65 protein-coding genes, 2 tRNA genes and 4 pseudogenes (2 of these 71 cut by a window edge) are annotated in these 57671 nt (G+C 33.3%); 40 read left to right on the plus strand and 31 right to left on the minus strand.

The window, feature by feature from the left end:
* The 4 genes from CDV25_RS06215 to CDV25_RS06230 all read right to left on the minus strand — a co-directional run.
* Positions 1-518 carry the 5' portion of a Cj0814-related protein gene (locus tag CDV25_RS06215; protein WP_108910523.1) on the minus strand. The gene continues 517 nt to the left of window position 1, outside the view, so 518 of the gene's 1035 nt are visible here — the first part of the coding sequence; it begins with the start codon at positions 516-518; the stop codon falls past the left edge of the window.
* Between the two features lie 142 nt (positions 519-660).
* The gene (locus CDV25_RS06220) at positions 661-1815 is read right to left on the minus strand and encodes a Cj0814 family flagellar-dependent secreted protein (protein ID WP_108911214.1); all 1155 of its coding nucleotides are present in this window, start codon (positions 1813-1815) and stop codon (positions 661-663) included.
* A 161-nt stretch (positions 1816-1976) separates the two neighbouring features.
* Positions 1977-3113 (minus strand): Cj0814 family flagellar-dependent secreted protein, encoded by a 1137-nt coding sequence (locus CDV25_RS06225; RefSeq protein WP_108911215.1) that lies wholly within the window; start codon positions 3111-3113, stop codon positions 1977-1979.
* An 18-nt stretch (positions 3114-3131) separates the two neighbouring features.
* Positions 3132-3704, minus strand: a complete 573-nt coding sequence (locus tag CDV25_RS06230) for a hypothetical protein (protein WP_108911216.1) — start codon at positions 3702-3704, stop codon at positions 3132-3134.
* Between the two features lie 140 nt (positions 3705-3844).
* Here CDV25_RS06230 and CDV25_RS06235 point away from each other — a divergent pair, with 140 nt between their 5' ends.
* From CDV25_RS06235 to CDV25_RS06265, 8 genes are all read left to right on the plus strand, one after another.
* Positions 3845-5188: a Cj0814 family flagellar-dependent secreted protein gene (locus CDV25_RS06235; protein WP_108911217.1), complete on the plus strand. Its 1344-nt coding sequence runs from the start codon at positions 3845-3847 to the stop codon at positions 5186-5188.
* A 71-nt stretch (positions 5189-5259) separates the two neighbouring features.
* Positions 5260-5841: a hypothetical protein gene (locus CDV25_RS06240; RefSeq protein WP_108911218.1), complete on the plus strand. Its 582-nt coding sequence runs from the start codon at positions 5260-5262 to the stop codon at positions 5839-5841.
* An 8-nt stretch (positions 5842-5849) separates the two neighbouring features.
* Entirely contained in the window at positions 5850-7199 is a 1350-nt protein-coding gene (locus tag CDV25_RS06245; RefSeq protein WP_108911219.1) for a Cj0814 family flagellar-dependent secreted protein, read from the plus strand.
* Positions 7200-7344: 145 nt separating this feature from the next.
* A complete protein-coding gene (locus CDV25_RS06250; protein ID WP_108911220.1) occupies positions 7345-7569 on the plus strand; it encodes a hypothetical protein in 225 nt (74 codons plus the stop codon).
* Positions 7570-7595: 26 nt separating this feature from the next.
* Complete coding sequence (locus CDV25_RS10215; RefSeq protein WP_162550462.1) at positions 7596-7766, plus strand: hypothetical protein; 171 nt, start codon at positions 7596-7598, stop codon at positions 7764-7766.
* 15 nt (positions 7767-7781) lie between these two features.
* Positions 7782-9143: a Cj0814 family flagellar-dependent secreted protein gene (locus tag CDV25_RS06255; protein ID WP_108911221.1), complete on the plus strand. Its 1362-nt coding sequence runs from the start codon at positions 7782-7784 to the stop codon at positions 9141-9143.
* 37 nt (positions 9144-9180) lie between these two features.
* Positions 9181-9783, plus strand: coding sequence for a C39 family peptidase (locus CDV25_RS06260; protein WP_108911222.1), 603 nt, complete (start codon positions 9181-9183; stop codon positions 9781-9783).
* Positions 9784-9892: 109 nt separating this feature from the next.
* Positions 9893-9968: transfer RNA gene (locus CDV25_RS06265), tRNA-Glu, on the plus strand.
* Between the two features lie 2 nt (positions 9969-9970).
* Here CDV25_RS06265 and CDV25_RS06270 read toward each other — a convergent pair.
* From CDV25_RS06270 to CDV25_RS06295, 6 genes are all read right to left on the minus strand, one after another.
* A complete protein-coding gene (locus CDV25_RS06270; protein ID WP_108911223.1) occupies positions 9971-10282 on the minus strand; it encodes a rhodanese-like domain-containing protein in 312 nt (103 codons plus the stop codon).
* Positions 10283-10297: 15 nt separating this feature from the next.
* On the minus strand, positions 10298-10897 hold the full coding sequence (rsmD, locus tag CDV25_RS06275; RefSeq protein ID WP_108911224.1) for a 16S rRNA (guanine(966)-N(2))-methyltransferase RsmD: 600 nt from the start codon (positions 10895-10897) through the stop codon (positions 10298-10300).
* A complete protein-coding gene (locus CDV25_RS06280; protein ID WP_108911225.1) occupies positions 10890-11321 on the minus strand; it encodes a hypothetical protein in 432 nt (143 codons plus the stop codon). Before CDV25_RS06280 ends, rsmD begins: the two co-directional genes overlap by 8 nt.
* A 288-nt stretch (positions 11322-11609) precedes the next feature.
* The gene (locus CDV25_RS06285; protein WP_034554567.1) at positions 11610-12389 is read right to left on the minus strand and encodes a histidinol-phosphatase HisJ; all 780 of its coding nucleotides are present in this window, start codon (positions 12387-12389) and stop codon (positions 11610-11612) included.
* Positions 12390-12411: 22 nt separating this feature from the next.
* Positions 12412-12888, minus strand: coding sequence for a hypothetical protein (locus tag CDV25_RS06290; RefSeq protein WP_108911226.1), 477 nt, complete (start codon positions 12886-12888; stop codon positions 12412-12414).
* A gap of 157 nt (positions 12889-13045) precedes the next feature.
* Positions 13046-13429 (minus strand): group III truncated hemoglobin, encoded by a 384-nt coding sequence (locus tag CDV25_RS06295; protein WP_108911227.1) that lies wholly within the window; start codon positions 13427-13429, stop codon positions 13046-13048.
* A gap of 171 nt (positions 13430-13600) precedes the next feature.
* Here CDV25_RS06295 and CDV25_RS06300 point away from each other — a divergent pair, with 171 nt between their 5' ends.
* On the plus strand, positions 13601-14059 hold the full coding sequence (locus tag CDV25_RS06300) for an ArsR/SmtB family transcription factor (RefSeq protein ID WP_349771108.1): 459 nt from the start codon (positions 13601-13603) through the stop codon (positions 14057-14059).
* 210 nt (positions 14060-14269) lie between these two features.
* Positions 14270-15259 (plus strand): VWA domain-containing protein, encoded by a 990-nt coding sequence (locus CDV25_RS06305; RefSeq protein WP_108911228.1) that lies wholly within the window; start codon positions 14270-14272, stop codon positions 15257-15259.
* Between the two features lie 8 nt (positions 15260-15267).
* Here the strand turns inward: CDV25_RS06305 and CDV25_RS06310 are convergent, their stop codons facing one another.
* From CDV25_RS06310 to CDV25_RS10605, 3 genes are all read right to left on the minus strand, one after another.
* Entirely contained in the window at positions 15268-16281 is a 1014-nt protein-coding gene (locus CDV25_RS06310; RefSeq protein WP_108911229.1) for a DNA adenine methylase, read from the minus strand.
* Positions 16281-16928: a PDDEXK family nuclease gene (locus tag CDV25_RS10600; RefSeq protein WP_239056327.1), complete on the minus strand. Its 648-nt coding sequence runs from the start codon at positions 16926-16928 to the stop codon at positions 16281-16283. Before CDV25_RS10600 ends, CDV25_RS06310 begins: the two co-directional genes overlap by 1 nt.
* A gap of 63 nt (positions 16929-16991) precedes the next feature.
* Positions 16992-17411, minus strand: a complete 420-nt coding sequence (locus tag CDV25_RS10605; protein WP_239056328.1) for an EVE domain-containing protein — start codon at positions 17409-17411, stop codon at positions 16992-16994.
* Positions 17412-17580: 169 nt separating this feature from the next.
* Here CDV25_RS10605 and CDV25_RS06320 point away from each other — a divergent pair, with 169 nt between their 5' ends.
* From CDV25_RS06320 to CDV25_RS06345, 6 genes are all read left to right on the plus strand, one after another.
* Positions 17581-18618: an aldo/keto reductase gene (locus tag CDV25_RS06320; RefSeq protein ID WP_239056329.1), complete on the plus strand. Its 1038-nt coding sequence runs from the start codon at positions 17581-17583 to the stop codon at positions 18616-18618.
* Positions 18619-18627: 9 nt separating this feature from the next.
* Positions 18628-19725 (plus strand): alpha/beta hydrolase, encoded by a 1098-nt coding sequence (locus tag CDV25_RS06325; protein WP_108911230.1) that lies wholly within the window; start codon positions 18628-18630, stop codon positions 19723-19725.
* Positions 19726-19781: 56 nt separating this feature from the next.
* Entirely contained in the window at positions 19782-20759 is a 978-nt protein-coding gene (locus CDV25_RS06330) for an aldo/keto reductase (RefSeq protein ID WP_108911231.1), read from the plus strand.
* Complete coding sequence (locus CDV25_RS06335) at positions 20759-21382, plus strand: flavodoxin (RefSeq protein ID WP_108911232.1); 624 nt, start codon at positions 20759-20761, stop codon at positions 21380-21382. Before CDV25_RS06330 ends, CDV25_RS06335 begins: the two co-directional genes overlap by 1 nt.
* A 39-nt stretch (positions 21383-21421) precedes the next feature.
* Entirely contained in the window at positions 21422-21505 is an 84-nt protein-coding gene (locus CDV25_RS10845) for a hypothetical protein (protein ID WP_349771115.1), read from the plus strand.
* Positions 21506-21654: 149 nt separating this feature from the next.
* Positions 21655-21915 carry a hypothetical protein gene (locus CDV25_RS06345; RefSeq protein WP_108911234.1) on the plus strand — a complete coding sequence of 87 codons (261 nt, stop codon included), beginning with the start codon at positions 21655-21657 and terminating at the stop codon, positions 21913-21915.
* A gap of 328 nt (positions 21916-22243) precedes the next feature.
* Here the strand turns inward: CDV25_RS06345 and CDV25_RS06350 are convergent, their stop codons facing one another.
* Entirely contained in the window at positions 22244-22822 is a 579-nt protein-coding gene (locus CDV25_RS06350; RefSeq protein ID WP_108911004.1) for a metal-dependent hydrolase, read from the minus strand.
* Between the two features lie 169 nt (positions 22823-22991).
* Positions 22992-23711, minus strand: coding sequence for a conjugal transfer protein TraN (gene traN / locus CDV25_RS06355; RefSeq protein ID WP_108911235.1), 720 nt, complete (start codon positions 23709-23711; stop codon positions 22992-22994).
* On the opposite strand from traN, the pseudogene CDV25_RS06360 reads away from it, so the two are divergent.
* From CDV25_RS06360 to CDV25_RS06370, 3 genes and pseudogenes are all read left to right on the plus strand, one after another.
* A pseudogene (locus CDV25_RS06360) lies at positions 23678-24466 on the plus strand (beta-1,4-N-acetylgalactosaminyltransferase); the annotation flags it as partial. The gene traN and the pseudogene CDV25_RS06360 sit on opposite strands and share 34 nt — an antisense overlap.
* 44 nt (positions 24467-24510) lie before the next feature.
* A pseudogene (gene queF, locus CDV25_RS06365) lies at positions 24511-24804 on the plus strand (preQ(1) synthase); the annotation flags it as partial.
* A 12-nt stretch (positions 24805-24816) separates the two neighbouring features.
* Complete coding sequence (locus CDV25_RS06370) at positions 24817-25161, plus strand: Crp/Fnr family transcriptional regulator (protein ID WP_108911238.1); 345 nt, start codon at positions 24817-24819, stop codon at positions 25159-25161.
* A 20-nt stretch (positions 25162-25181) separates the two neighbouring features.
* On the opposite strand, the gene fliR is transcribed toward CDV25_RS06370, so the two are convergent.
* From fliR to panC, 6 genes and pseudogenes are all read right to left on the minus strand, one after another.
* Positions 25182-25952, minus strand: a complete 771-nt coding sequence (gene fliR / locus CDV25_RS06375) for a flagellar biosynthetic protein FliR (RefSeq protein ID WP_108911239.1) — start codon at positions 25950-25952, stop codon at positions 25182-25184.
* On the minus strand, positions 25952-26596 hold the full coding sequence (locus CDV25_RS06380; protein WP_034554573.1) for an ATP-binding cassette domain-containing protein: 645 nt from the start codon (positions 26594-26596) through the stop codon (positions 25952-25954). Before CDV25_RS06380 ends, fliR begins: the two co-directional genes overlap by 1 nt.
* A gap of 9 nt (positions 26597-26605) precedes the next feature.
* Positions 26606-27673, minus strand: a complete 1068-nt coding sequence (gene tsf, locus CDV25_RS06385) for a translation elongation factor Ts (RefSeq protein WP_108911240.1) — start codon at positions 27671-27673, stop codon at positions 26606-26608.
* 17 nt (positions 27674-27690) lie between these two features.
* Positions 27691-28482: a 30S ribosomal protein S2 gene (gene rpsB / locus CDV25_RS06390; RefSeq protein ID WP_108911241.1), complete on the minus strand. Its 792-nt coding sequence runs from the start codon at positions 28480-28482 to the stop codon at positions 27691-27693.
* Between the two features lie 253 nt (positions 28483-28735).
* A pseudogene (locus tag CDV25_RS06395) lies at positions 28736-29134 on the minus strand (methyl-accepting chemotaxis protein); the annotation flags it as partial.
* A 216-nt stretch (positions 29135-29350) separates the two neighbouring features.
* Entirely contained in the window at positions 29351-30196 is an 846-nt protein-coding gene (gene panC, locus CDV25_RS06400) for a pantoate--beta-alanine ligase (RefSeq protein WP_108911242.1), read from the minus strand.
* Positions 30197-30316: 120 nt separating this feature from the next.
* Between panC and CDV25_RS06405 the strand changes: the two genes are divergently transcribed.
* The 21 genes and pseudogenes from CDV25_RS06405 (at position 30317) to CDV25_RS06495 (ending at position 45817) form a co-directional block, all read left to right on the plus strand.
* Positions 30317-31225, plus strand: coding sequence for a hypothetical protein (locus CDV25_RS06405; protein WP_108911243.1), 909 nt, complete (start codon positions 30317-30319; stop codon positions 31223-31225).
* Between the two features lie 55 nt (positions 31226-31280).
* Positions 31281-31356: transfer RNA gene (locus tag CDV25_RS06410), tRNA-Phe, on the plus strand.
* A 134-nt stretch (positions 31357-31490) separates the two neighbouring features.
* On the plus strand, positions 31491-31673 hold the full coding sequence (locus tag CDV25_RS10220) for a hypothetical protein (RefSeq protein ID WP_162550463.1): 183 nt from the start codon (positions 31491-31493) through the stop codon (positions 31671-31673).
* 80 nt (positions 31674-31753) lie between these two features.
* The gene (locus CDV25_RS06415) at positions 31754-32056 is read left to right on the plus strand and encodes a hypothetical protein (RefSeq protein ID WP_108911244.1); all 303 of its coding nucleotides are present in this window, start codon (positions 31754-31756) and stop codon (positions 32054-32056) included.
* Positions 32057-32208: 152 nt separating this feature from the next.
* A complete protein-coding gene (locus CDV25_RS06420; RefSeq protein ID WP_108911245.1) occupies positions 32209-32403 on the plus strand; it encodes a hypothetical protein in 195 nt (64 codons plus the stop codon).
* Between the two features lie 38 nt (positions 32404-32441).
* Positions 32442-33086, plus strand: coding sequence for a CDP-glycerol glycerophosphotransferase family protein (locus CDV25_RS06425; protein WP_108911246.1), 645 nt, complete (start codon positions 32442-32444; stop codon positions 33084-33086).
* Positions 33083-33313, plus strand: a pseudogene (locus CDV25_RS10940) (sugar phosphate nucleotidyltransferase); the annotation flags it as partial. The gene CDV25_RS06425 and the pseudogene CDV25_RS10940, both read left to right, overlap by 4 nt.
* Before the next feature lie 31 nt (positions 33314-33344).
* Entirely contained in the window at positions 33345-33800 is a 456-nt protein-coding gene (locus CDV25_RS06435; RefSeq protein ID WP_239056331.1) for a hypothetical protein, read from the plus strand.
* A 220-nt stretch (positions 33801-34020) separates the two neighbouring features.
* On the plus strand, positions 34021-34389 hold the full coding sequence (locus tag CDV25_RS06440; RefSeq protein WP_239056446.1) for a DMT family transporter: 369 nt from the start codon (positions 34021-34023) through the stop codon (positions 34387-34389).
* Positions 34390-34465: 76 nt separating this feature from the next.
* The gene (locus CDV25_RS06445; RefSeq protein WP_108911250.1) at positions 34466-35017 is read left to right on the plus strand and encodes a DUF507 family protein; all 552 of its coding nucleotides are present in this window, start codon (positions 34466-34468) and stop codon (positions 35015-35017) included.
* A complete protein-coding gene (carA, locus tag CDV25_RS06450; RefSeq protein ID WP_108911251.1) occupies positions 35017-36156 on the plus strand; it encodes a glutamine-hydrolyzing carbamoyl-phosphate synthase small subunit in 1140 nt (379 codons plus the stop codon). Before CDV25_RS06445 ends, carA begins: the two co-directional genes overlap by 1 nt.
* Before the next feature lie 6 nt (positions 36157-36162).
* A complete protein-coding gene (locus tag CDV25_RS06455) occupies positions 36163-37353 on the plus strand; it encodes an aminotransferase class I/II-fold pyridoxal phosphate-dependent enzyme (RefSeq protein WP_108911252.1) in 1191 nt (396 codons plus the stop codon).
* Positions 37325-37966 (plus strand): pimeloyl-ACP methyl esterase BioG family protein, encoded by a 642-nt coding sequence (locus tag CDV25_RS06460; RefSeq protein WP_108911253.1) that lies wholly within the window; start codon positions 37325-37327, stop codon positions 37964-37966. Before CDV25_RS06455 ends, CDV25_RS06460 begins: the two co-directional genes overlap by 29 nt.
* Positions 37963-38688: a methyltransferase domain-containing protein gene (locus tag CDV25_RS06465; protein WP_108911254.1), complete on the plus strand. Its 726-nt coding sequence runs from the start codon at positions 37963-37965 to the stop codon at positions 38686-38688. The genes CDV25_RS06460 and CDV25_RS06465 overlap by 4 nt, the downstream gene beginning before the upstream one ends.
* Before the next feature lie 60 nt (positions 38689-38748).
* A complete protein-coding gene (locus CDV25_RS06470) occupies positions 38749-39483 on the plus strand; it encodes an EI24 domain-containing protein (RefSeq protein ID WP_108911255.1) in 735 nt (244 codons plus the stop codon).
* Between the two features lie 9 nt (positions 39484-39492).
* The gene (locus tag CDV25_RS06475; RefSeq protein WP_108911256.1) at positions 39493-40929 is read left to right on the plus strand and encodes a replicative DNA helicase; all 1437 of its coding nucleotides are present in this window, start codon (positions 39493-39495) and stop codon (positions 40927-40929) included.
* Positions 40930-41058: 129 nt separating this feature from the next.
* Positions 41059-43263 carry an NADP-dependent isocitrate dehydrogenase gene (locus CDV25_RS06480; protein WP_108911257.1) on the plus strand — a complete coding sequence of 735 codons (2205 nt, stop codon included), beginning with the start codon at positions 41059-41061 and terminating at the stop codon, positions 43261-43263.
* A gap of 1104 nt (positions 43264-44367) precedes the next feature.
* Positions 44368-44988, plus strand: coding sequence for a hypothetical protein (locus CDV25_RS06490; protein ID WP_108911259.1), 621 nt, complete (start codon positions 44368-44370; stop codon positions 44986-44988).
* A complete protein-coding gene (locus CDV25_RS10225) occupies positions 44975-45124 on the plus strand; it encodes a hypothetical protein (RefSeq protein WP_162550464.1) in 150 nt (49 codons plus the stop codon). The genes CDV25_RS06490 and CDV25_RS10225 overlap by 14 nt, the downstream gene beginning before the upstream one ends.
* A gap of 24 nt (positions 45125-45148) precedes the next feature.
* Positions 45149-45334 carry a GTP 3',8-cyclase MoaA family protein gene (locus CDV25_RS10230; RefSeq protein WP_162550466.1) on the plus strand — a complete coding sequence of 62 codons (186 nt, stop codon included), beginning with the start codon at positions 45149-45151 and terminating at the stop codon, positions 45332-45334.
* Positions 45335-45388: 54 nt separating this feature from the next.
* Complete coding sequence (locus tag CDV25_RS06495) at positions 45389-45817, plus strand: SPASM domain-containing protein (RefSeq protein ID WP_108911260.1); 429 nt, start codon at positions 45389-45391, stop codon at positions 45815-45817.
* Positions 45818-46246: 429 nt separating this feature from the next.
* On the opposite strand, the gene CDV25_RS06500 is transcribed toward CDV25_RS06495, so the two are convergent.
* The 10 genes in view from CDV25_RS06500 to CDV25_RS06545 are tightly spaced (at most 21 nt apart) and all read right to left on the minus strand, a layout consistent with a single transcriptional unit that may run on beyond the window.
* Positions 46247-47002, minus strand: coding sequence for an HpcH/HpaI aldolase family protein (locus tag CDV25_RS06500; protein WP_204161836.1), 756 nt, complete (start codon positions 47000-47002; stop codon positions 46247-46249).
* A 5-nt stretch (positions 47003-47007) separates the two neighbouring features.
* Positions 47008-48453, minus strand: coding sequence for an NAD-dependent succinate-semialdehyde dehydrogenase (locus CDV25_RS06505; protein ID WP_108911262.1), 1446 nt, complete (start codon positions 48451-48453; stop codon positions 47008-47010).
* A gap of 9 nt (positions 48454-48462) precedes the next feature.
* The gene (gene iolG / locus CDV25_RS06510) at positions 48463-49467 is read right to left on the minus strand and encodes an inositol 2-dehydrogenase (RefSeq protein ID WP_108911263.1); all 1005 of its coding nucleotides are present in this window, start codon (positions 49465-49467) and stop codon (positions 48463-48465) included.
* Positions 49468-49483: 16 nt separating this feature from the next.
* Entirely contained in the window at positions 49484-51193 is a 1710-nt protein-coding gene (gene araD / locus CDV25_RS06515) for an L-arabinonate dehydratase (RefSeq protein ID WP_108911264.1), read from the minus strand.
* Positions 51194-51205: 12 nt separating this feature from the next.
* Positions 51206-52360 carry a Gfo/Idh/MocA family protein gene (locus CDV25_RS06520; protein WP_108911265.1) on the minus strand — a complete coding sequence of 385 codons (1155 nt, stop codon included), beginning with the start codon at positions 52358-52360 and terminating at the stop codon, positions 51206-51208.
* A gap of 11 nt (positions 52361-52371) precedes the next feature.
* Entirely contained in the window at positions 52372-53259 is an 888-nt protein-coding gene (gene iolE / locus CDV25_RS06525; RefSeq protein ID WP_162550468.1) for a myo-inosose-2 dehydratase, read from the minus strand.
* A 5-nt stretch (positions 53260-53264) separates the two neighbouring features.
* Positions 53265-55109: a 3D-(3,5/4)-trihydroxycyclohexane-1,2-dione acylhydrolase (decyclizing) gene (iolD, locus tag CDV25_RS06530; protein WP_108911267.1), complete on the minus strand. Its 1845-nt coding sequence runs from the start codon at positions 55107-55109 to the stop codon at positions 53265-53267.
* Positions 55110-55121: 12 nt separating this feature from the next.
* Positions 55122-55916: an ATP-binding cassette domain-containing protein gene (locus tag CDV25_RS06535; protein WP_108911268.1), complete on the minus strand. Its 795-nt coding sequence runs from the start codon at positions 55914-55916 to the stop codon at positions 55122-55124.
* Positions 55913-56992, minus strand: a complete 1080-nt coding sequence (locus CDV25_RS06540) for an ABC transporter permease (RefSeq protein ID WP_108911269.1) — start codon at positions 56990-56992, stop codon at positions 55913-55915. The genes CDV25_RS06535 and CDV25_RS06540 overlap by 4 nt, the downstream gene beginning before the upstream one ends.
* 21 nt (positions 56993-57013) lie before the next feature.
* Positions 57014-57671: the 3' portion of a sugar ABC transporter substrate-binding protein gene (locus CDV25_RS06545; protein WP_108911270.1), read on the minus strand. Its footprint extends 257 nt past the window's final position; the window shows 658 of its 915 coding nt (coding positions 258-915); its start codon lies beyond the right edge, outside the window; its stop codon occupies positions 57014-57016.

A 57671-nucleotide genomic window follows, 5' to 3' on the forward strand; every position in this document is an offset into this window, starting at 1 on the left:
AATACCATAAAAGCTGTGAATTTACCACTTTGATTTAATTCACCCTTATTGTCAATGAATTGAGGAATCTTCAAAAGAGAATCATAAAGCGATTGATTATCACCCATTGGCTTTTGCTTAGCTTGGCTTATCAAGACTTCTATGCCTTGATTAGATAGTTTTGAAAATGCTTGGTAGCTGTTTTGAATACTTGCTTGCATATTAATATTGTTGTAATAACCCAATGCTTGGGACAAATCATATCTTACAACAATATCAGAAGGGATTTTTATGCTACTTGGGATTCCAAGTTTTGCATTCAAGTCATTGTGGAAAAATCCATCTTGATTGGGCGTATAACCAATAGCTTTAGCAACTGTTCCATTCCAATCAAATAAGGAGGTTGAAGAATTTGTCGCAGAATCTATTGGAGTAGGTTTTTCTTGATTTTTAGACAATAAATTATTCTTTTGATTAAAAGAGTGCTCTAACTCCCTTTGTGTAGTCAAATGATAATTATTATGAGATTGAATCTTCATCATTAATCCTTATTGAAATCTTGATTCTAAAACTTTTTTATTGGCTACGTATTTCATTAAAAGTATGAAAGCAAAATATTCCTTAACAGGTCTTTTCTAATTATTCTAAATCTTTAAGGAATGAAAAAGAGTGTGTATCTACTTAAGCATTTATATCTAGCTTTTTCATCGCTTGTTGGATTCTTTGTTTTTCTTCTTGCTTCTTTTTTTGTATGCGTTTTAGATTCTTTTTCATTGCTTCATCTAGCTCTTCGAGCATTATTTGCATAGGGCTTTTGTAGTTTTTTTCTTTTTTACTTTCTAATACCACCTTATTAGATTGGAATAATTTTGCATATTTTTCTTTGATTTTATTAACATCAGTTTCTGTCATTAAATCAAAATAATCTTTGTCATTAAGAATAGGATTTGTAACCGTTCCATTAAAAAAATACATTGGTTCAAGACTTTTCATCTCCCCCTTACTTAAATTCTTGTCAAATCCTTGTATTTTACCTAATACTGTTGTTTCGCCTTCTGTCATGTAGATATCTGAATTAGCAATAGCTACTAAAAGCCCACCTTTAGTAATAGAGTTATCTTCATTAATATATTTACTGCCATTAGGGTTAAACCATACACCAACTTTCTTTGATTCCTTACCACCATTGTAATTATTAAAAATATCTGTAGCAGGGAGACCTTGTCTCATTGTCTCACTACTGCTAAAGAAGAGAGTTGAGATATGTTTGTCTTGCTTACTTAAATCCTTCAAATTTGCCTCATTATTGACAAAATTCATATAATCCTTAGTAGTTTGATGAACTCTTGTAACTTGCAAACTTCGTCTATCATATTCATAGCCTTGAGGGAATTTAGCTATTTCTTCAAGGCTAAAACTATCTTTATCTTTTAAAGTATCCTCCCCTACGACTTGGGAGAGAATCTTATAGGCATTACCTATGGTTTTGGCAATATCAATACTCATAAATGTTATAGAGGATATATCACGATTAGGATTTGTATAAACCCTCACTAAACTCTCTAAGCTTGAAGAATGTATCTTATAATCCTCTGGTATTCCTGCTGCTTTATTAAACTCTTTAGTAAAATACCCTTCTTTATCGACTTTATAGCCTAAGATTTCTTTAGAATCTAAGGAGGATTTTTTAGATTCTATGCTTTGGTTATTTTTTTCTATATTAGTATTGTCTGCATTATTAGTATTACTTGCATTAGTATTACTGATGCGGAGATTATTGCTAATGTTTAAAGAAAAACTACTTAAAGAAAAACTAGAGTTTAAAGAACCTATCATAGTTATATTCTCCTTTTTCAAGATTAAATCTATCAATATGCTTTGATACTTTATACTTCCATTCCTTAGAGGTATCAAAGCAAAAGATATTCCTTAAATACTGAGATTTCTTCTATTTATTTTAATCTTTGAAAGATAAAAAGAGAGAAAAGCGTATCTACCTAAACATTAATATCAAGCTTTTTCATCGCTTGTTGGATTCTTTGTTTTTCTTCTTGTTTCTTTTTTTGTATGCGTTTTAGATTCTTTTTCATTGCTTCATCTAGCTCTTCGAGCATTATTTGCATAGGGCTTTTGTAGTTTTTTTCAAACTCTTCATCCTCTTTTCGCCATTGATCTAATTTTCTTTGATAAGATTTCATAAGTTCTGAATGTTTTTTCTTAAAAGTCTCCAAATCAGTTCCAAACAACCAACTACCATCTTCCCCTGTTGCATAGAGAGGTCCTAGAGACTCAAGGTAGGAACTAAAAACCCACTCCACTTCTTGCCTACTTAAACTTTTATCATACCCTTCTCCTTTACCTCTTATTGTTGTTGTGCCTTCTATTGTGTAACTCAGTTTATTAACAACAGCTACTAAAAGCCCACCTTTAGTAATAGAGCCATCTTCATTAATGTATTTACTGCCATTAGGGTTGAAATTGAAGGATTCTTCTTGACCACCACTAGCATTATTAAAAATATCTGTAGCAGGGAGACCTTGTCTCATTGTCTCACCACTGCTAAAGAAGAGATTTGAAGCTTTTTTATCTTGCTTTTCTAAATCTTTCCAATTTGCCTGATTACTAGCAAAATTCATATAATCCTTAGTAGTTTGATAAATTTTAGTAACTTGCAAACTTCGTCTATCATATTCATAGCCTTGAGGGAATTTAGCTATTTCTTCAAGGCTAAAACTATCTTTATCTTTTAAAGTATCCTCCCCTACGACTTGGGAGAGAATCTTATAGGCATTACCTATGGTTTTGGCAATATCTATATCGGTAAAGTCCAAGGAAGGAGCTCTTACCCTCACTAAACTCTCTAAGCTTGAGGAGTGAATCTTATAATCCTCTGGTATTCCTGCTGCTTTATTAAACTCTTGTGTAAAATACCCTTCTTTATCGACTTTATAGCCTAAGATTTCTTTAAAAGCTAATGAGGATTTTTTAGATTCTATGCTTTGGTTATTTTTTTCTATATTAGTATTGTCTGCATTATTAGTATTATTTGCATTAGTATTACTGATGCGGAGATTATTGCTAATGTTTAAAGAATAACTATTAAAAGAAAAGCTAGAGTTTAAAGAACCTATCATAGCTATGTCTCCTTGTTATCATCTTGCCATAGCTTTTATGGCTAGTTCATTCTTTTTGAGGCTATAAACTTCACTTACGATACTATGATAGGCAGAGAGACTTCTGACCTTATAAAATCTACCATTTGATATGCGTGCAACCATCCCACCTTTTATAAAATTAAGTCTAGGACCAAAAAAACTAGGTGTTGTTGTTTTTGTTAATGTTGCAACAATACGCTCATTGTTGTTATAATCAGCAACAGCCATATATTCATTATATCTTTGTTTATCCATATATCCTCCACAATTGCTAGAATAATTGTATCCACAAATTGCTTTATCCCTTAATTCTTGTTTTGATAACTCAGCAACAATACCAACTTGTGTGATACTACTGCTTCCTGTGCCATATCTATATAGAGTCACAGCAGGATTAAAGACATATCCCCCCTTCACCTGTTTTTTCTCTTCAATGTTTAATTTAGTAACACCTACACTATTACTAGTAACTTTGCCTTTACTCACTAACGCTAAAACATCTTCTTGTGCTAATGCTAAGCTTAAAGGTAAAGAACCTAAAACTAAGATACTCAAAACCTTTTTAAACATAAATTTCTCCTTTTTAAAATTTTGTGTTTTCACTATAGTATATTTTTATTTTAAAGTCAAGATTTACTTTACTTTTGATTATTTATTCTTTAAAATTCTAGATTAATATTATTTTATTACAAGGGATAAAGGAGGATAAAATGAAAATTTCAAATTCTAATGTTATATATAAGATTCCCAATACAGAATCTAAGACTCCTAAACAAAATATTAATACCCAAGAATCTTCAGATTCTTCATACCCCATAGATACTAAGAATCTTGCTATAAAGCATTCCCTATCCGACTTTATCCAATACATACCTAATGATTTAACTACCACAGAAAATAAAAAAATAGATATTGTAGCAGATCTCTTAAAAGATGAATTACTCATAAGAAATGCCAAGATAAATGAATCCCAAATACAAGAGGTAAGCACACAAGATAAGTTTTATGATTATAGTGTAGATAAGCAAGGTTATCTAGGAGAAGATTTTAATGTTGCTGCTGGACTTCCAAGCGGATTTAAACTCCACAAAAGCACCTTAGAGGAAATTATTAGAATTGGGCAATGGAATTATGGGGAATGGCATAATATATTCAATGAAACACCCATATCCAATCAAGAAGTATTCAAACATATAGATATAGCTAACACCCTTAAACAATACTATAATGTCTTTACACAAATTATGCCAGAAATCAAAGAATCTTACTCTATAGAGGAAATTGAAAAACTACCCAAGGGATTTAGTGATAAAAGATATATGGCAAATGAATCTATGTTAGAAGATACTGAAATGATGAAAGCATTTAGTATTATGGAAAGTTTAGAGGACTTTAAAGTTACCAATCTTTATGATAGAGAGACTTTCAAGGAAGCTAAAGTTTTAAGCTCTCAATTACAAAACATTGGTTTAAATCTAAGAATATATGAACTTAATTTTTCTGCAAAAGAGATAAAAAAATTAAACTTCTATCCACAAAAAGATACAAATTTCTCTCAAGAAGCCTTATTTGTAAGCTTCCTAAACTCGCAAGATGCTAGGATTTTAGGTGGAGGCAAGACACAACTTACAGAGAAAGTAGAAAACCATAGGGAACAGCAAAGAATTGAATATATCAAAGAAAAGAGTGGAAAATTATCCCTAGAAGAGATTAACTTAAGAAGACAAGCCTTACAAAGCCCAGAGAAGCTCAAAGAACTCATCAAGTTTAAATTACAAGATTCTATGGAACTTTTGGGAAAATCTAAGATTTTTACACCTAATGAGATTGCTGCAAACTTTGGAGGTGTTACGATGGATATTTATGCCTTTACACAGCTTGGGCATTATCGCTCTAGCTTAGATTCTATGGCAACAGGCATTGATTTAACGATGAAATTTACAAAAGCAGTGCATAATAATTGGACTATTAGCCAACAAGATATTCATAACTATACCCAAGATTTATACAAGATAGCAACGAATTTCTTGCATCAAACAAGCCATAGTGTGTAGAAAAGTTGTAAGCTTTATAATGAAATCGCATCACCCATAAACCAACTTAATAATTTCAAAGGAGATTCAAAATGAAAAAACTTTTCAATGTAATGGCTATTCTAAGCTTCCTTTCTATGGTTGCTTTTGCAGAGGATTTTTTAGCAAAGGTTACTAATGGTGCCTTAAGTGATTATGATGAGGGTGTGAGACTTTTGAGTGCAGAGGAGGAAGGAAAAGTTGTTGGGGGAATATATATATACAGACCATTTGATCGTAGAATATCAAACTATGGTTTTCCAGTGCGATATACGGTGTATGGAGAAATAGACCTTTTTGGCGACAAAGTCAATCGAAACAACCCCATAGAAGTTTTAAAATTTAAGCGAGATACTTATCAGAATGGACGACATCTTGGACTTAGACAAGAATATCGTCCGCAAGCACGGAGTGATGCTATTGGAGTTACTTGGGGACAAGTAAAGCAAATTTATGTGCAATCTAACTATCACTACTCTAGAAGTGTTCCTTTCAATCACAAATACACTTACAGCGTATTCTACACTTTGGTAGGGAGCAATAAACTTTATGAAGCTTATACTAAAAAAGCAAGAGACTTAGCAAACTTCTATCAATTTAGGGCTAAGCACGCCTTAGATTCTAAGAGATACTAGGAGGTCCTATGCGTGTAGAAAATAGAACGAACCCTTTAGGTTATTTAACAAACAATGCAACCCAAAGCAGTAATTCTAATGATTCCTTTGCAAAGATGCTAGAGAAAAGTTCAAATCTCTACTTACAAGGGGACTTCAATCCCGCTTTATCCCTCTTTAATCCGATGAAAAACAATGAGGATACTATAGATAAGGTGCAAGAAGTTAAAATTGATAAAGAAAGGATCAACGAATTAAAAAAACAATTAGAGGCGTTAAAAAAAGAAAATAGAAGGAGGAAAAGCCCAGAGGAAACAAGCCTAGAGGAAATGATTAAACAGAATTTTGAGATTACACAGCTTAGTATGCAGATTGATTTATTACAGGGCATTGCTTTTGGAAAATACAGCATAGATGAAAAGGGCTTTATGGGAGAGGATTTTAATGCTGCCGCTGGACTTCCGCTAGATTATAAAATTGTTTATAAAGATTTAGGTGAATTTTATTATGATAACACCAGTCATTATGATTCTGACTATAAAGAAATTGATATGGCAAAGACACTCAAGAATGCGTTTGCTTCTTTTCAAGATTTCGTTGGTGATTTAAGCCAAAGTAATGCGATGCTTAAGCCCGATGAGGTGAGAGCGTTACCCCATAGATATATCTATACTTTAGGTTCTAGTAGAGAAAATAGCAAACCTGTTATGCAATTAAATCTGCAAGAAAGTAGAAAATTTATGGAAGTGTGGGACAAAATCGGGAAAACGGGTATTTCTGTTCCATTCTCTATTCATCATGGCTTAATAGATATTGATGAAATACTCCAACAGAGACAAGACCATAGATTCCACATAGAAGAGCGTTACTTTGAGGGAGATAAAATCTCTATGAGTGGGCTATTGATAATGTCTTTCCTAGGAAATGAAATCGTTGGGGAACATTCGGATTTTTTCTATGAAGTAGAAGAATATAACAAACTTCTCGATGCTCAAATACAAAAAACAAAGAAATTTCCCAATACTTATGTGATTAATTATGATATAGATGAGAGATTTTGGGATTTGTTAAATGGTAAAATCTCTGTAGAATCCCATCTACAAGAATTGGTAGATTTAGGTTATACACATAATGGCACGATTAACTGGGGCGAAGATAAAGATAAATTTTTTAATGCTTTATCGTCATTTCTAAAAGTCTTTCAAGAGATTTTAGATTCTCATTCGCTTAATGCACAAGAGCTTCAAGCATTAAACAAGCAAGAGTCTTACCAAAGCACACAGATCAAACAAGATTCCAAAGAATCTAAACCCTATGAGGCTAAAACCCAACAAGAAAAAATGAATACTTTTTTAAATAATTTATTAAAGGTGAGCTAGATGGAATCCCTTTCTTTAAGTTCAGCCCTTAACAAAAGGTAACAACATAAAAATTTTAAAAATAATAAACTCAAAGAAAAGAGCTTTTTAAGATTGGTTCCATTATAGCGAGTTTCAATCTTAATAATTTCAAAGGAGATTCAAAATGAAAAAACTTTTCAATGTAATGGCTATTCTAAGCTTCCTTTCTATGGTTGCTTTTGCAGAGGATTTTTTAGCAAAGGTTACAAATGGTGCCTTAAGTGATTATGATAAGGGTGTGAGACTTTTGAGTGCAGAGGAGGAGGGGAGAGTTGTTGGGGATACAGCTTTACTAGGGATCCTCTATATGATCATTATGGATATGGTAGATCCTATGCGTATGTTGTAACTGATAATTTAGATAATCCCCATAGTGTGGCTAGAGAATTTGGCTTCAATGGCTTAATTGTAGCACAATATAGATATATGAGTGGGCAAAAACAATATTATTTAACTTATGCTACTCCTAGTGGTAAAACTTATGAATTTTGGCAACATTATCGCAATGCACAGGAAGTGTTAAAGCAATTTAAAGCCCAGTATTAATATTAGGAGGATAGAATGAAAGTTTCAAGTCATAATGTTTATAGCTTTAGCCCTAGTACTATAAATCAAGCTACTAATGGGAAATCTCAAGAGATTCTAAAGCCCAATGTTACTACACAAGAAGTTTTAGATACTTCACATTCTGTGGATACTAAAAATCTTATGGTGAAGCATTCCCTATCCGACTTTATCCAATATATACCTAATAGCCTAACTACTATAGAACATAAAAAGACAGATATAGTAGCAGAGTTATTAAAAGATGAATTACTCATAAGAAATGCTAAGACAAACAAATCCCAAATACAAGAGGTAAGCACACAAAATGAGTTTTATGGTTATAGTGTAGATAAGCAAGGTTATCTAGGAGAGGATTTTAATGCTGCTGCTGAACTTCCAAGTGGGTTTAAATTGCATAAAAGCACCTTAGAGGAAATCATTAGAATTGGGACAAGGAATTATGGAGGATTGGCTACTGGATTGTTCGACCCTAATTTAACCAATGAAGAAGTATTCAAACATATAGATATAGCTAACACCCTTAAACAATACTATAATGTCTTTACACAAATTATGCCAGAAATCAAAGAATCTTATTCTGCAGGGGAAATTGAAAAACTACCCAAGGGTTTTAGTGATAAAAGATATATGGCAAATGAGCCTGGGATAGAAGATCTTGAGATACTGAAAGCATTTAGCACCATGAGAAGTTGGGATCATTTTAAAGTTACTAATCTTTATAATAGAGAGACTTTTAGGGAAGCTAAAGTTTTAAGCTCTCAATTACAAAGCATTGGTTTAAACCTAAGAGTATATGAACTTAACTTTTCTGCAAAAGAGATGAAAAACTTAAACTTCTATCCACAAAAAGATACAAATTTCTCTCAAGAAGCCTTATTTGTAAGCTTCCTAAACTCGCAAGATGCTGAGATTTTAGGTGGAGGCAAGACACAACTTACAGAGAAAGTAGAAAATCGCTTAAATGAGATACTTAGTGAAGAAGTTAGCAACAGGAGCAAAAAATTATCCCCAGAAGAGATTAACTTAAGAAGACAAGCCTTACAAAGCCCAGAGAAGCTCAAAGAACTCATCAAGTTTAAATTACAAGATTCTATGGAACTTTTGGGAAAATCTAAGATTTTTACACCTAATGAGATTGCTGCAAACTTTGGAGGTGTTACGATGGATATTTATGCCTTTACACAGCTTGGGCATTATCGCTCTAGCTTAGATTCTATGGCAACAGGCATTGATTTAACGATGAAATTTACAAAAGCAGTGCATAATAATTGGACTATTAGCCAACAAGATATTCATAACTATACCCAAGATTTATACAAGATAGCAACGAATTTCTTGCATCAAACCAATGCATAGTGGAAATAAAATTCAACCCCAATAACAGAGATTAACGATGAAAAAACTTTTAAAGGGAATCACTATCGTGGCTTTTCTTTTTACTGCAACCTTTACAAATGCAGAATTTATCGTTCAATCTTATCAAGAAATAAAAAACCAAAGAGTAGTAAGACAAACTTATGAAGAATCTTGCGGAGCCTCCTCGTTAGCTACTTTAATAAATCTTATAGACAATCAAAAGTTAAATGAATTAGAAATTTTAAAGCTAATGAGCGAAAAAAGTCTCCATACAGATATGGTAAGCTTCACAGAGTTAAAAACAGCCGTTCAAAAACTAGGCTTTGAGGCTAATTCCTATGCTTTAAATAGAGAAATTTTCAATAAGCTCATCAACATTCCCTTGCTTGTTAAAATAGAAGATGACCCAAGATTTCCACATTTTGTCGTTATTATTAATCACAAAGGTAATTATCTGCAAATCCTTGATCCAAGCTATGGGGAATATATAAGCTCTAAAAGAGAGTTTTATAGTATATGGGATAGAGATAAAAAAGGTGGATATGCTTTGGTAGTTGTCCCAAAGCAAGAGTTTAAAAGACTTGATTTTAATTTCCCTAATAAGCTTAATTTTGAAAAAAGGGTGTTTGGGAGGTTTTAGACCAATCCACATCAACAAGTATAAATTAATGCTTAACAAGTAAGCCTTCTAAGCAATCCTCTTGATACACCAAAGCTTTTTATTTACCAAGATATGCTACAATCTCGCCGACCCTTTCATCTAGTGGCCAAGGATAATGCCCTTTCACGGCAGTAACGGAAGTTCGAATCTTCCAAGGGTCGCCAATTTATAAGCAGTCTGTTATTTCCTCATCTAAAAAGTAAATTTCTGAATATCCCTCCCGCACCAGATCACTACCTAACAAAGAAACCGTATGCCCAGAATAACAATTTAGCAACACCTTTTTATGCTCTTGGAGTATCGCTTCTAATCCCTCTTTTGTGGTAATATTTTTAGCACCTTTTAAATGACCTTTTTTAAAATCATCGGGCATTCTAATATCTATACACACCCACTCATCACTCTTTAAAATATCCTCTAAGTCCTCTTTAAAAATAGCCTTTGCCAAACTCTTATGTTTTCTACCATAATATTCCATAATCTTAACCTATCCTTATAAATATAAATTCTGATAATAACTTAAAGCACTCTTGCCAAATTTCTTTGTTTTATGGAGTGTGAAACTCCCTATTTTCTGTGGAATTTCTAAACTTGAAATATGCTCTAAAATAACATTGCTAAAGATTTGACAATCCAAATCTTCAATCAAATCAAAGCATCGCTTATAAATCCCTTGCATATTTTCTCTAATATCAAAAGGGGGGTCTAAATACCCAATAGTCTCACTTTTAAGTGATTTTAAAGAATCTTTATAAGTTTTAAAAGTATCCCCAAAAATGGTTTTATAAGCACAATCTTGACAAATACTCCGTAAATTTTCCTCTAACACCTTATAGGATTCTTTATGGTTTTCAAAGAAAAATGCGTATTTAGCCCCTCTACTTAAAGCCTCTATACCAATACTCCCACTCCCTGCAAAAAATTCTATGAAATTTGTCCCTACAATGGTATTGCCTAAAGTGTTAAAAAAAGATTCTTTTAAAATATTCTTAGATGAGCGCGTAATCTCTAAAGGAGCCATTTTAAGCTTCCTGCCTTTAAAATCTCCACCTATCACCTTTAAGCTATTATGCTTGAACGAGGTTTTAGGCATTTTTTCCCTTAAGGTATTCCATACTAAGGCTAACAATTTCTTGAGTATATCGCTCTAAAACCTCTTGTATTTTCTGTTGTAATTCAATATCACTTTCTTTAATGACTAATCTTTGTTCTTTAACATCATTGAATAAATAGTCGGCATTCTTAGTATTATCTAATGAGTTCTCTTGCTGCAAATCTTCTTGATGATTAATTTGCCAATAAAAAGATTCTAACTTTTCTAAGAGCATTTCCTTAGTAAAAGGCTTATTAAGATTAGTCTCTGAAAAATCCCCAATCAAAAATACTGGCTTATTTGCTTCCATAGGTTCGGTTGCCACAATAAAATCGCACATCTTATAGCTTGTCAAATAATCACGCAAATATATTTCTAAACTCTTAGTAAGCAATAAAGAATTACTAATTAATGCAATTTTCATAAGAAACTCCAAAAACTTTTAAACATTATACCTTGTTTCAATAGCCCCCACAACATAAGCAATAAAACTTTATTAAGATTGTCTTTTATAAATAGGTCAAATCCTATGCTTAAAGTCCTTTTATCCTCTATCTCTAAGGCTCATTATAAAGATTTTAACTTTATTGACAAAGCCTCTTTGTGCTTAAACTTAGAATCAATGAAAAATAGATTTACATATTAAAACAGCACCCTTTTATTTTAATAATTCCTAGCTTCTATGCTTTGGATGATAAATTGTTAATCTCCTTTAAAACTCCACCATTTCCCTTTGTCGCTGCGTGAAAGTTGCACATTTACTAAACCCAATCTCTTTAGCTAAATTTTCAAGAGCCTCCCTTTTAAATCCTATCTGCTCTATTGCATGTGCATCACTACCAAAGGTAATAGGAATCTCTAATTCTAAACACATCTCTAAAATTTGCCTACTAGGGTATTGTTCTCCAACTTCTTTACGAAACCCTGCTGCATTAATCTCAACGACCATATTTGATTTTTTAATAGCCTTTAGGGCTGATTCTAAAGACTTTCTTAAATCTTTACTTGGATAAAATTTAAAAATCTTTAACAAATCCATATGCCCAACAATATCAAATAATCCACTCTTTGCCATCTCTTCAATAGCTGCATAATAATCTTCCCAAATTTTATTAATATCCCTTTTAGCATACTCTCCGATAAATTCTGGATTATCAAATCCCCAAGAGCCTAGAAAATGCACAGAACCTATACGATAATCTAGGGGTAAATCAAACAATCTATCCTCTAAGTATCGCGGAAGATAATCAATCTCTAAAGCACTTTTAATAAGAATCTTAGAATGATATTTTTCTTTTAACTCTTCAATCTTATCAAGATATAAAGATAATTCATCAAAACTCATACGATATTTTTCATCAAAACCCATAGGGTTATGACAAGAAAAACCAAAAATATCAATTTTCTCTTCAATAGCCTTTTGGATATACTCCTCCATACTCCCTGTTGCGTGATTACAAAAAGGTGTGTGATTATGTAAATCTACTTTCATCATTACTCCTACTTTAAGTAACCTATCCCTTTTTTTTATCCATTTCTTTTGCAATATGTAAGCTTAAAACATGTTTTTCAAAAACAGCTATATAAAACATCGCATCAAAGATTTTAATGTCTAAAACAAAACCTTCTACTTTTACTTCCCTTTTCTTTGTATCCTCTTGTAGAGTTTGAGCCTTAAAAATTACTTCATTTCCAACTTCAAGAGGAGCTAGAAACTTCACTTCTGCACCAATGACTATGGCATTAGGATTATTAACAGATAATAAAGCAGCATAAGCAGCACTTGAATAAAGATTCCCAGAGTGAATAAGCCCGCTTTTATCCAATGCCATTTTTCTGCTTGTTTCAAGAAAGACAATAGCACTACCTTGCTTTAGTTCTTTTATAGATCCATTATTAACATCTATTTCTTGACAAGCCTTTTGAACAACAGTATCATAATCTAGCTTGTTTAAAAAATCTTCATCTTCCTTAGAAAATTCGTCTTCCATATCCTTAATCCCTTAAATTATGCTTAATGTTTAACATTATAGCATATTTTGTTTTACTCTATTTTTGTTACTTAATACGCTAACACCCCAAAAACTCTAAACCATACTCTATTTAGTAAAAACCTTAATTTTTAACCTTGTTATTTTTAAGCAATAATTAATGCCCATTTTCATAAAGCATGTATTGGAATCTATCAGCAATCATCCTTGCCCTATGCAAAATATTATTCGCCACATTATCCTCAAAAACCTGCCCTAAACTCTCCTCAAAAAGTCCCAACCAAGTGCTAAAAAATTCTCTAGGAAAAGGTGGTAATTCTAAATGTGCTTTCATAGGTTGCCCAGAATAATTTCCACTGCCTAGCAACATTCCCTGCCAAAAATTTGCAATTTTAGCTTTATGCTCTCTCCACTCTTCCTCACCTTCTCCTATTTTATTATTGAAAATCTCCCCAAGCCCACTCTTATCTTTACGTATCTTGTCATAAAAAATATCCATTAACTTCATAATTCCTTCAACACAAATTTCTTGATATTTCATATTTTCTCCTTTACTAAAAATAAAATGCCATTTTTGCTAAAATCACAATCAACACACCAAGCACTAATGCAAGGGGTCATTAAATATATAATCAGAAAATAAGGATAAAAAACTTTCATAACAAGCCTCACCAATTTTGGAAAATCATAGCATAAAGCTTTCAAAATAAAATTGATTTATGTTAATTTTTTTGATACTCTTAGAAAAATAGATAAGATTCAAATCATTAAGCAATGGAAGACTATATTAAGATACTTTACAATATTAGCTACAAACATTCTTACAATAAACAAGAAATTCTTTTTTTTAAGGGTTACAGGGGCTATTAATGATGAAAGTCGTGTGAAAATTCTTGCATTTTTGGCATTGCATTCTAAAAAGCAGGGTATGCTTTGCGTGTGTGATTTACAAGAATCTTTAGAGATGATTCAATCAAGACTTTCAAGGCATTTGAAAATCCTTAAAGACGCAGGATTTTTGGAACTTCAAAGGCAAGGGGTATGGGCATATTATGGAATCAAAAAGGATTTAAGCAATTTTTGTAAAGAATCTTTAAAACACATTGAACGTTTAAATCTCCCTTTGCCAGAGCTTAAACGCATTTCTTTAGAGAATAAATGCCCTAAATAAAAGCTTATAATTCGCATTCAATCAACAAAATAGCTTTTAAAAACAAAAGTTGATAGAATCTTTGAAAAATAAAAATGCGAATAAGCATAAAAGGATTATTTTATAAAATTACTCTTAACTAAATCTCTGCTTTGTTTTATTTTTATTTCTCATTTATTTGGTACGAGTACCACAGAAATTCCAGAAGTTGATGAAAAGCTCATTGATACTATGCTCTCTCGCCTTATTTATGGGGTGAAATGTGATGAAATGGCGATGATTTCACATTTTGACCCAAGCGTGCTTTGGGTATATGATAAGGATAAAATAAATATCCAAAAAATCCCAGCTAAAATCCGCTATCTCCGATTTGCAGGAAGGATTCTATCAGGGGGTATTGCAAGTGGAAATAGCACTTATACAAGTGCAGATAAAACATTTATCTACACACTTAGCGGCACAGATTTAGAAGTTAAAAGCATTTGTGATAAACAACAGCTTGTGTTAAAAAATTACGATAAAGAAAAAGAGCCTTACAACCTCAAACTTCGGCAAAAAGGAGGTAAAGAAATTGCCATTGTGATAAATGTCGCAAATTCAATGAAAGAATATGTTTTTGCGTTTAAAGAAATCGCACCTTTTGTAGCCAAACATATCCTAGAAGATGGCAAAGATAGCTACTCTAAAATTACACTTGTGAGTTTTAGCGATTATGATGTGAAAGATTATGATGATGTGTTTATCTCTAGTGAGTTTGTAGAAGATGCCAAAAAGTTAAAAGTTGTCAATTCTCAAACAAAACTAGTAAATTATGCTCTCATTCAAGCAATGAGCCATTTTACAAAAGACAATGGGCTGAAGAAAGAAATTTTTCTTATCACTGATGGAAACCCAAATGATATGAGAAATGTAGAAAAAATGCTCCATCTCACAAAGAATCTTAACCGCAATATCGTGAAAAATAGCGGCGGCTCTAAGGAAAATTGGGTTACAATCCATACCCTTGCTTTGAATAAAAATCTTGATGCCTTAAAAGAAATCACACTTGCCACAGAGGGAAATTTCTATGAGCCAAGCAGTGCCTATGAGTTTAAAAAACTGCTTTTAAGGCTAAGTAATAATGGCAAAGATGTAGAACCTAGAAAAATAAATGTGATTATTCCAAGCAAAGCACACAAAATGTATGACCCTGATAATCCCAACAATCCACCTAAAAGGTAGAATCTAAATTACTTCCTCAAAATATGCAAAGTCTCTAGGGTGGAATCTTGTCGCTGGATTCGCTTAGAATCCGCCTTAAACCGCTGGTGTTTTTGGGTAACAAAAGAGTATTTGCCATATTTTTCAAAAATCTCTTGAATCTGCCCTAAACTAAGCAATCCCTCGTCATTATAGCTTAGAAAAATCCACTCAAAACGTGCATTTTTGATGAGATTTTCTAGCGTGTCTGCGACTTTTGCTTGTCTGCACCAAGGCGACTTTTCATACTCTCTTAAGCCTGTCTTGCCCTTGGGGATAAAGTCATCATATAAGGCAATCGTGTTTAAAAGATGATAGTTCGCACCATACTCTCGCGCATTATAAGGCGGGTCAAGGTAAAGAATATCTCCCTCAATCTTGGCAATAAGTGTGTTTGCGTCCTCATTAAATACCAAATGTTCATTTTCATTGCATTCAAACTCTGCAGGATTTAGAATAAAACCTTTACGCGCACTTTTTTTAAGCTGCTTTAAAAACGCTCCATACACGGAAGCGGTGTTTGCAACCTTATCTGCGGATTCTAAAAGGGAGGCAAGGAGAAAATAATATTCTTGGTTGTTGATGAATTTTTTCTCTTTCCATTGTGCAATTTGAGAGCGCACAGCGTCAATTCTTTGCGCGTTTTCATCGCTAAAATACTGCCTCCCACTCCCAGAACCAAGCGCGTAATGCATGTAGATTTTGCCCTTTTGTGGTAGCGTTTGCGCCGCGTCATTAAGAATGCTTAGCAGCTCATTAGCTCGGGCTAGTTTTTGATAATTGCCGATATAATTTTGCGCCAAAACAAAGCTATAATACTCTCTATCGTTGCTGATGATTTGCTTGACTTGTGCTTTAAAAAGTCTTCCAACTGCCGCAGTTCCAGCAAACATGTCGCAAAAGATAGAATCTTTAAGGGGCTTTGTGTGGGCTTTTTGTAGTGTGGATTCTATGCTTGTTTGCAAAAAGTGCGAGAGTTTAAATTTAGATCCGATGTAGTTCATTAAAATACCTGATTAAATATTATGGAATAGTCTTGAATTTTAAATTCTACATACATTAGAGGTAAAATATTATTTTTCTCATTGAATCTTTGTGCTTGTTGGTAAAACTCTTGATAGCAAATAGAATCTTTGTTGGCAGTTTCTCTACAAATTATCATCGGCTGAATATCTGATGGACGATTTGGAATGTAATATTGTTCCAACCAATCAATATATCGTTGAATTTGCCCTAAAATTTCAGCATAAACACAAACGGATTTTAACTCTATGGGAATAATTTTTCTTGGATTTTCGGCAAGAGGTAGCATAATATCAATGCGTTGCATTCCAACACCGCAACTAACTTCATTACCCAACCATTCAATCGGTTGATTTTCCAAAATTCCAAATAATTGAGTCTCATAAATAAATTGTAAAATGTAGGCTTGCAAATGCGCCTCAAATTGATTATTCCTTGAGTGTTTATAAACTAATCTTGGCAAAATGTTAAACTGCTCTTGTCTGCCCTCGTAAATATGATGAGCAGAAATAGGGATAATCTCTTGATTTTTTAAATCAAAGCTAAAATAGATTCCATTGATATTTTGCTTTAAGTTTTTATCTCTAATTAACGAAATCAGCCTTTTGCTTTCATAAATTGTAATCATTGTATTACCGTGATTGCCTTTTAATTTCCTATAAATAAGACTCCATAACATTTGATTAGGAGATTATATTGTTTTTATTTCATCTAACGCTTCCCATTCGGTAACGCCCTTGCCATAAACTTTTTCAGGCTCAATTAAACATCTAAAAGTAAGGGATTTATTAAGTTCTTGCTTAAGATATTGTTGTTCATCATTATTATCAAAGAAAAATTTACTCTTTACCTTAAATACACCAAAAAATTTTCCTTCATCAATTCCTAATGAATAATTTTGTTGCAAATAAAAAATAATTAAATCTCCAATTTCAACCCTTGAAAAATCCGCAACCATACCCAAAATAGTATTTTCAGTTTGCGTTGCAAGTTGTGTTATTGGCTTATGATTAAAATCAAGAACAATTTCTCTCATACCTGTGCCAACAAACATGTATTCCAAGTGATATTTAAAAGTTATAGCATCTACAATAAATACATGTGTTGTCATATATGCCCTTGAAGTAATTAAAATTATCAAATTATAGCACAAATAAGACGCGGTGGAGTTTTCTAAATTTTCTCTTAAATCCCCTTGACAAACACCAAGTGTAAGGGTTTATAATATTAAAGTTGTTTTTATTTTAAGGAGAAACAATGCAAAACAAAGAATCGCTAGAGTGCAGGGAGTTTTAAAAACCTCTGCTAGACTTGGTGCAATGGCGAGTTTTGCAAGTCTTAGTGGGCTTACCTTAAGTGCGTGTGATTCTAAAACAGATTCTAAAGATTCTACACAGAATCTAAAAGGTGCAGATAACGCACAATCTCAAACACAAAACCATGCAAAAGGAGACACAATGGAATTTGTAACTTTAAACAATGGCGTGAAAATGCCAATTCTTGGCTATGGTGTGTATCAAATTGACCCCAAAGAGACACAAAGATGTGTAGAGGACGCAATCAGCGTGGGATATAAGAGCATTGATACCGCGCAATCGTATTTCAACGAAGAGGGTGTGGGCGCGGCAATTAAAACTGCCCTAAATGGCGGAGTGAAGCGCGAGGAGCTTTTCATCACAACAAAGCTCTGGATTAACAATTACCCCGAAGAAAAGGCACTCAAAGCGTGTGAAGAATCTTTACGCAAACTTGGGCTTGATTATATAGATTTAATGCTGCTTCATCAACCCTTTAACGACACTTATGGTGCGTGGAGAGCGTTAAGCAGATTCTACAAAGAGGGGAGATTCAAAGCCATTGGTGTGAGCAACTTTTATCCCGATAGAATCGTAGATTTTTGTTTGAATAATGAAATCAAACCCGCCCTCAATCAAATAGAATGCAACCCGCTCCACGCGCAATTTGAAGCACAAAAAGTCTCGCAAGAATATAATGTCGCTATGGAATCGTGGGCACCTTTTGGCGAAGGACGCAACAATATGTTTAGCAACCCCATATTAAGCGAAATTGGCAAGAAATACAACAAAAGTGTGGTGCAAGTGATTTTACGTTGGCAGATTCAGCGAGGCATTATTTGTATCCCAAAAACCACAAGGAAAGAGCGAATGATTGAAAACATTAGCGTGTTTGACTTTGCCTTAAGTGAGCAAGATATGCAAACTATCGCCTCACTTGATAACAAAACAAGCTTATTTTTTAATCATCAAGATCCACAAAGTGCAAAATTTCTGATTGAGATTCATAAAGAGAAGTTTTAAGGAGAATAAATGCAAAAAAGTATTTTATTGTATGGCATTATCTTAACACTAAGCTTACAAACATTTACATTCGCACAAGGAGGAGTAATGCAAATCGCAAACCCTAGCAAAGAGGCAAAGGCAAATGCAGCCAAAAATCCTTTTGGTTTAGTCTATGAGGGCGCAATTACAAAAAACGAAAAAGGCAAAGTCAATATTAAAAGCATAACTTATATAAGCAGAGGGCTAAAAATCGCTGCAAATCTTTACTTACCAAGTGATTTTAACCCCAAAGCAAAGATTCCAGCTATCATCGTAGCTCACCCCAATGGAGGCGTAAAAGAGCAAGTTGCTGGGCTATACGCACAAAAGTTGGCAGAATCTAGCTACATCACCCTAGCCTTTGATGCAGCATATCAAGGGGCAAGTGAGGGAAAACCTCGCAATGTAGATACTCCGCAAAATCGCACAGAGGATATTTCTGCGGCGGTGGATTATCTGCTAAAAGTGCAAGGCGTAGATTCTAATCGCATAGGAATCTTAGGCATTTGCGGAGGTGGCGGCTATACGCTCAATGCTGCAAAAAGCGATAAAAGGCTTAAAGCAGTGGCAACTTTGAGTATGTTTAATAGCGGACTTGTGCGGAGAGAGGGATTTTTAGGAAGCGAGAAATCTAGCATTCAAGAAAGATTAAAAAACGCAAGTGAGGCAAGGACAAAAGAGGTCTTAGAGGGTAAAATAAGCTACACAAGTGCTGCGCCTAAAAAGCTAAGTGAGGAGGAGCTAGCAAAAATCTCCACAGATTTGTATAGAGAGGGAATGGTGTATTATGGCGATACCCACGCGCACCCAAACTCTACTTTTGCCTATACGACAAGCTCGCTGCTTGATTTAATGCGCTTTGACGCACTCAATCAAATAGAGCTCATCAATCAGCCTTTATTAATGCTTGTAGGCGATAAGGCGGATACTGCGTATATGAGCGAGGCGGCGTATAAAAAGGCAGGAAGCAAGGATAAAAGACTGCATAAGCTTAAAAATACGACACATATCCAAAGTTACTACAAAAAAGAAGCGGTAGAAGAGGCATTAGGAGAGCTTAAGAGGTTTTATGGGGAGAGGTTGTAGTTTTGAGATAAATAAAATACAAAGCTAACTTAAAAACCAAGCTTCAAGGAGTAACAATGCAAAAGCGAAAATTAAGAGATTTGGAAGTAAGCGAGTTGGGGCTTGGCTGTATGGGAATGAGTTATGGCTATGGCGAAGCAAAAGATGAAAACACAATGATAAACCTTATCCACAAAGCCTTAAACTTAGGCATTAGCTTTTTTGATACTGCCGAAGTGTATGGACCATACATCAATGAAACGCTTGTTGGCAAGGCTTTAAAGGCTTTTAGAGATAAAGTCATCATCGCGACTAAATTTGGAATCCAAGTAGAAAATCACAAACAAATTGTAACGAGTGATTTAAGGCAAATTAGGCTTTCTTTAGAAGGTTCTTTGAAGCGGTTGCAGATGGATTGCATTGATTTGTATTATCAGCATAGGGTGGATACAAAAGTGCCGGTGGAGGAAGTCGCCGCTTTAATGGCTACATTGCATAAAGAGGGTAAAATCAAAGCGTGGGGTATGAGTGAAGCAGGAATTGAGAGTATCCAAAAGGCACATTCTGTATTTCCTCTAAGCGCAGTGCAAAGCGAGTATTCTCTATGGTGGAGAGAGCCTGAAAGGGAACTTTTGCCCCTTTTAGAATCCTTGAATATAGGCTTTGTGCCTTTTTCGCCTTTGGGAAAAGGGTTTTTAGCTGCAAAATTCAATAAAGATTCCACATTTGATAAAAAGGATTTTAGAAGCTCTGTGCCTAGATTTGAGAAGGAAAATTTAGAGACAAATATGGCACTTGTTGAGTTTATTAAAGAAATTGCTAAAGATAAAAATGCCACTCCCGCACAAGTTGCACTTGCTTGGCTAAGAAAACAAAAGCCTTTCATCGTGCCTATTTTTGGCACGACAAATCCGCAAAGATTAGAGGAAAATATTAATTCTTTGACGCTTCATTTAAGTGAAGCGGACTTGCAAGCAATCAATGCTAAGCTAGATACAATTACGATTAAGGGTGATAGGTATTCAGGTGAAAATGCAAAAAGAATAGGTAAATAATGTTTTCACGTAGGGAATTTTTAAAGAACCTTTTAGCAATTTGCTCACTGCCTTTAGTGCTTTCAAGTCAAGAATCAACGAGCAAAAAATACTTGATTGTGTATTACACACGCACCTTAAACACACAGATTTTAAGCCATTTTATCCAAAGGGCTTTGGGGGCGGATTTATTTGCACTAGAGACTTTGAAGCCTTATCCTAAGGATTATGATGCAATGGTGGCATTCGCAGCAGAGGAGAGACGCAAGGGATTTTGCCCACCGCTTCTTGCCCTACCTAATACAAAACAATACGATGTGATACTGCTAGGCACACCACTTTGGAGCTTAGATATAAGCTCACCCATAAGGACTTTTTTAACCCAAAGCGACTTAAGAGATAAGATTCTTATTCCTTTTGTTACCAATGCAGGGTATAAGTTTGGCAATGCGCTAGATACTATCGTAAAGCTTGTTCCGCAAGCAACAATCACAAACGCTCTTGAGCATAGTTTTACGTTGAAAGAAAAAACAAGTCGGAATCTCAAGGTTTTAAATCAGAATAAAATCATACAAAATAAAGAATTTGAAATTTTGCAACAAAACAAAGTGCAAACTTGGCTAAAAACTTTCAAAGGAGTTTAAATAACTTACACGATTTTAGAAACAGAACATAGGAGCGGTATTCCCTCACGCAAGATTCGTTTTTGGCTTGATAAAGGGCTGTTTCCAAACATTTATAAGGATAAATGGTGTCCGACTCTTTAATCAAAAAGATATTGATTGGCTGTGTTGGATTAACATTTATCGTGAGCTTAGAATGAGTATCAAGGAGCTTAAGTATTACAAAGATTTGTGCGATAATGGCGATGATACATTAAAAGAACAATTAATATTAATACAAAAGAGGTATTGATATGGAAAAAATCACCAACAACCAACATCAGATTTTTGATAAACACACGAGACTTATGTATCTTAAATATGCTAGAAAACATAAAGAATCAAATCCATTAAAATGGTTTTGGGAACTAAAGCTAAAAGAAAGAGAGTATTCTTTTGATGAGATTGCTTTAATTCTACAAATTTCAAAAAAAGAAGTTATTTCTGCATATAAAAGTGGAATAAGAACAATACGAAAAAATCTTACAAAAAGGGAATTACACGAAGACTATTGATTTCAAACTATTCCACAAATAAAGGACAAGCAATGGCACAAGTTTTAATTAATAACGAAAGTAAAAAGATAGAAATCTCTTTTGATGAAAATGATACTATGGATAAGCTAATTTTTAAAAAACCATTAATATGCTTAATAATATTATAGAGGATTTTCAAGCACAAGTTATTACAATGATTCTATTCTCCTATACAAAAACTCCACAATGCTATGAGCTATTTACTAAAAGAACTGACTTATAGAATACTAAGGATAAATAATCGCAAGAAAAATTTGTGTTAATAGAAATGCCAATCATTCAATAATCAGGGCATACTCTCACTCTCTCACAACATTTTCTGCAAATGATTTGTTATAGTTGGATTCATTAATGTATTAATCCCAAGAAACAATGCTCCACAGATATAGGCAATTACTTGGTCGGCTAATCCGCTAGTTCTAAATCTTAAGACTTTAGGAAGTGCAAAATACTTTTTACTTTTAAAAGGCAAAAAGATTGGCACACCACTTAAGGTCATCATATCTCCAACTATATGCAAAAGATTACCTAGAATAAATCCAGTTACTAGAAATACTAAAGCATTTTCATAAAAGCCATTTATAAATGTCCTAACACTCTCAAAATTACATAGCACCATTAACAAAAGGATTAAGATAATAATAAAAGGCAAACTATGTGTAAATCCCCTATGCCCAAAAATAGCATTCATTAAGTGAGATACCCCTATAAACATTCTACCTATTTTAGAATGTGGTTCATCAATATCAGGGAAGATTGCCCCAAAGGCTACTGCAAAATAAAAGATTAATAAATGGGTGCTTTCAATAGGTATAAATGGCTGTATTATAAAAACACCTACTGAAGCTAAAGAGAGAGCAAAGGTAATATGTGTTTTAGCTAACATAAATCTCCTTTGTATTATAATTGCTTATCCATTTCGTTTTGGTGAGAAATGGAATAAAAGGTTTGATGCCTATATGTGTTATATAAGCTCGGCTTCTTTTTGAGGCTGGGCTTTTTTTTGGCTATGAAGTTGGGTGCGTGGGAGGAGCTTACCATAATAACCAACCTCATTAATTTGCCTTCATACTATTAATAGTATGAATACTTTGTTGCACTCTATCCTTGATTTTCTCTGCCTGCCCCTTAGCAAAACTATCATTAACCCTAAAATTTAAAGAATTGGTAAATTCACTCAAATCCATCTTAGAAAAATCTAATTTTTGAAACTCCTCTGTGGTAAATCCAGAACAATTAGGAGATTCTCCACTCCCCCAACCTTTACCTATTTGCTGCCTACCTTGTTCATTAAATATCCTTGCTAGGAGACTATTAAAGCAACAATGGGATTTACTTTTTTGAATACAAACTTTCGCAAAACCTAGTTTAATCCTTTTAGAGCAATATTCTCCAATCTCCTTACATAGGCTCTGCTGGTTAAGCTTTGCAAGATTCTTTTCATTCTCTTTGCAAGATACTAATCCTAAGAAGACTTTGTTTTTATTACAACACCCGCCCCCGCTTAAACCTAAGAGCTTATCACTACTTCTACAACTATGGCTTTTCCCATTAAAAACTAAAAGTTGTCCTCCACAACTTCCATCTTCCCTCCAACCATTATTAGTAGAATCATTAACCCCTACATTTTTATTAATATTTTCTACTAATGAAGCATTTCCTCCACTACCTCCTGCAAAACAAGGATGAGGAGAACATTGTAATTTCCCATCATATTGCACACAAGCTCTATCTTTATTAAAGGGTAAAAAATGAAGCAAGGACACTAAGGGCATCTTTAGATTCTATTCTTCCTGCGATACAGCGAGGCGTAATTGGTTATAATGATTGTGATGATGGGAGTGAAGAAATTATTTTAGAATTTTGTAAAACCTATCCAAGCTTTATCCCGATAAAATACCCCTATAATGTGGAAATTAAAAATCCTAAAAAAGAGGAAAATAAACTTTATTACTACTCTAACTATATTTTGAGTTTTATCCCACAAGGAGAATGGTTTATCAAGCTTGATATGGATCATATCTATGATGCTAAAAAACTTTTTAAAAGTCTTTACCTCTTAAAGAAAAACACCGATATTCTTACACTCTCAAGGATGGATTTTTATATACAATGGGAAGAGATATATATCAGTAAATCAGGGAGGGGTTATTATAATAGAGCCGGGGATCAAACTCTAAGATACAACCACAACTTTAAATACTATGAACGCATACTCTCCCCAAAACTTCAAGATTGGGGAGAACAAATCCTAAAGGGCAAACCCACTCAATCCCAACTTGAAGCGTTGCAAGGAGATTATCATTCCTATGAAGCCAAAATAGAGGATTCTTATAGTCGAATTTATCGCTCTGAGCTTTGCCACTATCATTTCCCTAATATAAAAAAGAGACGCGAGGGCATTCCTAAAAATGCTTTACCCTTAAAAGAGTTTAACGATGAAGCTATAGGTATAGAAATAGATCCAAAAATGCTTGAAAAAGAAACCATACTTTCCCTTTATAGTCGATTTGATTTGGAGAGAATTTAGTATTAATTTGTTACAATCGCCTTTTACTTTAAAGGCATTATGTTATGAAAACAAAGATTCCATTCAAAAGCTTAGGAAAAAAAACTTCTTATACTTTCAATTATGATTTTAATCTTTTAGAAACTTTTGAAAATGCCCACCAAGACAGGGATTATTGGGTAGATTTTGTTTGTCCAGAATTTACCACCCTCTGCCCCATAACAGGACAACCAGATTTTGCCACTATAAGAATTAATTATATTCCCCAAGCTAAAATGGTGGAATCTAAGTCTTTAAAGCTCTATCTCTTTAGCTTCCGTAATGAGGGTGGATTCCACGAAGATTGCGTGCAGTATGTGTAAAAATGTGAAGTGCTAGAAGTTAGCATTAATACCTTTAAAAAACTCTGCCAAGAAGATTCTAATTTTTGTCTCTCTTTTATAGCCTCGCTTTGCAATAAAATCAAAATCTTAGAAAACCATATTAGTCAAAACTCTAAAACTATCGAAGAAAAACTCAAAGACTTTTTTCTACAAAATCAAGAATTATTAATCACTCTTACACAAAAACAGATTGCCAAAAGCCTCAATATCAGCCCAGAATCACTATCAAGAGTTTTAAAAAACCTTAAAGAAAAAAATCTTATAAAAACACAAAGTGGAAAAATCATTTTTGTTGATACAAAATTTTATAAACAACCTACAATCTCAATGTAGAATCTTTTGCAATGCATAATTTATTGGAATAAAATACTCAAAGCATCAAAAGCTTTCAAAAACTCCCTCTTAAAATGAATTATTACCGCAGGAATAATAACCACTAAAATACTAAAGGCAATACTAATCTTAACAGGAAACCCTATAGCTAAAAGGTTAAATTGTGGATGTGCTTTCATAATCATTCCAAAAATAATATCAGAGAGCAAAATAAGTGCGATAATAGGAAAAGACATTGTAAGTCCTATCAAAAATAGATGTGAAAAAGATTGAATAATGTATTGGATATAATTATGCGAATAAATAAAACTCCCTAAAGGAATTTCTTTAATGCTTTCACTTACAAAATACAAAAAAAGATGATGATAATCAAACCCCAACATAATAAGCAATGCAAGTAATGTTAGGAGCTGCCCAACAATTGGTTTTTGAGCACCTGTTACAGGATCATAAGCATTTGCAATGGTTAATCCCATAGCAAAAGAAATAATCTCTCCACCAAAAGAAATCATACCAAAGACAATCTGTAACGCCATAGAAGCCAAGAATCCCAACATAATCTCGGATAATCCCGCCACAATAAATTCTACAATAGTCATATTAGCAGGAGGAATAATCCCAACTAATGGGATAAACAAGATGGTTAGCCAAAAGATGAAAACACCTTTAATAGAATTTGTAATTAGTTGATTTTCAAAAAAAGGAAAAAAGGCTATAATCCCCGCAAAACGCAAAAGTAATAATAAAAAATTAGCAACATTCCCCTCTGTAAGATAAGCTAAAAATTCCATTAATGTAAGGGTTTCAAGGTAGCATTCTCTAATTGATAAGAGCGGGTAGCCTTTTGTGCCAAAAGAGGGTCGTGGGTTACATAAATTAACAGAGTAGAAGTTTGATGAATATATTCAAAAAGCAGTCCCATAACTTTAAAAGCATTTTCTCTATCTAAGTTCCCTGTGGGTTCATCCGCAAAGATAATATGAGGCTTTTTTGTTAAAATCCTAGCGATAGATAAACGTTGTTGCTGTCCTCCACTTAGGGCACTAACATTTTTAGGTAAATTTTCAAAAATCCCAAAAAACTCCAACAAGGAATCATCGATTCTTTCCTCTGAAAGCAAAGAAGCAACTTCTAAGTTTTCTCTTGCACTAAACCCCAAAAACAAATAATGCGATTGGAAGATAATCCCTATCTCTTTGCGTCTAAGAGCTAAAATCTCTGCATAGGGGATAGCGTAAATATCTTTGTTAAAAATATTCACGCTTCCCTTTTGTGGCTTTAAAAATGAGGATAGAATATGTAAAAGCGTGCTTTTCCCACTCCCACTAACACCCATAATAGAAATGCTCTCTCCTCCATTTGCAGAAAAAGAAAGATTTTCTATAATGGGCTTCTCATAACTAAAAGAAATGCCTTTAACTTCTAATAAAGACATCGCTAATAACTATCCAAGCTGTGCGGCAACTTCATCAGCAAAACTACTTGTCTGCTTTTCAATCCCTTCACCAAGTTCAAAACGAATATATTCCACAACTTCAATACAATCATTACATTCTTGACTCTTTTGTTCTAAAACTTGAGCAATAGTTTTCTTATCATCCATTACAAAAAACTGCCCTAGAAGCGTTAATCGCTGATCTAAAAGTGTAGAATCTGCCTTAAATCTGTCTAATTGACCAGGTAAGATCTTATCCCAAATTTTCTCTGGCTTACCCTGGGCTTTAAGCTCCTCTTTAAAAATAGCTTCTTGCTTGCGTAAAATTTCATCGTTTAATTCCAATTGACTAATGTATTGGGGGATTTTATGCAAAGGTTTTCCCAACCTTTTAAGCTCTTCATTTTCTTTTTCTAATTCTGCAAGAATCGCAACTTTCTCCCTTTCTACAAAGTCTTTATCAAAAGAATGATAACTAATTACTTGGGGTTTCATAGCTGCTGCGTGCATACAAAGATTCTTAGTAAAATCTGCTAGTTTAGCTGCATTTTCTTGCTTTTGGCATTTAAGGGCGATAATTACACCAACGCGTCCATTAGAATGCACATAGGCATTAACAACGCCACTACCCTCTGCTTGAACTTTTGCAATTCTCCTAACGACGATATTCTCACCAATCTTTGCAATTTGTGTTTTCAAATATTCTTCAAATTTGACCCCATCAAGGCTTAGGGTGTTTAATTCCTCTGTATTTTGAATAGTAGAATCTTGCACCAACGCAATGGCTTTTGAACTCAACTCTTTAAAACCATCATTTTTTGCAACGAAATCTGTTTCTGAATTAATCTCTACCATACTAGCTTTCTTAAAATCTGATGAGACTTCAACACTAATCGCACCCTCTGCTGCTACTCTATCAGCTTTTTTAGCGGCTTTACTTAAGCCCTTTTCCCTCAAATATTCTACCGCTTTTTGTATATCGCCATTTGTCTCTACTAAAGCCTTTTTGCAATCCATCATTCCTGCATCAGTCATTTCTCGGAGCTGTTTTACAAGCTGTGCATTAATCTCTGCCATATTTTATCCTTACAAAATTATTCTTGGGTTTGCATAAAATCTTCTTCACGCATTACTTCTTCTAAGACTTCTTGCTTTTCTTGCTCACTTGCAGCAGCAACCTCTTCACTCTCAATAGAGGCTTCACCTCCGGCAATAGCACGTCCTTCTGTAATAGCTTCTGTCATCTCTTTACAAAAAAGCTGGATAGAACGAATCGCATCATCATTTCCAGGAATTGGATAATCCACTACATCAGGATCGCAATTAGTATCTAATGGAGCAACAATAGGTATCCCAAGCTTTCTAGCTTCAGCTACCGCTATTTTCTCTTTTGCCGCATCAATAACAAAAATCATATCCGGCACTTTCTTAAGATGCCTTACACCACCTAGATATTGTGTTAATTTATCTTTTTTTCTTTGAATCATTAATTTTTCTTTTTTGGTTAAAAGATCAATTTGACCACTAGATTCCATTTCTTCGATGATTTCTAACTTACGGATAGATTTTTTAATAGTAGAAAAGTTTGTTAGCATTCCCCCAAGCCAACGATAATTCACATAAGGAATATTAACACTTTGTGCGTATTGTTTCAAAGTTTCACTAGCTTGTTTTTTCGTCCCAACAAACATAATAACTTTTCCCTCGGCTGCTGCATCTCTGACAATATTATAAGTATAGCGGAAATATCGTAGAGTTTTTTGCAAATCTATAATATGAATATTTTTTCGCACACCAAAAATATATTTTTTCATTTTTGGATTCCAACGTCTTGTCTGATGACCAAAATGAACACCACATTCTAAAAGGTCTTTCATTGTTACCATATTTTCTCCTTAATGTTTGGTTTTTCCTCCACGCTCTTAAACAGAATATAACCTGCAACCTAAACTAGGATTAGCGTGTGTGATATTTTCAAAAATAAAAAGGGTATCATTCTATTAAAATTTTCTTTAATTCTAGCTTTTATTGAGGTTATCCTTGTATAGGCTTTTAAGTTTTAATATTTAGAAATGGATAAGCACAACTCTTATAAAAAGGTTATTAATTAAGATTTAGGATTGTTGCTTTATTTAAACCCTAAAACTTCTTCTTATTAACATCTTCTAATATCTCTTGAGCTATAGCATTAACATTTTGTGTAACACTATTGGTATCATTAACAATCTCTACATTATTTTGTGTAACACCCTCTAATTGATTAATAGCTTCATTAATTTGTGAAATACCCTCTGTTTGTTCTTTAATAGATTCACTCATATCATTAATACCTTGCACTAAGACATTAACATTAGCTTCAATCTCATTTAAAGACTTTCCTGTTCTCTCTGCTAATTTTCTAACTTCATCTGCAACAACTGCAAAGCCTCTTCCGTGTTCTCCTGCTCTTGCTGCTTCAATAGCTGCATTTAATGCTAAGAGATTAGTTTGATCGGCAATATCTTTAATCACACTTACGATATTTTTAATATCTGATGAATACTATTTTTGACAAAAATAAAACTAATAACACCTAAAAACAATAGTGAAGTGGTAAGCAAAATAATCGCACTTAAAGCAATCTTTATTTTTAAACTTTTTTTAAGCATTAACCACTTTCTCCAAGTTTAATGAAATCAAAAAATTTTTACATAAAATTCTAAATTTTTTAACTTTGCATTATACTAAAATATAAGCACCCATATTATCCAAAAATTAAAACCATAGATTATCTAATAATCGAACCTCCTCTACTTTTGCAACAACTAAGATTAAAGTTGAATCTTTTTGGATAGTTAAAATAGACTCTAATTCCCTATTAACAATGGCAAAATATTCTACCTCTAACCCCTCTAACACCCTTAATGCCTCATTCTTTATTTTTAAACTCTCTCTCTCTCCTTGCATAATAACTTGCATAGCGACTTTTAAAGATTGAGAAATTTTTAGTGCTTTTCTCTTGCCCTCTAAGCTTAAATATGCATTCCTTGAACTAAGCGCTAATCCTTCCTCGCTTCTAACTATCTCACAAGGGATAATTTCAATAGGAAAAAATAAATCCTCTACCATTTTTTGAACGATTAAAAGCTGTTGAGCATCCTTTTTACCAAAAAATGCTTTATGGGGCTGTATTAAATGAAATAATTTATTAATAATTTGTAAAACACCATTAAAATGTCCGCTTCTTGCCTCCCCCTCTAATACACTTGCCATAGATAGGGGGGCATTAAAAGTAGTTTGCAAAGAGGATTTTAGAGGATACATTTCTTCTATTTCTGGCATAAAAACAATATCAACCTCTGCACTTTGGCATATCTTTAAATCTGCCTCTATTTTGCGTGGGTATTTACTAAAATCCTCATTAACCCCAAACTGCGTAGGATTAACAAAAATAGAAACAATAGTTAAATCACAAGTTGTTTTAGAGGCTTTAATTAAGGATAAATGCCCCTTATGTAAAGCACCCATAGTAGGGACTAAACCTATTACTTCTTTAGGATTTTGTCTTTTATAGGTTTGAATAAAGATTTGCAACTCTTTAACACTCTTAATAACCTTCACACTTATCCCTCTAATTGCTTAAAATACATAGATGCAATTATGCGTTTATCAAACTTAAAAAAATAATAAATTCTCTAAAATATGTTAGAATCCAAATTCTAATTAATTTTGGGAAATCTTATGGAAGAAAACAAATTCTTAAAAACACCCGCACAAATTTCAGAAAACAATCTCTCAGAACTAATGGAAAACATTATCCTTAAAATCACAAAAGAAGATAGCAAAGCTTTAATTTATCATCTAAATAACCTTAATTTTGCCTTTGCTTTAGCAACTAATGAACGCAAAAGTTTTATCCTTGATAATAATCCGCTAACTAAAATTCAGATGCAATGCCAATTCTCCTACCCTAGTTCCACAGGATTAAAAAATCGATTAAAAGAAATCAAAATGAACTATTTTGAAATGCCTACTGATATGTCTAAATATTTCACTCCCAAAATCTATAATGAACTCCTTTCTTTTAAAGAGTTTTTAAAACACTCCCCTAATGATTCTATTAATTTATGGATCAAATACCTTATCAATATTTTTTTAACGCCAACTAATACACAAATACCTCAAGATATGGAATTAAAAGAATTTATTCTCAATAAATACAAGCGTATTTATCAAAATGTTAGCCCTGTAAAACTATTAATCTTAAACCCTTATATACCAAATTTTGTTAAAGATACTACAAACGCAGAATCTATCTTTTCACAAAAAACACACTTGATTTGCTACTCACCCCCATCTTTTGAAGGGGATAAATTTTGCAAACAAAACCTTTTAAGAATGTGGTTTTTTGATATTAAAGAGCAAGATATTTTAAATATTAGTCAAATCAACTTAGAGCAGCAATTAAACCAAAATTTTATCTTTATTAACAAAATATTAGAAACAGGAGGCATACTCTACATAGAAACCCAAAATATCCAAAAAATGGAAAAGTTTTTCAAAATATCCTCATTTTATGGTTATAAAAATATTCAATATTACACAAGTAGCAACGCTAAAAACATTATTATTTTGAGAAAATCCTTTTAAGAAAGAATTAAATATTTTACAATATAATTCTAGCTTTCTAAAAATTTGTTTAAATGGCTCGATAGCTCAGTCGGTAGAGCAGGAGACTGAAAATCTCCGTGTCGGTGGTTCGATTCCGCCTCGAGCCACCATTTAAAAGCATAAGCTAAAATAGAACCCTATAACGCTCCTTTCTTTCTTATCATCACACAAAAGGGCTTTTTTAAGCTATATTTTGATAGGATACAGGCTATTTGCTCAATAACTCTAAAATATTCAAGAAAAAATGGAAATTCTCTATGCACCAACTTTTCGAGAACAAAGAGATACGATACACGCCAATTGCCAATGTGGCTATGATATACAAATCCTAGAAACACTTTGCAATATCCAAAACAGCTTAAAAGCAACAAAAACCCATAAAATTCTCTACTTACCTCATCCAAAAACTATCACACTATTATCTTAAATGCATTAAAATTCCCCCCCCCCCCCGCGATAACCATTAAAACCATAAATTCCCTAGCACAAGCCAAAAACAGCACACTTTTGGTTACAGATGCTGCCAACACTGCCTTATCCTTTAGCCTCTTTTACCAACAACCAAACATTATCCATCTTCCAGCCTTTAGTAATATAGAACTAGAAGGAGATAAACTTTATTCACTATTTTCTTTTACCACATCTTTTAAAAAGCTACAAACAGAAATAACGCAAATTTTAGAAAATCCAACCCCCCCCCCAAAAAAAAGAAAAAATTGCCAACTTTTTACAAGAGGATTTATTATGAATGCCAAAGAACAAATTAAAACCTTTATTAATATTGCTACAAAAGATATTATCTCATCTTAGCACTACACAAAAACATCCTTTTTATTTCTTTTTATCCAACTTATCGCTCTCAATATGGGGATCTTATCCAACAACTCTCTAAGTACTACAATGTAATTACTATTGTCGATAGAATCTTAAATGATGACTTTGAAAAAAGTGGGCATCATAATGTGCTTTTTCCTTGGAGAATTATAGAAAATAGCGAAGTTTTCTACCTTAACACACATATAGAGGGAATAAATATTATCATTACAGCTGATCAAGTAGCCTACCAAGATGGAAAAATAGATAAAGAATTTCTAAGCAAAAGTGCAAAACGTATCTATCTCCCTCATAGACTAACCTATGCTTGTGGGGAGAGCTGAAGAAGTTTTGTTATATTATTGTTCCCTCTAAAAGTGCTATGAAAAGCTTTAAAAAAGCACTCAAAGATTCCAAAATTAAACTTCTACCTTGTGGCTATCCCCAGCTAGATAAAGCTATCAAAGAATACCAATACCGACCCTCCAACACAATAACTTATAGTCCTACATTAAGGGATATTGACCCTACTCGCAATGCCGACCAAAACCTTTATGCGGGATTTGATAGCAATATCATAGAATGGATAACCCAAAATACCTCCTATAATATCACTTACCGTGCCCACCCCTTTAACTCCTCTAGCAATCATTACTTTTATCAACTACTAAAAGCTAAATGGATGCAAAATCCACGAGTAATTTTTGATGAATTCCAAAATTATAACTATTTTAATACTTCAGATTTTCTGCTCACCGATTGGTCAAGCACTGCCTTTTTATTCTCCTACATAACGCTTCGTCCTTGTATTTTTTATATGCCTCACCCTTTAGATGGCACACAATATACCATTAAAGATAAAACCGCCAAAAACTTCGCACAACTCCAAGCAATCCTTGAAAATATAGATTTTAAACAAGAAAAAAATTTTTATAAACATTTAAGAGAAAGCAATGTCTATCATCTTAAAAAATCTGGTGAAGCTATTTTAGAATCTCTTGAAGATATTTTAAAAGCAAAATTATGAGAGCCATCATCCTAGCTGCAGGGGAGGGAAAGAGACTCCAACCCTTAACCCTCAACAAACCAAAACCTCTCCTAGAAATTCGTGGGCAAAGCATTTTAGAAAATATGATTAACTATCTCAAAAAATCGGGTATAGAGGATATTATAGTAGTAACTGGATACAAATATCAGCTTTTTTATAAGCTCCAAAAAAAATTAAATTTTCAACAAATTATCTTTAAGGATTATCAAGGGGTTAATAGTGCAGAGACTTTAAAATTTGTCGCTAAATACATCCACAAAGGGAACTTTTATTTTAAATGGCGATTTATATATCACACGACCCTTTATGCATTATATCAAAAAGGGGCATTCCCAAATTTTAGCACAGAAGATTCTACACACAACCCCATCTTGGGGTTATATCACCGATGAAAACCAAAAACTCCTCGATATTGATACCAATGCCATAGAAGGTTATGGTGATGGTATTACCTTTTTTGATAATGCTAAAGAAATAGAATTATTAAAAAATGCTCTTTTAAAATGCCACAAAGAAGATTATTGGGAAAAGTGCATTTTACACTCCCTTGCAAATATTGATTATTTTATATCTTTTTGCAAATCCTATTATATAGAAATTGATTCTTTAAAAGATGCCCTAAAAGCCAATCTTATTACCCCTCAAGAAATAGCCTTACAATGTTCTAAGTTAGTATTTATAACCTTTTTTTAAATTTAGCAATGCTACACTCTTCAGCTTTTAATGTCAGTGTTATCATTGTTTTAACACCCCTTTTTGTTGCCCTCCTAACCAATCTTTTAAAAATTGAAAAAACCCAAAATATTTTTTATTAGGCTTTCTTTTAAACCTTAAAGATTTTAAATTAAACTTTGGTATAGGGGATATTTTTGCTCTGCTATCTACATTAGGATGGGCTTGTTATTGTATTATCATTACAAATATTTTTAAACCCCAACAAGAATCTCTAATCCTTACTAGAAAAATGGTATTTTATGGGATTATATTCATAACACCTACTCTATTTTTTGAAAACATCTCTTTTAATCTTGCTCCCCTTTTAGAGCCCAAAATATTTTTAAATCTACTTTTTGTAGCGTTTTTTGCTTCTGCTTTTTGCTTCATTCTTTGGAACAAAGCTATTATACTTATTGGGAGTATTAGGACAAATATCTATGTTTATTTAACACCTGTTATTACTCTATTTGCTTCTGTTATATTCTTAGATGAATCTATACAATCTCTTGCAATAGCAGGAATGATTCTAGTCTTAAGCGGGGTTTTTGTTGCTACAAGGCGATAAAAAAATTACTCCACTTAAAAACTCTAAAATTTAAGCCATAAAAGGATAGAATAATAAAAAAAGTAAGGGTTGTATGATGAAACTTAGACTTCCACACGCACCTTATATTGCAAATAAAATAGCAATAGATTTAGCAAATTGTGATTTTGTGAATATTTTATATGGATTGGATGGAGTTTGTAAAATTGCTCAAAACTTCTTAGAAAAAAACATTCAAGAAGAATTAAAGATTGAAGAACAAGCGAGGGATATTGTTGAAGAAAACCTTGAAGAAATAGAGTTCATGCAAGCAGATGAACACCAATTATTTTGGAAAGTTAAAAAACATTTAGCCGAACAAATAGGATTTGAATTAGCTTGGGAAGATAGATATAATAGCCTCTCACATAAGATTCTTAATGCCCTTTTGCAAGAGGATTTAATTGATTTTTCTGTATCAGAAACAAGGGTAAAAAACATTATTTTCAAGGCTATTGATAGCTACGCAAAAGCTTATGATGAAATTGAAGATATTATCACAGAAAAAATTAATCATTATAAAAGAAAAATTGTCTTTGGTAGTGAAGAATATGATTTAATTTTTGATAAGCTCTACCAAGAAGAGCTAAGAAAAAGAGGGTTTTTATAATGTCAGACTTCAAGAAAGCTTGGGTTTATTTAGAAAATGGAATGTTTTTTGAAGCTAGAAGCTTTGGAGCAAACAAAACTGCTATTGGAGAGATTGTTTTTAACACTTCCCTAACAGGCTACCAAGAAATACTAACCGATCCTAGCTATGCTGGACAATTTATCTGTTTTAGTATGCCTGAAATTGGGATTGTAGGGACAAATCCTCAAGATATAGAAAGCTCTAGCATATTTGCCAAAGGCATTCTTGTCCGACATTATAATGAAAAATATTCTAATTTTCGCTCAAATAAAAGCCTACAAGAATTCTTAATCTCCCACGACACTATGGGGATTTTTGGGCTTGATACACGGCTTTTAACCAAAACTTTACGCACACAAGGGGCTATGATGATGATAGCTTCCACAGAATACTCCACCAAAGAAAAACTTAAAGAACTCCTAAGCCAATCTCCAAGAATAGAAGAAATTGATTATGTTAAAGTAGTTAGCACCAAAGAAACTTACCGCCACAAAGAAGGAAGATTTAGCTTTAAAACTATGGACTATACCCTACCTCAAACAAAGAAAAAGATTCTAGCTATTGACTTTGGTATTAAAAAAAGCATATTAAGGGAGTTAGTCAATGCCGGTTTTAGTGTCGAGGTTATACCTCACAACTTTAACGCACAAGCCATTATTACAGCTTATCAAGCAAAAGCATTTGATGGGATTTTTTTATCTAATGGTCCAGGCGACCCCAAAGTTTTAAAAACGCAAATCATAGAACTACAAAAACTTATCTCCTATAATATCCCCATCTTTGCGATTTGCTTAGGGCATCAGCTCCTAGCTTTAGCACAAGGCTATGAAACCTATAAACTCAAATTTGGGCATCACGGAGGCAATCATCCTATCCAAAATCTCCACACTAAAAAGATAGAAATAACCGCACAAAACCATATTTACTCTGTCCCAGAAGATATTGCAAAAATAGCAACTATCACACATAGGAATCTCTTTGATGGAACGATTGAAGGGCTGCTTTATAAAAATGCTCCTATCTGCTCTTTCCAACACCATCCAGAAGCAGGTCCAGGTCCCTTAGAATCTTCTGCACTCTTTAATGAGTTTTCAAAACTCCTCCAAAAAACTAAATAAGAGTCAATGCAGCAAATTCTCAATCTTTTGACTTCTCTCAACAATCAAGCCAATTATCGCACACTTACCCCACAACAACATAAGAATCTAGAAATTTCCTACAACCAAAAATGGCTTTTAAATCTTGCGAGCAATGATTACTTAAATCTTGCGAGCAATGAAAATCTTAAGGAATCATTTTTAGATTCAGAAATTTTTAGAAAAAACTGCTTTTTTAGTGCCTCCTCTTCACGAAGCTTGAGTGGAAACTTTGAAATTTATGCTATTTTTGAAGAGTTCTTAGAAAGCCTTTTTGACAAGAAAGCCCTTTTATTTAATAGTGGGTATCACGCCAATATAGGAGTTATTTCCAGTCTTAATCATTTAAAGAATGTTTTATTCTTAGTCGATAAGTCTATCCACGCTAGCCATATTGATGGTTTAAAGTCCTTTAAAAAACTAAATTTTAAACGATTTTTACATAATGATATGCAATCTCTAACGAATCTCTTAGAAAAATATCATAATCACTATGAAGCAATTTTCATCCTTAGCGAGGGCATTTTTAGCATAGAGGGGGATTTTGCAAAACTCCAGAATCTAATTGGTTTAAAACATCGTTTTAAGAATGTTTATTTATACCTTGATGAAGCTCATAGTATAGGAAGTTTTGGGGATAATGGATTAGGATTAGCCCACAGCCTTAACTGCTTAAAAGATATTGATTTTTTAATCCTTACTTTTGGGAAAGCTATTGGGAGTGTAGGAGCTTGTGTATTATGCAATCAAACCTTTAAAGAATATTTTATTAATACCGCTAGAAGCTTGATTTACTCTACAGCCCTACCGCCTCTTAATGTAGCGATGAGTTATTTTATATTTTCTAGGCTTCATAGTTTTAAAAAGCAACGCAAAGCACTCAAAACTTTAAGTCTAAATTTCAAATCCTCTTTAGAAGGCCTAGAACTCTTTGAAGTCTTAGGGGATTATAATATTTTAAGCATTGTTTTAAAAGAAAACCAAAAAACTATTTTCTTTCAACAAAAGCTCCAAGAATGCGGATTCTTCCTTCCAGCAATCAAACCTCCTACTACTGCAAAAAATAGAGCCTGTTTGCGTATTTCACTTTGTGCAAATATCCCACAAGAAAGACTAGAAATACTTATAAAAAGTCTGCTTAAAATTAATAATGAATATTTATCAAAATATAAAAAATAATAATAAAATATATTTAATATTTGGAGGTTTTGGCTCACAGCCTCATCATTTTACGCCTTTTTTTCCCGATAATCTTATTATTATCTATCATTACCAACATCTAAATTTCACTCCTTTAGAAAACCTCTTAACATCGCTAACATCAGAACAGACAGAGGTAGAGATTTATGCTTTTTCAATGGGAGTTTGGGTAGCAAATTTATTTTTGCAAAACTATAACCCACTAATCTTCACCAAAAAGACCGCTATAAATGGCACAGAATTTGGTATTGATAATACCTATGGGATTCCCCTCAAGGCTTTTAAGCTCACACAAAAAATATTTAATTTAGAGCATTTTAAAACTAATCTTTTGGGGCAACACTCCTACAAAGCACAACACTTAAGCTTTCTTGATGAAGAATCCCTTAAAAAAGAATTAGGATTCTTTATTTCTAATCACAAAGCCTTTCAACAAGGTTCTACTTGGGATAAAGTGATTATTTCTAAAGCAGATTTGATTTTCTCTACAAGTGCTCAAAAATCCTTTTGGATAGATTTCAAAGGCTACCAAAAGCAAATTTTATGGCTAGATTCTCCACATTTTGTGTTTTTTGATTGGAAGTTTTTATGAAAGAAAGACTCCTAAAAACCTTTAAAAATTCTCACAAAACCTACACTCAAAATGCCTTTATCCAGCAAAAAATGCAAGATATACTCCTTGAAAAGCTCAAATATTACACCAATATTTCCTATTTTCCAGAGATTTTAGAACTTGGTTGTGGCATAGGATTATTTTCGCACAAAATTACCCAGCATTTTAGTTTCAAGCATTTTATAGCCTTAGACATTGTAGATTTTAGTGAATATTTTAACCAAACTCCTTTAGAGTTTCATTTGGTAGATATAGAAGATTTTACAAAGATAAAAAATTTTTATCAAGATACTAAAAATGATTTAATAATCTCTAATGCGGCTTTACAATGGATTAATCAAGAATCTTTTTTGCAACAACTCCCGAGCATAGCTAATAAAAATTGTTATCTACTCATCGGGGTTTTTGGGGAAAAAAATTTTTTAGAATTTCAAGAGCTTTTTGGTATAGGCTTAAATTATCTTAATCCTCAAAAATACCAAAAAATCCTAGAAAAAGATTGGAATATCTTAGAAATAAGCCAATCCTTAGAAACTTTGGCTTTCAAGAATCCTCTTGAAGTTTTTAGGCACATAAAAAACACAGGAACAAATGCCCTTAATTCTATTCAAATCACCAAACAATGCCTAAGAGATTATACGCTTAAGTTTGACAATAAACTTACCTATGCTCCGCTCTACATTTTGGCACAAAAAAAGTAGATTCTTATTAAAACAATGCTAATATTTTAAATCTAGCAAGGTTTAATGAAGGCTTAAGTAATGTTTGAAACCCCCACAAAAAATCCTATAACAATAAAAAGCATTTTCTTACAATCAAAAAATGACTTTTTTAGTGCTTATATTTTACGATTAATCTTTTTACCTCTTATTTTGGTATTAGTATTTTGGGGCATTATTTTTTATTTTTTTATTGGAGATGCTTTTAGCTCTCTTTACTCCTTTATACGCCCAGATTTATCTATTTCTAGTAATTGGTTCTCTTGGATTCAAAACCTTTTAGATTCTCTACTTAAGATAACACTTTTTTTGTTTTTAAGTATTATGTTTTTAGCTTTAACCTTACTTAGCAATCTTATCCTATGCTCCTTTTTAACCCCCTTTATTATAGGCTTTATCCACAATAAGCACTATCCAACTAAAACTATTAATAGCAACTCTTCACTCTTACAAACCTCTTTAACATTACTAAAAATATATTTCCTCTATCTCTTAATGCTATGCCTGCTTATCCCTTTGTATTTTGTTCCTTTTATAGGCTCTTTAGTGATTTTAATCCCTAATTATTGGCTTTTCTCAAAAACATTAGTCTTAGATGCAGGGGAGAGTATTTTGGATAAAAATACTCTTAAAGAGATTCAAAAAACCCATAAACAAGAAATTAGGAGTATTGTTATTCCGCTTTTTGCTTTAAGCCTACTACCTTTGTTAAACTTCTTTACACCTTTTTTTGCACTTATTGCACTAGCACATTTATTATTTACACTTAAATCATAAGGAAATTTTATGCAAATACAAATCCAAAGAGCTGTTTTATCCTCTATCCTTTTTGACCCTGCTCAATTAGATGATATTCAAGCACAATTAGTCCCTGAAGATTTTTCTTACAAACCCCATCAAGATATTTTTGGTGCAATGTTAGAGTTAAAAAGGCTTGATCTACCCATTGATGAAGAATTTATTTTAAAAAAATCCACCCCCTCCCGCCCTATCCCTCAAGAGGAAATCCTTAATATACTAAGCACAAGCCCTATTGGGGATATTCAAGCTTATGTTGATGAAATTAAAGATTCCGCTACTAAACGCAAATTACACACTCTAGCGATGAAGATTAATGAAGCTAGCAACCAAACTGATAATGCAGCAAAAGAAATTATTGACTACCTCCAAAGTGAGCTTTATAAAATTACCAACATACAAGATAATAAGAGCTTTAGGGATTCTAAAGAAATTACAACCTCAACTTTAAAATATATCGAAGAAATGAAGCAAAAAGGCAATTCTATTCTTATTGGCATTGACACAGGTTTTCATTCCTTAAATGAAAAAACAACGGGTTTTGGCAAAGGGGATTTAATCATCGTAGCCGCACGTCCCTCTATGGGAAAAACCACACTTGTCTTAAATATGGCACAAAAAGCCTTAGATACAGGGAGAGGTGTGGCATTTTTTAGTCTTGAAATGCCTGCTGAACAACTAATGTTAAGAATGCTATCGGCTAAAACCTCTATTGCTTTGCAACACCTAAGGGTTGGAAATTTACAAGATGAAGAGTGGGAACAATTAAGTAATGCTAGTGAAATTATGGCAAATGCTCCTTTATTTATTGATGATAGTAGCCTCCTAACCATTCACCAATTAAGGAGTAAGCTTAGAAAACTCAAATCCCAACATCCTGAAATTGGACTAGCCATTATTGATTATTTACAGCTTATGAGTAGTGCAAACAATAAAGATAGGCACCAAGAAGTGAGTGAGATAAGTAGAGGGTTAAAAATGATAGCAAGGGAATTAGAAATTCCTATTATTGCCCTCTCACAACTTAATCGTGGGCTTGAATCTAGAAGTGATAGACGCCCTATGCTCTCTGATTTAAGGGAATCTGGATCCATAGAGCAAGATGCAGATATTATTCTCTTTGTCTATCGTGATGCAGTTTATAAACAAAAAGATGAGAAAGAAAAAGAAGAAGCTGCCAAAAAAGAAGGGAGGGAATATAAAACCGCCTTTATCCCCAAAAATGAAGAGGAAGCAGAGATTATAATAGGTAAGCAAAGGAATGGTCCAACAGGCACTATTAAGCTTGTTTTTCATAAGCATTGCACCCGCTTTGTAGATATTGCCAATAATGCTTTAGAAATTATCTATGAAGATACTGCAAACACTACACAAACAGAGTTTATACCACCTAATACACATATTGAAATGCCAACAAATATTTAAGACAATGCTTTAGCAACTGCAACATTATTTCACGACTTACAAAAAGTAAAAGGATTCTTATCTAAAATTATTTTAAACTATACAATTCTTTGTTATACTCTAATAAATTATATTACGAAAGGAAATACTATGAATATTACTTACACCCTAACTGATGAATCCCCAGCATTAGCTACTTATTCTTTTCTACCCATTGCAAAAGCTTTTCTAAAAACAGCGGGTATTACCATTACCACCTCTGATATTTCACTCTCTGCAAGAGTTATCGCACAATTTAAAGAAAATCTACAACCAAACCAACACATAGAAGACGAATTAGCCCTATTAGGGGAGTTAGTCAATAAACCTGATGCAAATCTTATCAAAACTCCTAACATTTCAGCTTCTATCCCTCAACTTAAAGCGACTATTAAAGAGCTACAAGCTAAGGGCTATGCTATCCCAAATTTCCCCGATGAACCCAAAAACGCAGAAGAAAGGGCTATTAAAGAAAAATACCAAAAAGTCTTAGGCTCTGCCGTCAATCCCGTGCTGCGTCAAGGAAACTCGGATAGGAGATGCACAAAAGCCGTGAAAGAATATGCGAAAAAAAATCCCTACAAAGTAACCCCTTTTAGCAAAAATTCTAAAACAAGGGTTTCTTATATGCAAGATGGCGACTTTTTTTCTAATGAAAAAGCCATCCTAATCCCTAATCCCACAACTGCTAAAATAGAATTTATCGGTAGCAATGGCGTAGAACTTCTAAAAGAAAATATCAAATTAGAATCTAATGAAATTTTAGACGCTACTTTCATAAGCACAAGAGCTTTGGAGGAATTTTATGCTGAACAAATCGCTATTTCTAAGAAAGAAGACCTACTTCTATCTTTGCATTTAAAAGCTACAATGATGAAAGTAAGCGATCCTGTGATTTTTGGTTATGCGGTGAAAGTCTATTTCAAAGAACTCTTTGAAAACTTCAAAGACGAATTTGAAAAGTTAGGGATTAACCCAAACAATGGAATATCAGAACTCTTAAGCAAAGCAGAATCCTCTCCCTTAAAAGATAAAATTCTACAAAAATACCAAGAGATTCTTAGCAAAAGTGCTTCACTTTCTATGATAAATTCTAATAAGGGCATTACCAATTTACATATTCCTAGTGATGTTATCGTTGATGCTTCAATGCCTGCAATGTTAAAAAATGGAGCGAAACTTTGGAATAAAGAGGGCAAAGAACAAGACACTAATGCACTCATACCCGATAAAACCTATGCAACCATTTATGAAGCGGTATTAGAGGATTTACACCAAAATGGCACCTTAGACCCTAGAACATTAGGTAGTGTTTCCAATGTGGGCTTAATGGCTAAAAAAGCACAAGAATATGGCTCTCATGATAAAACCTTCATCGCAAAAGAATCGGGCATTTTTAGAATCTCCGATGAAAAAGGCAATACCTTATTAGAACATAAAGTCGAAAAAGGGGATATTTATAGGGCTAATCAAGCTAAATATGAAGCGGTGCTAAATTGGATTGATTTAGGGATACAAAGGGCTGATATTACAGGCAATAAAGCAATATTTTGGTTAGATTCTAAACGTCCTAGCAATAAAATTATGAGTGATTTAGTGCAATCTCGTCTCAAAGAAAAGGGCAAAAATATTGATATTTTAGCCCCTAAAGAAGCTTGTTTAAAATCCTTAGAGCTTATTAGAGCGGGTAAAGATTGTATTTCTATTACAGGAAATGTTTTACGCGATTATTTAACCGATTTATTCCCTATTTTAGAGCTTGGGACAAGTGCAAAGATGCTCTCAATCGTGCCTATGCTAAAGGGTGGAGCTATGTTTGAAACAGGAGCTGGAGGAAGTGCACCCAAACAAGTTGAACAGCTAGTAGAGGAAAACCATTTGCGTTGGGATAGTCTAGGAGAGTTTTTAGCACTTCAAGCAAGTTTAGAGTTTTACGCACAAAAGAATAATAATAACCAGGCAAAGGTATTAGCACAATCTCTTGATTGTGCCATTGGTGAATGGCTTAATAATAACAAAGCCCCTTCAAGAAAAGTTAGGGAGGATGATAACCGCACAAGCCATTTCTACCTTGCAATGTATTTTGCCAAAGCCCTCTCACTCCAAAATGAAGATTCTACACTCAAAACACATTTTACAAATATTGCTCAAGAATTTAAGGAAAATGAAGAAAAAATTCATCAAGAATACCTAAATGCACAAGGCGTTCAAGTAGATTTAGGCGGATATTATAAGCTTGATGATGAGAAATGCAATACGATTATGCGTCCTAGTGCTACCTTTAATGCCATAATAGATAAAATTGCAAGAGTATAGCTCCTATATATTCTATAAATAGGGATTTTACCCTCACGCATAAAGGTATCTCCTCCCTATAAACTAGGAATAAAAACTTTTAATTTTAAGTAAATTTAATATATTTAATCATCTTAAAAACCATTAATTAAGAATAAGGAATAAAATGCGACCATAACATAAAAAACTATCAAACAAAAATCTCTACTTGCTGCCAATATTAAAGTAGAGCAGCTTTTAGCAGATAATTTGCCCACCTGCCCCCCCCCCACGCAGATATAGATAATAACTTCCAAATCTTAGATTGAGGTGCTGGTAAAAACTTCTTTACTAAGATAATTTATACCATTCTCCAAGAAAAAGGTTTCATACCAAAAACAACTTAAAGCTTGTAATTATAATTTAGAAAAATACGCTTTTAGCGAGTTTATTCCTTGCGAATTTAGTGATTTTAACCAAAGCTTAAAGTATGAATACAGCAGCTTTTATTGTGTTATTTCTATGGAAGTTATTAAACACCTAGAATGCCCCTTAAATACCTTAAAAAAACCGAACAAATCCTTAGTAAATGAGATTTTCTACTCCTTACGACACCCAATATTTTAAATCTTGCTTCAAGAATTCGTTATTTTTTAATGGCACCTACCAGCTTTTTGTTTTCACCCCAAGACCCTTTATTATTTAGAAGTTGCTACCAACACATTAACCCACCCTCTCTTGTATATCTAAGTTTTATTATTAAAAAAAGAATAATTTTAGATTAGAAGTTACAACAGATAGGCTAAAACATCCATCACTATTTCTATACAATGCTACAAAACCTTTTTTCTTATTTAGCTAAACTTCAAACCATCAAAAGATTCCAAAAGAAAGAAAAACAACTCTATGAAGAGAATAAAGACATCATTCCACTAATGTATTCTAAAACTATTCTTTTTTGTGGGAGGACGCTCATCATTAAAGCAATAAACGCATATGGCAGCTTTCTTAGAAAACAAAAGAGAGGGATTCCTAAAATAGGCTATCAAAATATATTAATTATGTTACAATCTTTCTTTTGAATTTTTAATACAAGGAAAATTATGCGTATTACTATTTTAAACTTCAATGGAAATGGGTTAAAGAATGAAATTAGTGAGTTTAAAATTAGCAATTTTTATAGCAATGAGTGCTTTAACGCCATTAAAGAATATAGAAATTTATAATCAAGATGAGAGGGGGGGGGGGGCAATAATAGGCATTAATTATCCGCTAAAATCGGATAAAGAAATCGCATTTTGTCGTAATTTCATCACTTACTCCTTACAACAACGACGCAACACTTATCATTATCCAAAACCGCAAGAATTTATGGAAATTGATAGATTTGCTCTATTTGCGTTATTTTCTAAGCTAACTCCAGATAATTTAAAGGTTGGGATTTTATACAAAAAGGGTGAGCTTTTAGCCCCACAGAGAAATAAACTTCATTGCCTACTGCGTCAAGACTTAGGTATTGCAAATGAGATTATAAACAAAAAAATCTTTTTTGAATCAAGGCATTTATTCAATCTAAGCTATGAATGGGAGATGTTTAAACCCTCATCAGATTATTTAAGGCACGAATTAACAGAATTAGCACACGAATTTTACCCAGCACCAAAAGAAATGATAATCGCAATTAATAATGTATGCAACTTAAAATGTGTGATGTGTGAACTTCATAATCCAGAATTACAAAAAAACCATAAAAATGATTTTTTTTAAAAAACGCAAATATTTGGAGACAGAAAAAGTCTATGAAGCCCTTGATTATGCAGGTTGCAATGGTGTGCATATGGTTAATCTAAGTGCAGATGGCGAGGCATTGCTTGATGAGAGATTACCAGATTTCATAAAATGAGCAAAAGAGGCTAAAATCCCCTATGTGTTTTTGACAACCAATGGCACACTGCTTGACAAACTAGGCTGCGAACTACTTGAATGCGGCTTAGATTCTATGAATATTAGCATTGATGGCTACTCATCAGAAATGTATGAAAAAATCCGCGGCTTCCCCCTTGAGAAAGTAGAGGAGGGTGTAATAAATGTGCTAAATACGCACGAGAGTTAAACGCAAAAGGACGCAACATAAGCTTTAATATAAACTGCGTTAGTATATAATGAAATGCGAAATGATGAATTTAAAGCTACTTTTGCACATAAGTGGCGTAAATGGCGAGATATTATCACGCATATAAATTTTATTAGTTGTATCAACAAAAACAACAAAGGAGAATCCATTCTACCCGTAATAAATCCCACCAATAGTGTATGTAGATTGCCCTTTACACGAATGATAATAAACTCATATGGTGCGGTTGGATTTTGCTGCACGATGCTAGGGGCACAACATTATTATCCCGTGAAACTACCTAACATCCACGATGATAGTTTAGAAAATATTTGGACAAAAGAGTTTGCCACACACTTACGCAATGAAGTGCTAAGTGATAATTATACGCGTTTTAATATATGCAAAACTTGCTTTGAACGTGAAAGTAGTGTGCTAGAACTCAATGGAGAGTCAAAACAAAATAATGCAGATATTTACTAAGGCTTCTCTACTCTCTTTACTAAAATCCTTAGTAAAGAGAAATTTAATAAGTTATAGCATACTAGAAGTTTTAAAGCTTCAATGCTAAGCAAAATTAAATGTAGCAATAATCCCAAAACCCCTTATAAGTTAGGAAACAACATAACCTACACACAAAATTAGGCAAAGACTCTTATATGAGAGTAGCTTTGTATAACCCCTATAAATTTAGATTGAAATACTAACAACGATTCTTTTAAGATAATTTATACAACTCTTTTAAAAAGGTTTCACACCCAAAAACATTTCAATATATTTATTCCCTACTAATTTGGTTTTAACCCAAGCTAAATATAACCTTTATTGTATTATTTCTATGGAGACTATTAAGCCTCTTTATCTTAAAAAGTTTATTGAAAAATTCTTTTTGTTTATAACTAATTTCTAACATCAATTACAATAAAAATCTTGAATGATTTTTTTTGCTCCCTCTAACATAAACATTGCATCTGAACCTAGTGTTAAAAAATTAAAACCTAATTTTTCCATTTTTTTAGCATATCTTGCACTTCCATTGTGGATTCCACAAAATTTCTGATATTTTTTGGTTTTTTGCAGAATTAACTCAATAGTTTGAAAAACAGATTCATCTTCTTGATCGAATTTTGGAGTAACCCCTAGAGAACAAGATAAATCAGCAGGCCCAATATAGACTCCATCAATACCTTCAATACTTAAAATTTCTTCTAAATTTTCAAACGCCTCTTTAGTTTCAATCATAGCAAACACAAAAGTTTCTTCTTTAGCCACTTCAAAATAATTTTGATCATATAAAAACTTTGCCCTAATAGGTCCAAAACTCCTCTCTCCATAGGGAGGATAATAGCAAGATTTAACTAATCTTTGTGCATCTTTTTTAGAATTAATCATAGGACAAATAATTCCATTTACTCCTGCATCAAGACTCTTCATAATGCTTGATTCTTCAAGCCAAGGAACCCTTACAAAAGTTGGTATATGTATCGTCTTAATAGCCTGCAGCATAGGAATAAGACTAGAATAATCGCTTATGCCATGTTGCATATCAATAGTTAATGTATCAAAGCCTGCATAAGCCATAACTTCAGCTCCAAAGGCATTATTGAGGCTTATCCAACCATTAAGTGTGGATTTTTGATTCTTCCATAAATCAACAATTTTTTTCATATTTTTCATAGCTTATATTGCTGTGTGATAATTTTAGAGTTTAAATACTCAAACATCCCCTCTTCCCCACTCTCTCTCCCAAAGCCGCTTGCCTTAATACCTCCAAATGGAATTTCAGCAGCTGCTAGGGCAAAACTATTAATACCTACCATTCCTGCACTAATTTTTTGCGAACTTAAATTTGCTTTTTCTAGCGAATTGGTAAATACATAAGAAGCTAAACCATATTCTGTATTATTTGCTTTACTAAAAGCCTCATCAACATCAGAAAAGCTTTGAATAAGCGCAATAGGACCAAAGATTTCGTTGCAAAGCAAATAAGAATCATCGGGTAAATCGCGAATAACTGTTGGCTCAAAGAAATAACCTTTTTTAAAAGATTCTGCTCTTTTTCCTCCACAAAGAATTTTACCCCCTGTTTGCCTCGCCCTTTGTATAAAATCCTCTATTTGATGAACTCTTTTTTGTGTAACTAAAGGACCCATATCCACACCCTCTTCTAATCCATTTCCAAGCTTAAGTTTTTTAGTTTCCTCCACAAAAGCTAAACAAAAATCCTCCATAATGTTTTTATGCACATAAAATCGAGTAGGAGATACACAGACTTGCCCAGCGTTAGCAAACTTCACTTTAACGCTTAATTGGGCTATTGTTTTTGGATTGACATCTTCATGGATAATAACAGGTGCATGTCCGCCAAGCTCCATGGTAACTTTTTTGAGAGTTTGACTAGAATCCCGTATGAGCTGTTGCCCTACTGCTGTTGAACCTGTTAAAGATACTTTCCTTACACGAGGATCTTGCATAAGAATTTCTGAAATCTTTAGAGCCTTGCCACATAAAAGAGAAACCATTCCTTTAGGAAAATTTGCTTTATGGATAGCATCTAGCAGTTTCATACCCACTAAAGGAGCAATATCTGTGCTACGAATGATAATTGGACAACCAGCTGCTAACGCAGGGGCTACCTTTCTTGCTGTTAATAACATAGGAAAGTTCCACGATGAAAAAGCAGCTACTATCCCTATAGGCTCATATTTAACATAAACTTCAGTAGAGGAGTTTCTACTTTGGAGAATCTGCCCTTTAATTCTTTTAGTTTGTTCCCCAAACCAAATAAATTGATCAATTGTTAAATTCATCTCTCGCATACTTTGCGCTAAGGGCTTTCCTGTTTCTAAAGAAATGATTTTTGCTATCTCATCAAGATCACTTTTTAAAAGGTCTGCAACTTTTTGTAACTTTTCTGCCCTTTCCCAAGCATTGAGTGTTTTGTATTCTTCTAATGCAATACTTGCGGCATCAATAGCATTCCTTACTTGATTACTTGAAGCTGAAGCAACAGTTCCTAAAACCTCTTCATTAAAGGGATTAATAACCTCAAAACTATCCTCCTCACCTTTTACAAACTCTCCATTAATATATAAACCATAATCATTGTAACTTTTCACATTTTTCCTTTATAATGCATATTTTGCTTTAATGTTAGCAATTTCAATCATTTGTTTTTGTTGATGAGATTGCAAAGCCGCTAAGGCTAGAATAGTCGCTTCAATACTCTCATCTATTCCTACACTTGGGGGATTATTATTTTGAATATTAAAAATAAAATCCTCTAGTTCATTTTTATAAGAATCCCTATAACGTTCCAAAAAGAAATCAAGGGGATTTTCTCTGCTCTCATTTTCTTTATTACAAAGAATTACAGAATTGTCATATTTATTATCACAAAAAATGCGTCCATCTTTTCCTAAAACTTCAATTCTTTGATCATACCCATAAACAGCACTTCTGCAGTTTTCAATACTGGCTAAAGATCCATCCATTAAAGTAAAAAGCAAAAATGCTGTATCGACATCAATATCGCCATAATCAGTTACTAAATTTGTAGCATTGACAAATATACTTTGAACTTCCTTTTTGGTGATAAACCTTAGCATATCAAAATCATGAATACTCATATCCAAAAACATACCCCCTGAAGCTTGCACATAATTTCTTGGCGGAGGAGAAAAATCTCTAGAAGTAATGCGAGTTTGCACTAATTTCCCAACCGCACCTTCTTGAATTTCTTTGGCAATTTTCCTGAAATTAGAATCAAATCGGCGATTGAAGCCTACTTGTAAAAAAACATTTCCTTTTTCCACTAATTGCTTAATTTCAAGAATCCTATTTAAGTCTAAATCAATGGGTTTTTCACAAAAAATTATTTTATGAGCAAGAATAGATTTTTTAATTAAATCATAATGTGTATCACTTGGTGTGCAAATAAAGATTGCATCAATTTGAGGATCATCAAAAATGTCTTTTTCATCTTTACTAGAAGAGACATTAAATCCTTTTATAAAATCCTCATCAACAAAAGGATCAACTACCATTTTTAAATCCACCTTTGGATGATTAATTAAATTTTTAATATGAATTTTTCCAATTCTTCCTGTGCCAAAAACACCAACTTTTATCATTTACATACCTTTATATTTAAAATATTCGAGGCTCCATCTCTCTTGGACTACCTTCTGTTAAAAAATCAAAATCGCAACCCTCATGAGCCTGTGTTACATGTTCTGTATAGAGCTTTACATATCCACTTGTATAATCTCTCCTTGGGGGTTGAAATTCCTTACGTCTCTGTTCTAATTCTTCCTCAGAGAGACAAACTTCTAAAAGACGTTTTTCAACATCTAAAGAAATCCAATCTCCCGTTTTTACTAAGGCTAAATTCCCTCCGATATAGGATTCTGGACTCACATGTAAAACACAAGCCCCATAGCTTGTTCCGCTCATTCTTGCATCAGAAATACGCAAAATATCTTTTACGCCTCGTTTTAAAAGCTTTTTAGGGATAGGAAGTTGTCCCCATTCAGGCATTCCAGGAGCTCCTAATGGTCCTGCATTTTTAAGGATTAAAACGGTATTCTCATCAACATCTAAATCCTCTTTATCAATCTCCTCTTTTAGGGTTTGAATATCGTCATAAACTAAAGCTCTGCCTTTATGTTTTAAGAGTCTTTTTTCACAAGCTGATTGCTTTAAAATTGCTCCATTTAAACAGAGGTTGCCTCTCAAAACCGCCAAAGAAGGATTACTATTAAAAGGCTTTTCTAAAGTAGCGATCACTTCTTTATTGAATACTTTTGCCTCTTTGATATTTTCATACAAAGAAGTAAGATTGATGGTTTTAATATCGTGCAGTTTTGGTTGTAGTGCCTTTTGTAACGCTAAGATTCCTCCAGCATAATAAAAATCCTCCATAACATATTTTCCAGAGGGTTTTAGATTTAAAAGTAAGGGGATATCTCTACCTATCTTTTCAAAATCATCAAGCTCTAAAGAGATCTTCGCTCTTTTTGCCAATGCGATTAAATGGATAATAGCATTAGTAGACCCCCCTATGGCGTTTAAAGTAACAATAGCATTCTCAAAAGATTCTCTGCTTAAAATATCACTAGGCTTAATATCTTTATGAACTAGTTCAACAATTTTAACGCCACATTCTCTAGCCATTCTTTTATGGTTTGAATCCACAGCAGGAATAGAAGAGGCTCCGGGCAAAGACATTCCTAAGGCTTCTGCCATAGTCATCATAGTTGCAGCTGTCCCCATAGTCATACAAGTTCCTGCGCTTCTAGCAATACCCATCTCAAGCTTTCTCCACTCACAATCACCAAAACAACCTGCTTGCCTTAAGTCCCAATACTTCCAAACATCTGTCCCACTTCCTAAAGATTCCCCTTCAAAATTACCTTTTAACATTGCTCCTGCTGGCATATAAATAGTGGGAATATTAAAAGAAAAAGCCCCCATTAATACTCCTGGGGTAGTTTTATCACATCCTCCCATAACTACCGCTCCATCTACAGGGAATGCCCTAAGAATTTCTTCAACTTCCATAGCCAAAAAATTCCTAAACATCATTGAAGTGGGTTTAATAAGCTGCTCTCCTACGCTCATAACAGGTATCTCCATAGGAAATCCACCCGCTTGAAAAACCCCCCTTTTAATATCTTCTACTCTTTCTTTAAAATGAGTATGGCAAGTATTAAAGTCATTCCAAGTATTAATAATGCCAATAATAGGTTTTCCGATATATTCTTGTGGGGAATATCCCATTTGATTGACTCTAGAGCGATGCCCAAAGCTTCTTAAATCATCTTTTTCAAACCATCTTAAGCTTCTTAATTTTTTCATTAATAGTTCCCCTTAAATATTTTCTTCTTTTTTACTCTCATAAGAGGAAATGATGGCATTAATAACTTTAGCCACTTTTGCAGCAGCTTCAAAATCCACAAAATTATTAAATTTTGGGTTATGAATTTTCTCTAAAAAATTGGCTATTTCTATAACTTTTAATTCATCATATCCAATACTAGAGCCATTAGAGGGATTGAAATAATGATGGTAGGGGTGTATTGGAGAAGAATAAATTTTTCTATACCCCATAGCAGCTTCATCTTCCTCTCTTAAAAACAAATGCAGGGTATTCATTTCTTCAAAATTCCATTTAATACTTCCTTTAGAGCCATAAATTTCAAATGAATGCTCAGATGTAGGTCCAAAAAAGATTCTTGAAGCATCAATAAATCCCTCGCAACCATTTTGAAAACTAATTCTTGCTGCAACATAATCATCATTAGTTACTTCCTTAAGGACTGCATTTTTATCTGCCTTTGCATAATGACTAGCTCCCTCCTTAGCAACAGGTCTTTGAGATATGAATGTCTTTAAAGTGCCATTAACACTTTTTATATCTCCAACCAAATAAAGTGCCATATCTATAGCGTGAGTCATAATATCTGTTATTGCTCCTAAGCCATTTTCTTTTTCAAAACGCCAAGAATAACAACCTCTTTCATCCGCTGCATAACACGAAAAAAATCTACCCCGGTAGCTGTAGATTTTCCCGATTTTTCCCTCATCAATAAGTTTTTTTGTGTATTGCACTAAGGGTGCCCAACGATAATTAAAGCCTACGCAAGTCTGCTTAGAATAATTTTTAGTTAGATCATAGGCTTCTAGAGTTTCTTTTGGGAATGCACCAATTGGCTTCTCACAATTAATATGCTTACCCTTTTGGATACAATATTTAATGATTTCTAAATGTAGAGCATTGGGAGTTGTAATATCTACAACTTCCACTTTAGGGTGATCAACAACAGCTTGCCAAGAGGTGGTATATTCTTCAAAACCAAATTTATCTTTAGCAGCTTTTGCTCTCTCTTTGAGAATTTCACTACAAATAATAAGTTTAGGGGAAATATTTTTATTGGCGAATTTGAGTTTATAATTAATATAAGCACTACTATGCACTTCTCCCATCCACCCCATCCCAATCACTCCAACACCTATTTCTTTCATAGCTTATCCTGTTATTTTTTTAATAAATCACTAATTGTATTAAACGCCATTTTTGAGTAAGTATAAGGATCTGCTCTTTTGGGATCTTGTTCTGCTTCTATAACAATCCATCCTTCATATTGTGTTGCTTTTAAAAAATTAATGATTTCTGTAAAATTAATCACTCCATCACCAGGAACGGTATAAACACCTGCTAAAACAGCTTCTAAAAAGCTTTTATCTTGGTTTAGGATTTCCTTTTTAACTTCATCTCTTACATCCTTTAAATGGATATGGTAAATTCTATCTCTATGCTTTTTAAGCTCCCTAAAAGGCTCTTCACCTGCAAAGTAATAATGCCCTGTATCAAAAGTGATTCCAATATCTTTAGAGCCATATTGTAAAAATAAATCCACTTCCTTAGCGGTTTGAAAAATAGTTCCCATATGATGGTGATAGGCAAGGATCGCCCCCTCATTTTTGGCAAACTCGTGTAAGAGAGAATATTTTTCAGCGTATTGCTTGATTTCATCTTCTTTTAAAATGGGTTTATGGCTAAGTCCTAAAGGCTTCCCTTGAATAGTATTAGAGCATTCAGCATAGACAATATTATGGCTATTGCAGTAATTTCTCCTTTCTATTTCTTGGAGCAATATTCTTTTTTCCTCCACAAGAGAGTTTGTAAGCAAATTTCCGCTAAACCAACCCCCCACTAATTCAAGTTCATAATCATTCAGGATTTTACTTAATTCCTTTTTGTCTTTTGGGAATTTATTACCCAGCTCTACTCCATCAAATCCAATCTCTTTAGCGTCCCTAAGAAAAGTCGTTAATGGTGTTTCTCCCCCAAGTTCTGGCAAATCATCATTACTCCACGCAATAGGTGCAATGCCTAATTTTACATTAATAGCATATTCCATAGCAATCAAACTCCTTTGCGTTGTCTTTGGAAATTTTCTTCAAATTTGATTCTTGCTTTTTGTATGGATTCTTTATGGCTTACTTCTGGCACTCCAACTTGCCACCATACATTAGAATACTCTGACCAATCATATTTGGAAACTTTAACATGAATAAGAAAGCTCACTTTGCTCTCTCTTGCTTGTTTAAAAGCTTCCTTAAGTTCTTCAATAGAATACACAAATACACCCTCTGCGCCCATACTTTTAGCATTCATCACAAAATCTGTCATAAAGGGCTTATTAGCCATTTTACAATCTTCAATGAGGTTATTAAAAGGCTCTCCTCCTTGATTAATTTGCAAACGATTAATAACGGCATACCCTTCATTATCACACACAACAATAATCATCTTATCTCCACTTAATACTGAAGAATAAATCTCAGAATTTAGCATCATATAAGAACCATCCCCCACAAGCACAATCGTATCACCCTCTTTATGGGCAATAGCAGAACCATATCCTCCTGATATTTCATAACCCATACAAGAAAAACCATATTCGTGATCAATAGAATTAAAGCCGAGATTTCTCCATAATGTATTAAACTCCCCGGGTAACCCACCCGCTGCCAATATGATTCTATCTTTTGGAGTAGCTAAAGCATTGATTGCCCCTATTACATTTGCATAAGTGGTTATCTCTTTTTTTTCTTGGATTTTTTCTTCAATATATTGATTATATTTATTTTTATTTTCAAAAGCTGTTTTTAAGAAAGTTTCTTCAATTTTTATTAAGGCACAAAGTTCTTTAAGGTCAATTAGTGCTTCTTTGGCGTCAGCACAAATTGCAATAAAGGAATGTTTAACACAATCTGCGGCATTAGCGTTAATAGAGATAATTTTAGTATTCTCTTTAAAATTGCTCCAAGAAGCAGTTGTAAAATCTTGCAACCTTGTTCCAATAGCAAGAATCAAAGTAGCACTTTTAACAAGTTCATTTGCAGAACAAGACCCCAAAACTCCAATTGGTCCAATATTATAAGGTTCATTATGGGGCACTAAAGATTTCGCACTAACTGTTGTTGCATAGGGTATTCTTAAATAATGCACAAAATCCAAAAATTCTTTTTGGGCTTCAGAATAAATCAATCCAGCCCCCGCAATAATAGCTATTTTGTTATGTTTTTGAATTTCCATCACAGCTTGTCTTAAAATCTCTTTATCAGCTCTTTGTCGGGGAATAATATGTAGCTTTTTATCAAAAAAATGTTGGGGAAATTCATAAGCTTGTGCTTGAATATCTTGGCATAAGCCTATAAAAACTGGACCACAAGTTGATGGGTTAAGCATAGTTTCAATAGCCATTGGCAAACTTTGCATAATTTGTTCTGCTTGTGTGATTCTATCCCAATATTTCACAATAGGCTTAAAACAATCATTGGCTGAAAGTGTTGGATCATAGCTTTGTTCAATTTGTTGCAAAACAGGAGAAGGTAAGCGACTATTAAAATAATCTCCAGATAGAATTAATAAAGGTAAGGAATTAGTATAGGCAACTCCACAAGCAGTAATCATATTTGTAGCCCCTGGCCCAATTGAAGAGGTTGCAAACATAATTCTTTTTCGATTTTTTGCTTTTGCGTATCCAATAGCTGCTAATGCCATGGATTGTTCATTTTGTCCCCTATATGTAGGAAACTCATCTTTGACATCATATAAAGCCTCCGCCAAACAAGTAACATTCCCATGCCCAAAGATTCCAAACCCTCCATAAAAAAGCCTTTCTTCTTTATTATTAATTTCAATGTATTGATTCATAAGATACTTAACGATAGCCTGCCCTACTGTTAATTTAATTGTTTTCATAAATTTTCTCCATTATAGGTTTTTTGTCGCTTCGCCAAGTTCAGCTGTTAAATCTTGTATAGTTTTATCTCCAGCCATTTTGTTTTGCAATTCCTCCGTTGTAATTTCATCTTTCTTAAAAGTGCCTAAAGTTTTTCCACGATTAAGAATAGTAAATCTATCCCCTACTGCATAAGCATGAAAAACATTATGCGTAATAAAAATAACACCTAGATTCCTTTTTCTAGCTTGTAAGATATATTTTAAAACCATTGAAGATTGTGCAACTCCCAAAGCAGAAGTAGGTTCATCAAGTATTAAAACTTTTGCTCCAAAATGCACGGCTTTTGCAATAGCTAGACATTGTCTCTCCCCTCCACTTAGTGTGCCAATAGGTTGAGAAGGCTCCCGCACATTTATACCTATCTCCTGCATAGCTTCAATAGTGATTTTATTTGCTTTTTTAAAGTCCAGAATATTTAAAAAGGGGATTTTCTTTAGAATCTCATCTTCTCTACCTAAAAAGAAATTTCTTGTAAGCGACATTAAAGGAATTGTAGATAAATCTTGATAAACTGTCGCTACGCCTTCATCTAAAATCTTTTGGGGAGTAGGATGAATAACATCTTTACCGTTAATTTTATAAACACCTGAAGTTTTTTCATGCACACCTGCTAAAGTTTTTATAAGGGTAGATTTTCCTGCTCCATTATCCCCTAATAAACACATTACTTCACCCGGATATAAATCCATACTAATTCCATTTAAAGCAATAATATTCCCAAAATGTTTCGTAATATTTTCAATATGAATAATTGGTGCACTCATTGTCTCATCACCTTTTTCCTTACAGAATTGCTAAAAATCACCGCTACTAAAAGCATACAGCCTAAAAAAACTCTAAAGTAATCATTATCAATACCTGTATAGCTAATACCAATATTGACAATACCAAAAATCAATGCTCCTAAAGAAGCACCAATCACCGTTCCATAACCTCCAGTAAGCAATGCTCCACCCATAACAACAGCAATAATGGCTTCAAATTCTTTTAAAATACCCCTTTGTGCATCTGCTGAACCATAGTCAAAAACTTGACAAGTAGCAAAAATGGTTGCAGATACTGCCGTAAATATAAAAAGGCAAATTTTAACTTTATCTGTAGGAACTCCCATATTTTTAGAAGCTTGCTCATCTCCTCCTGTCGCATAGATCCAATTTCCATATTTTGTTAAACGCAACAAAATAACACCCAAAATTGTTAAACCAATCCACCATATTACAACCATTTTAATACCTGTAACAACAGGAGTTCCATCATCATAAGTAGCAATAATACCACTTTGGGCAAGAAATGTAAAAAGGCTCGTAAAGGTTTCACCACCAAAAAATGCAGCCAACACACTATCTGCTGTGTATTCATTAACTCCTGAAACAAGAGTTTGATTAGTAAAAAGCCTTGATAAAGCGACAGTTAAACCTCTTAGGATAAATAAAGTTCCCAATGTTACGATAAAAGAGGGCAACCTTGTTTTAATAACCAAATAACCATTCAAAAAACCAATAAATATTGAAAAGATAAAGGTTAGCACAATAGCTACTGCTGGATCTATTTTAAATTCAACGACAAAAATAGCTATCATCATTCCAGCAAACCCTATCATTGATCCAACTGATAAATCAAACTCACCAGCAATCATCAATAAACAAACACTTACTGCTAAAACCCCAATTAAAGAAGCTTGTTCAGTCCATGACAGGACACCCTCAAGAGAAAACATATCCCCACTTGCCAAAAAAGAAAAAATTACGAAAATTAGAATTGCACCTAAAACAGGTGGGAATTCAGGTCTTTTTAAAACTCTTAAAAAGATACTTTCTTCTTTTAGACGTTCATCTGCCATAAAAACTCCTTTTATATTAATTTATCTATATTTACCCGCATATTCTTCAACAAATTTGACATTATCTTTTGTTATAAATGCTGGTCCAGTAAGAATCTCATCTTGACTAGGCAACATCCCATAACGAACATATTTATTTAAGAAAATAACCGGCAAATAACCCTGTAAATAAGGTTGTTGATCAATTGTAAAAGCAATCATATCGTTTTTAATAGCATTTACGGTATCCTTGCTCAGATCAAAAGCCACAAAATAAGGTTTATTATTTAATTTCTTGTTTTTAAGCAAATTGATCACAGGTTCAGTGCTTTGTGGTCCTGTTGTAAGAATTGCATCTACTTTTGTTAAAAAAGGTTCAATTCTTTTTTGAATCTCTGTAGGATCTTGTCCCACATCAACCATATCATTTTTAATACCTAAACCATCGGCAAATCCTTGACATCTTTGTTCTTGCAAAAAGTTAGTAATATCATGATTTGCACATACAAAACTTTTAATAGCATCTCCTCTCTCTTCTTTTACTTTTTGTCCTGCCAACAAACCAGCACGGTATTCATTCATTCCAATAAACATTGAGATTCCTAATTCTTTTGTGTATTCCTGTCCAGAATTAACATTAATCACAGGGATTTTTAAATCAATAGCTCTTTTTATCTCCTTGCTTAAAGAATTCCTGTCT

It is taken from the genome of Helicobacter apodemus, assembly GCF_003097575.1.
GTDB lineage: Bacteria > Campylobacterota > Campylobacteria > Campylobacterales > Helicobacteraceae > Helicobacter_D > Helicobacter_D apodemus.

Bases quoted from the DNA above. Each gene is read 5' to 3' on its own strand.
- CDV25_RS06220 (WP_108911214.1), bottom strand. From the start codon at position 1,815: ATGATAGGTTCTTTAAACTCTAGTTTTTCTTTAAGTAGTTTTTCTTTA.
- CDV25_RS06225 (WP_108911215.1), bottom strand. From the start codon at position 3,113: ATGATAGGTTCTTTAAACTCTAGCTTTTCTTTTAATAGTTATTCTTTA.
- CDV25_RS06230 (WP_108911216.1), bottom strand. From the start codon at position 3,704: ATGTTTAAAAAGGTTTTGAGTATCTTAGTTTTAGGTTCTTTACCTTTA.
- CDV25_RS06235 (WP_108911217.1), top strand. From the start codon at position 3,845: ATGAAAATTTCAAATTCTAATGTTATATATAAGATTCCCAATACAGAA.
- CDV25_RS06240 (WP_108911218.1), top strand. From the start codon at position 5,260: ATGAAAAAACTTTTCAATGTAATGGCTATTCTAAGCTTCCTTTCTATG.
- CDV25_RS06245 (WP_108911219.1), top strand. From the start codon at position 5,850: ATGCGTGTAGAAAATAGAACGAACCCTTTAGGTTATTTAACAAACAAT.
- CDV25_RS06250 (WP_108911220.1), top strand. From the start codon at position 7,345: ATGAAAAAACTTTTCAATGTAATGGCTATTCTAAGCTTCCTTTCTATG.
- CDV25_RS06255 (WP_108911221.1), top strand. From the start codon at position 7,782: ATGAAAGTTTCAAGTCATAATGTTTATAGCTTTAGCCCTAGTACTATA.
- CDV25_RS06260 (WP_108911222.1), top strand. From the start codon at position 9,181: ATGAAAAAACTTTTAAAGGGAATCACTATCGTGGCTTTTCTTTTTACT.
- CDV25_RS06270 (WP_108911223.1), bottom strand. From the start codon at position 10,282: ATGGAATATTATGGTAGAAAACATAAGAGTTTGGCAAAGGCTATTTTT.
- rsmD (WP_108911224.1), bottom strand. From the start codon at position 10,897: ATGCCTAAAACCTCGTTCAAGCATAATAGCTTAAAGGTGATAGGTGGA.
- CDV25_RS06280 (WP_108911225.1), bottom strand. From the start codon at position 11,321: ATGAAAATTGCATTAATTAGTAATTCTTTATTGCTTACTAAGAGTTTA.
- CDV25_RS06285 (WP_034554567.1), bottom strand. From the start codon at position 12,389: ATGAAAGTAGATTTACATAATCACACACCTTTTTGTAATCACGCAACA.
- CDV25_RS06290 (WP_108911226.1), bottom strand. From the start codon at position 12,888: ATGGAAGACGAATTTTCTAAGGAAGATGAAGATTTTTTAAACAAGCTA.
- CDV25_RS06295 (WP_108911227.1), bottom strand. From the start codon at position 13,429: ATGAAATATCAAGAAATTTGTGTTGAAGGAATTATGAAGTTAATGGAT.
- CDV25_RS06305 (WP_108911228.1), top strand. From the start codon at position 14,270: ATGCTCTCTCGCCTTATTTATGGGGTGAAATGTGATGAAATGGCGATG.
- CDV25_RS06310 (WP_108911229.1), bottom strand. From the start codon at position 16,281: ATGAACTACATCGGATCTAAATTTAAACTCTCGCACTTTTTGCAAACA.
- CDV25_RS10600 (WP_239056327.1), bottom strand. From the start codon at position 16,928: ATGATTACAATTTATGAAAGCAAAAGGCTGATTTCGTTAATTAGAGAT.
- CDV25_RS10605 (WP_239056328.1), bottom strand. From the start codon at position 17,411: ATGACAACACATGTATTTATTGTAGATGCTATAACTTTTAAATATCAC.
- CDV25_RS06325 (WP_108911230.1), top strand. From the start codon at position 18,628: ATGCAAAAAAGTATTTTATTGTATGGCATTATCTTAACACTAAGCTTA.
- CDV25_RS06330 (WP_108911231.1), top strand. From the start codon at position 19,782: ATGCAAAAGCGAAAATTAAGAGATTTGGAAGTAAGCGAGTTGGGGCTT.
- CDV25_RS06335 (WP_108911232.1), top strand. From the start codon at position 20,759: ATGTTTTCACGTAGGGAATTTTTAAAGAACCTTTTAGCAATTTGCTCA.
- CDV25_RS06345 (WP_108911234.1), top strand. From the start codon at position 21,655: ATGGAAAAAATCACCAACAACCAACATCAGATTTTTGATAAACACACG.
- CDV25_RS06350 (WP_108911004.1), bottom strand. From the start codon at position 22,822: ATGTTAGCTAAAACACATATTACCTTTGCTCTCTCTTTAGCTTCAGTA.
- traN (WP_108911235.1), bottom strand. From the start codon at position 23,711: ATGCCCTTAGTGTCCTTGCTTCATTTTTTACCCTTTAATAAAGATAGA.
- fliR (WP_108911239.1), bottom strand. From the start codon at position 25,952: ATGGAATTTTTAGCTTATCTTACAGAGGGGAATGTTGCTAATTTTTTA.
- CDV25_RS06380 (WP_034554573.1), bottom strand. From the start codon at position 26,596: ATGTCTTTATTAGAAGTTAAAGGCATTTCTTTTAGTTATGAGAAGCCC.
- tsf (WP_108911240.1), bottom strand. From the start codon at position 27,673: ATGGCAGAGATTAATGCACAGCTTGTAAAACAGCTCCGAGAAATGACT.
- rpsB (WP_108911241.1), bottom strand. From the start codon at position 28,482: ATGGTAACAATGAAAGACCTTTTAGAATGTGGTGTTCATTTTGGTCAT.
- CDV25_RS06405 (WP_108911243.1), top strand. From the start codon at position 30,317: ATGGAAGAAAACAAATTCTTAAAAACACCCGCACAAATTTCAGAAAAC.
- CDV25_RS10220 (WP_162550463.1), top strand. From the start codon at position 31,491: ATGGAAATTCTCTATGCACCAACTTTTCGAGAACAAAGAGATACGATA.
- CDV25_RS06425 (WP_108911246.1), top strand. From the start codon at position 32,442: ATGAAAAGCTTTAAAAAAGCACTCAAAGATTCCAAAATTAAACTTCTA.
- CDV25_RS06445 (WP_108911250.1), top strand. From the start codon at position 34,466: ATGAAACTTAGACTTCCACACGCACCTTATATTGCAAATAAAATAGCA.
- carA (WP_108911251.1), top strand. From the start codon at position 35,017: ATGTCAGACTTCAAGAAAGCTTGGGTTTATTTAGAAAATGGAATGTTT.
- CDV25_RS06455 (WP_108911252.1), top strand. From the start codon at position 36,163: ATGCAGCAAATTCTCAATCTTTTGACTTCTCTCAACAATCAAGCCAAT.
- CDV25_RS06460 (WP_108911253.1), top strand. From the start codon at position 37,325: ATGAATATTTATCAAAATATAAAAAATAATAATAAAATATATTTAATA.
- CDV25_RS06465 (WP_108911254.1), top strand. From the start codon at position 37,963: ATGAAAGAAAGACTCCTAAAAACCTTTAAAAATTCTCACAAAACCTAC.
- CDV25_RS06470 (WP_108911255.1), top strand. From the start codon at position 38,749: ATGTTTGAAACCCCCACAAAAAATCCTATAACAATAAAAAGCATTTTC.
- CDV25_RS06475 (WP_108911256.1), top strand. From the start codon at position 39,493: ATGCAAATACAAATCCAAAGAGCTGTTTTATCCTCTATCCTTTTTGAC.
- CDV25_RS06480 (WP_108911257.1), top strand. From the start codon at position 41,059: ATGAATATTACTTACACCCTAACTGATGAATCCCCAGCATTAGCTACT.
- CDV25_RS06490 (WP_108911259.1), top strand. From the start codon at position 44,368: ATGAAATTAGTGAGTTTAAAATTAGCAATTTTTATAGCAATGAGTGCT.
- CDV25_RS10225 (WP_162550464.1), top strand. From the start codon at position 44,975: ATGATTTTTTTTAAAAAACGCAAATATTTGGAGACAGAAAAAGTCTAT.
- CDV25_RS06495 (WP_108911260.1), top strand. From the start codon at position 45,389: ATGCGAAATGATGAATTTAAAGCTACTTTTGCACATAAGTGGCGTAAA.
- CDV25_RS06500 (WP_204161836.1), bottom strand. From the start codon at position 47,002: ATGAAAAAAATTGTTGATTTATGGAAGAATCAAAAATCCACACTTAAT.
- iolG (WP_108911263.1), bottom strand. From the start codon at position 49,467: ATGATAAAAGTTGGTGTTTTTGGCACAGGAAGAATTGGAAAAATTCAT.
- araD (WP_108911264.1), bottom strand. From the start codon at position 51,193: ATGAAAAAATTAAGAAGCTTAAGATGGTTTGAAAAAGATGATTTAAGA.
- CDV25_RS06520 (WP_108911265.1), bottom strand. From the start codon at position 52,360: ATGAAAGAAATAGGTGTTGGAGTGATTGGGATGGGGTGGATGGGAGAA.
- iolE (WP_162550468.1), bottom strand. From the start codon at position 53,259: ATGGAATATGCTATTAATGTAAAATTAGGCATTGCACCTATTGCGTGG.
- iolD (WP_108911267.1), bottom strand. From the start codon at position 55,109: ATGAAAACAATTAAATTAACAGTAGGGCAGGCTATCGTTAAGTATCTT.
- CDV25_RS06535 (WP_108911268.1), bottom strand. From the start codon at position 55,916: ATGAGTGCACCAATTATTCATATTGAAAATATTACGAAACATTTTGGG.
- CDV25_RS06540 (WP_108911269.1), bottom strand. From the start codon at position 56,992: ATGGCAGATGAACGTCTAAAAGAAGAAAGTATCTTTTTAAGAGTTTTA.